Origin of the sequence: Blautia sp. HCN-1074 (genome assembly GCF_037890165.1) — a bacterium.
Taxonomy (GTDB): domain Bacteria; phylum Bacillota; class Clostridia; order Lachnospirales; family Lachnospiraceae; genus Blautia_A.
Genome location: NZ_JBBKBP010000015.1, coordinates 1 through 57,671, shown reverse-complemented (window position 1 = coordinate 57,671; position 57,671 = coordinate 1). Strand labels below are relative to the sequence as shown.

Here is a 57,671-nt window from a genome sequence, read left to right as displayed (position 1 = left end):
ATTGTCAACACCCTGCTGGTTCTCAATCTTTGCAATGATCTGAATCTCTTCACCGCCGTTTTCTTTCAGGATTTTTCTTACTTCGCGGATATCGTTTGCAGTACGTGTAAAAGATGCTGCAACGAAATCAAATCCTTCCTGGATACCGAAGAGAAGATCATCATGGTCTTTTTTACTGATGAATGGCATCTTCAGGTTTGCACCCGGAACATTGACACCCTTCCTGTCGCCAATCACACCTGCATTAATAACCTTGCAGACAATGTCCTTTCCTGAGATGTCCTGAACCTCCAGGTCTACAAGTCCATCATCAACCAGAATATGTCCGCCCGGCTGCACATCCTTATAAAGCTCTTTATAAGTAATGCTTACGCACTCATTAGTTCCTTCAATATCTTTATTTGTAAATGTAAAAATCTGTCCTTCTTCCAGAGAAACCTTGCCATCCTTGAAGCATCCAAGTCTGATCTCCGGTCCCTTTGTATCAAGAAGTGCTGCAACAGGTCTGTCATATTTCTTGCGAAGTTCTCTCAGTTTCTGGATACGGCCTCTCTGCTCATCGTGAGGTCCATGTGAGAAGTTGAAACGTGCTACGTCCATTCCCTCTCTCACAAGCTGCTCCATAACATCGCCCTTATCAGTAGACGGTCCCATTGTACAGATAATTTTGGTTTTTCTCATTTAATCTTTCCCTCCAAACTGTCAACTCAATTTTATCTATTTTATTCCTGTAAAATAATGTAATAAAATGTTACCTGTTTCTATAAATGAAAATATTAAATCAAATAAAAATTACCATTATTGAGACTATCTGTCAATATGGAATTTCGGCTTATTTTTGTTGATATTTGACAAAAAAATAACATACTTTTGTTGCAAATGTCACATATATTTTTGCCGATCCGACAGTTGGAAAATTTTTCACCCATTCTTATCAAAAACCAAAATCTGCATAATCTTCCGGCAGGAATCTGTGGTAAATGATATGGCATCCTTCGTCTTTAAAACAATAATAATAAGGATCTGATCCGTCATCAAAGCGGATCATCACATCAAACTCCTCGTTATCCATTGGTTCAGTAATGATTTTATCTGAATAAGAATGGAACAGTTCTTTAATTTCATCTATCGTACATCCATGTCTGCCAACCAGTTCGATCAATGCCTTGATGAATTCATTCTCTTTCATATTATTATGTACATATTCGGAAGCTTTTTCCGAAACAGTGAAGCAGAAACGATCTCCTCTGTGTGATACTGCTACTTCACCAAATTTCTCTTCTATATAAGAAGGAAAATCTTTTAAAATCTCTATCATGCCTGCAGCATCCGTCTTATTGCCAAAGAAATGATTCAGGGAACTGAGCGGATAATAAAGGCTGATCTTCTCCTTCATATATCCAAGCTTCGCCTGTTCCTCTTTGATCACATCGATCAGACTGGTTTCTAATCTGTTATAGTTCATTTATTTTCCCTCCTGAAAATCTGTCCTTTTGCTTTTTCTGGTTAATATTTTATCAGACATTGCCCGAAAATCAATGCATTTCTTTTTCAATTGTACGCCCGCCAAAACAATTTCAATGTTTTCTTTTTCATACAAAAATAAAGAGCTTGCGAAACTGTCCTTTTTTTCTCCCTCTGACAAATAACTCTGACTGGATAAAACAAAACAGATAAAACCAACCACTTCGTTGCTTTTTTAACCAAATAACTGCTTGATTCAGTTAAAAAAACAGCGTTCCGAATATTATTTATATCCGAAACGCTGTCATTATTCCAGTTATTTCACTATGTATTTAATCCCAGTTCTTACGTCCATAACGAAGTGTCACATCATAGATTTCCTTCTGGAGTTTCTTTGTAAGATCTCTCTTCTTAATTCTCCACTTCCAGTTCATACCAACTGTAGATGGTTTATTCATTCGGAATCTGTTGTCCAGTCCCATATAGTCCTGCATTGGGATAACGCAGACACGCGCAGCACTGCGCATGATCAGACTAATGAAACACTTATACAGTTCTTCTTCCGGTGTTGCATGATCACACAGATAATCTCTCGCCAGTTTTCTCTCAGCTGCTGTGATGCTATTCCACCATCCCACGATAGTTTCATTATCATGGGTTCCTGTATACGCCACGCAGTTCTCCGGATAGTTATGTGGCAGATAATCACTGGCACATCCGGAATCTCTGGAGTCAAACGCAAATTCCAGAACCTTCATTCCCGGGAATCCGCTCTCATATACCAGATGACGTACGGAATCTGTCATATATCCCAAGTCCTCTGCGATAACCTGCTTCCATCCAAGCGCCTGTTCAATCTTACGGAACAGATCAATTCCGGGACCCTTTTCCCAGTGTCCGCCTCTTGCATCTTTATCTCCGTATGGAATAGAGAAATATTCATCAAATCCGCGGAAATGATCGATTCTTACAACATCATACAGTCTGAAGCAGTAACTCATTCTGGAAATCCACCACTGATATCCTGTATTTCTGTGATAATCCCAGCGATATAACGGATTTCCCCATAACTGACCGGTTGCAGAAAAGCCATCCGGAGGGCATCCTGCTACTGCCAACGGTACATTGTCCTGATCCAGCTGGAACAACTCCGGATGTGCCCATGCATCAGCACTGTCCATGGCAACATAAATCGGAATATCTCCAATGATCTGGATTCCTTTTGAATTTGCATAGGATTTCAGTTTCATCCACTGCTCATAAAACTTAAACTGCATATACTGCTGGAATTCAATATCAAAATAGAGTTCTTCACGATAATAATCCATGGCATTGTTCCAGCGGAGTCTGATATCCTCAGCCCATTTGGTCCATTCTACACCTTCGAAACGGTCTTTTACTGCCATAAACAGAGCATAATCTGACAGCCACCAGCTGTTCTCTGCTACGAATTTCTGATAGTCAGGATTCTTGCTGATATCACTGTTCTCGTATGCTTTTCTCAGAAGAGGATAACGGCCTTTGTAGATTTTTTCATAATCTACCTCATCAGGCTTCTTTCCCCAGTTAACTTTCTCGCAGTCTTTCTTATCAAGAACTCCTTCTTCCACAAGTGTATCCAGATCAATAAAATATGGATTACCTGCAAATGTAGAGAAAGACTGATATGGAGAATCTCCATAGCTGGTCGGTCCCAGTGGCAGAATCTGCCAGTAAGTCTGTCCGGCTTCCTTTAACCAGTCTACAAATTCATATGCACTTTTGGAAAAACATCCGATGCCATAGTCTGATGGAAGGCTGCTGATCGGCATTAATATTCCTGCTGCTCTTTTTCCCATGATTCTTGTCTCCTTCGCCATTCTTCACTTTTACCGCCTATACTTTATCTAGTGTACATATAAGCAGTTTTTCTATACCTTATGCGCAATTGTTTTTTTTATTATATCTATTTTTTGTGCAAATTGCAATACAACTTTCATGTTATCCATTTTTTCGTGAAAATTACTAATCATTGCTTAGTTCTTTTCGTCATCTTCCATATTAAACACCAATCATTTCCACTCAGAGCATTGTCGTCAAGCGGATATTCACAATCTGCTTCGCTACGCAGCTCTATACCGAATAACTGCTCCGCATTTCATCAGAAGGAGCTTATTTTTTATCCATATCAAAAACTTATAATTTCAATGCAATATTGCTATTTTACGTTTCTTTTCCGATATGATAGGATATACTTGGTTAAAAAAATAACAAAGTATTACTCCAATCTATACACATCAAAACCAAAGAAAGAGGTAAGAAAATGGAAGACAACAAATTATGTCTCGAAAAGCAGCCTTTAAATCAGGAAATGCTTGACAAAATCGATGCTTACTGGCGTGCAGCTAACTATCTGTCTGCCGGACAGCTCTATCTTCTTGACAATCCACTTCTGAGAAAACCATTAACAATGGATCAGATCAAGAAGAAAATCGTTGGTCACTGGGGAACCGTACCTGGACAGAACTTTGTTTATGCACACTGCAATCGTGTCATCAAACGTTATGATCTGGATATGATCCTTCTTTCCGGTCCAGGACATGGCGGAAACTTCATGATCGCCAATACTTATCTGGAAGGTTCTTACAGCGAAGTTTATCCAAACATCAGCCAGGATGAGGAAGGTATGAAGAAAATGTTCAAACAGTTCTCCTTCCCATGTGGAGTTCCGAGCCACTGTGCACCGGAAACACCTGGTTCCATCAATGAAGGTGGTGAACTTGGTTACTCTATCGCTCATGCTTTCGGAGCTGTATTTGATAACCCTGACTTAATCGCAACTACAGTTGTAGGTGACGGTGAAGCTGAGACTGGTCCTCTGGCAACATCCTGGCAGTCCAACAAATTCCTGAACCCGATCACTGATGGTGCTGTACTTCCTATTCTTCATTTAAATGGATATAAGATCAGCAACCCGACTATCTTCTCCCGTCTTTCTCATGAAGAACTTGAATGCTTCTTCAAGGGCTGTGGCTGGAAACCATACTTCGTTGAAGGCGATGACCCAATGACAATGCACAAGAAGATGGCAGAAACAATGGATACTGTAATCGAAGAGATCAAAGCAATCCAGAAAAATGCTCGTGAGAACAATGATCCAGAGCGTCCGGTATGGCCTATGATCGTTCTTCGTACTCCTAAGGGATGGACAGGTCCTAAGGTTGTTGACGGACTTCAGATTGAAGGTTCTTTCCGTGCTCATCAGGTCCCGATTTCCATGGAAAAACCAGAACATCTTGAACTTCTGAAAGAGTGGCTGGAAAGCTATCGTCCACAGGAACTGTTCGATGAAAACGGATGCCTGATTCCTGAACTGGCAGAACTGACTCCTAAGGGAAATGCACGTCTTGGTGCTAACCCACATGCTAACGGCGGACTTCTTCTGAAAGACCTTCGTCTCCCGGATTTCCGTGACTACGGTATTGAAGTAGAGCCTGGCAAGACAAAAGCTCAGGATATGATCGAGCTTGGCGGATATATCCGTGATATCTTCAAACTGAATGAAGAGAACAAGAACTTCCGTATCTTTGGACCAGACGAAAGTATGTCCAACCGTCTGTACAAAGTATTTGAATATCAGAAACGTGACTGGAACGCAGAAATGCTTGATACTGATGACTGCCTTGCAAGAGACGGACGTATCATGGACAGTATGCTCAGCGAGCATATGTGTGAAGGATGGCTGGAAGGTTATCTGTTAACAGGTCGTCATGGTTTCTTCGCAAGTTATGAAGCATTCATCCGTATCGTTGACTCCATGGCAGCTCAGCACGCAAAATGGCTGAAAGTCTGCAACCAGCTTTCCTGGAGACAGCCGATTGCATCCCTGAACTTCATCCTGACATCCAATGTATGGCAGCAGGACCACAACGGATTTACTCATCAGGATCCTGGATTCCTGGATCACATCGCTAACAAGAAAGCAGACGTGGTACGTATGTACTTACCACCAGACGCTAACTGCTTACTCTCCTGCTTCGATCACTGCATCAAGAGTAAGAACTATGTAAACGCAATCGTAGCTTCCAAGCATCCAAGCTGCCAGTGGCTGACCATGGAGCAGGCTGTTAAGCACTGCACACAGGGTATCGGTATCTGGGAGTGGGCAAGCAATGACTGCGGTGAAGAACCAGATGTTGTTATGGCTTGCTGTGGTGATACACCTACACTTGAAATCATGGCTGCTGTTACTATCCTTCGTGACGAAATGCCAGAACTTAAGATTCGTGTTGTTAACGTAGTCGACCTGTTCAAACTGGAATCCGACCACAAACATCCACACGGCTTAAGTGATGCAGAGTACGATGCAATCTTCACAAAAGACAAACCGGTTATCTTTGCATTCCATGGATATCCAACACTGATCCACGAACTTACTTATGGTCGTCATAACCACAATGTTTCCGTTCATGGATATCAGGAAGAGGGTACAATTACTACTCCATTCGATATGCGTGTTCAGAACCAGATCGACCGTTTCAACCTTGTAAAAGATGCAATCATGCATCTGCCACAGCTTGGAAACAAAGGTTCTTACTTAATCCAGAAGATGAACGACAAGCTTGTTGAGCACAAACAGTACATCGCTGAATATGGCCAGGATCTTGAAGAGATCAGAAACTGGGAGTGGCATAAATAATTTCCAAAAATACCCGATGACAAGTGTCCAAACGTTTAGAGCGGGCAGATATCTGCCCGCTCTGTTATTCATATTCTCTATCTGTCAGGAATTTCTGGAATGCCTTAGATGCAATACTCTGTGGATATTCCGTATCATGGATAAGAATAATATTTCTCTGCGGAAGCGCTTCATTTACTTCTATCTCAAATACTTTACCTGCTGCCAGATCATCTTTTGCAAATTCCTCGGGAAGAAATCCGATTCCCATATTGTAGCGCACCGCCGGAAGAATCATATCAGTAGTTGCTAATTCGACATCCGGAGAAAACTGCAGTCCATTTTTGGCAAAATATGCATTCATGAAGTTTCTGGTAATTGCTTCTGATGTCAGGCTGACCCAAGGATAAGAGGACAACTCTGCCAGTGAAACTTTCTTTCCCTTCAACTCTTCAAAACGTGTTCCGCCAATCAAAATTTCTTTATATTTTCTTACCACTTTCATCTTCAATGGCTCTGACACCTGCAAGAATGCCGATACAACGGCAAGATCTATTTTCCCCTCTTTCAGTGCATTTACAGAATCTGTCGTACTGTTATTTAATATCTTGAAGTGCACATTTGGATATTGAATATTAAAATCTCTGATTGCTTCAAACAGATAACAGTGAAGTGCCGTCTCCGTTGCACTGATATAAATTGTTCCATTTTCCAGGCTGATCAGATTATTCAGGTTATCCTCACCTTTGAAAAACTGCGCACATCCGGCCGCCACATATTCATAAAAAATCCGTCCCTCCGGAGTCAGCTTCATTCCACTCTTGCTTCGTATAAATAATCTACACCCCAATATATTCTCCAGATTATGTATCGTCCTGGTCACTGCCGGCTGACTGGTCTTTAATACGGCCGCTGCTTTGGTCAGATTTTCATATTTCGATACGTAATAAAATACTTTATAATATTCAAAATTCGCGTTCATTTTCTTCCTCGTCCGTCATCATCTAGTATGACTCACGCTAATTAGCGTGAGCCATACTAGTCCACTTTTACGCGCCTATTTTATCACAATTATTTTTTATACACAATCCAAAGCGACAGCCTGTTAATACTTTGCACATTTTAACAAGCAAACTGTCTTTACAATAATTTCTGCTGGCATTATAATTCGTTTGTAATATCAGAATTATGCAATATGTTATCCTGACTTATAACAGTCTTAACTAAATATCATTATTCTCTAATGTGTTATCCACCTATTCTAATCAGGGATGAACACTATTATTAAGGAGTACTACCTATGTCTAAATCAACTCAAAAGAGTCGTGTCCTTGACATGACAGACGGAAACATTGCCAGGCTTCTGCTTTCATTTGCTTTCCCCATTTTTGTCGGGTGTGTTCTTCAGCAGGTTTATAACCTCGCCGATACTGCGATTGCCGGGCATTTACTCGGTGACGATGCATTAGCTCAGATTGGGGCCACTGCTGCCCTTTACAGTCTGATCACTTCCTTCTGTATTGGATTAACCAACGGTCTTTCACTCCCTGTCAGCCGTTGTTTTGGAAGCGGCAAGATGGATGAAATGAGAACATCCGCCTGCTGGATGATCATTTTATCATTTGCAGTCGCAGTTATAATGACTGCCGGATTCCTTATTTTCCGGTATCCGCTCCTTCGGGTTCTTCAGACACCAGAGGACACTTTTGCCGGCGCCATGAGTTATATCACTGTAATTCTGGCAGGAATTCCGCTGACCATGATTTACAATACGGAATCCGGACTTCTGCGCGCGATTGGAAACAGTATCACGCCGCTGATTTTCCTGATCGTCAGCAGTGTAATTAATGTGATTCTGGATGTCTTGTTTATGGGGCCATTACACTTCGGTGTGCAGGGTGCAGCTACCGCTACTATTCTGGCACAGGCTATCAGCGTTATCCTTTGCTCTTTCTATATACTGAAAAATTATCCTCAACTTCATATGAAACGTGAGGATCTGCATGTATCTTCTGGATTTGTAATGGAAATGTTTGTTACCGGAATGAGCATGGCACTGATGAACGCCGTGTTTAGTATAGGAAGTGTTATTTTACAGAGCAGCATTAACGCTTTAGGAAATGTATACATAGCAGCCCAGGTAGGCGGCCGCAGATTGGCAGAGCTTTTTATGATGCCGGGAACTGCCCTTTCGACCAGCACTGCAACCTTTTCCAGCCAGAACTACGGTGCCGGCAAGCGTTCCCGTATCTGGGGCGGGGTGAAAGTTGCTTTCGGTCTTTACCTCATCTGGTGGCTGATCGCAGTTGCTTTCTCAATCTTTATCGCACCTTATGCCGTACGGTTGATCACAGGAAGTACCAATCCGACAGTCATTGACAATGCTCTTCTTTATGTCCGAATCAGTACTGCCATGTTCCCACCGATGTCATTTCTCGTTATTATGCGAAATGCTCTCCAGGGAATGCGCCATCAGCTTTCGCCTCTGCTTTGCAGTGTTCTGGAACTGATCGGTAAAGTTATCTTTGCTTTCTGGATCGTACCGGTAAAAGGCTATATTGCCGTTTGCATTTGCGAACCGGTTACATGGGTAATCTGTTTTGTATTTATTGCCGGGGCTGCATTGATGTTTAGAAATGATTTTAAAGATAAAGCTGAAGCTTCTCTGCATTAATAAAAAAAGCATATCTGTTATACGTTTGATCGGTGTTTGCATCCAGGAGTATTACATTTGTTTCATCTCCATCCAGAATCATTCTGGCACGAAGCGCAGGTTTATGGATTTTTCACTATGATAGTCTTCTTTCATATAATCATCCGGATGGTTATCATTCTGTCCGATTGCAACAACAACTACCTGTGGCGTATATCCTGCAAAATCCCATTCTTTCGCTTCTCCGAAGATCGGATTATAATGAATTTTATTCCACGCTGTTTCCATACCGATAGCTTCAGGTTCATAAAACCATCCTGTATGATCCATCAGAGCAATTCCGCCCTGTTCTCCTCTCAAATACCGCCTTGCGTTTTTTTGCACAATATCATATAATATTTTCAGAACTTATTTATGCAATTAGTATACCAACAAGTTGATTTCTTGAATTAACTTGTTGGTATGCCTGACGAAAGGATACTTTTATGAAACACGAAAAAGACTGGTATAAGGATCTGGTAATCTACCAGATTTATCCGAGAAGTTTTAAAGATGGAAATAACGATGGAATCGGTGATTTAAAGGGAATGATCGAGAAGCTGGATTATCTGAAAGAGCTTGGAATCAATGCTGTATGGATGTCCCCTGTTTATGCTTCTCCAAATGTAGATAACGGTTATGACATTTCCGATTATTTCTCAATTATGGAAGAATTCGGAACCATGGAGGACTGGGAAGCTTTTCGCGATGGTGCACATGAGCGTGGAATCGCCATCATTATGGATCTGGTTTTGAACCATTCTTCTGATAAACACGTATGGTTCCAGGAATCAAAGAAATCCCGTAATAACCCTTACAGTGATTACTATATCTGGCGTGACCCTGCGCCGGACGGTGGTGCTCCAAACTGCTGGATGTCTGTTTTTGGCGGAAGCGCCTGGGAATATGTCCCGGAAAGAGGACAGTACTATCTTCATTTCTTTGCCAAAGAACAGCCGGATCTGAACTGGGATAACCCGGAAACCAAAGAGAAAATTTTTGATATTATCCGTTTCTGGAACGAGAAAGGTGTTGACGGATACCGCATTGATGCCATCAGCTATCTGGATAAAGGTCTGGACGGACGTGCAGATATGAATGAGCCAATCGGTACCGTAGCATGCGTGAATCTGGAAGGAACCCATCGCTACATCCGGGAAATGGTAGCTGAAACCATGGCTCCGGATAACCTGATGACAGTCGGAGAAGTCAACATTAACAATGAACAGGATGCCATCAATTATTCCAGTGCTGCAAGCAAAGAATTTAATATGTCCATTCCTTTTGTTTCTCCGATCGTAGAAATTCAGACCTGGTCACCGGAGAAAATGAAACGTGACCTTAAGAAAGATTACGAAGTTCTGAAAAAAGACGGATGGTGGGCAAGATTCTTAAGCAATCATGACAAACCACGCCAGGTTTCTCTTTATGGAAACGACAAGGAATACTGGGAAAAATCTGCCAAGATGCTGGCAGCTTATCTTCATACGCTTCCTGGTACTCCGTTTGTTTTCCAGGGTGAAGAATTTGGAATGACCAATGTTGCTTATCCTTCAATTGAGGACTATGACGATATTGATACCCGCAATTATTATAAGACCATGATCGAGCAGGGTTCTTCCCCGGAAGAATCACTGGCTGAATCCCAGAGTATCAGCCGTGACAACGCAAGAACTCCTGTACAGTGGGACGACAGCTTATATGCAGGCTTCTCAACGCATAAACCATGGATTGGCGTGAATCCAAACTATAAGGAAATCAACGCCGCCAGCCAGATGAAAGATGACAACTCTGTTTTCAGATTTTATCAGAAACTGATTGCTCTGCGTAAAGAACATCCGGTAATGGCTCATGGAGATTTCAAGCTCTGCTGTCCGGAAAAAGGACCAGTGATCGCATATACCAGAAGCTATCAGGGTGAAACCTGGATGGCTGTGCACAACTTCTCGAAAGAGACACAGGAATTTGCATATAAAGAAACAGAGGTAGAATTACAGTCAGATACCCCTGTAATTATTTCCAATTATGAAGAAAGCACGATTACTTTCCATGGTGAAGTTCTCTCACTCAAACCTTATGAAACTGTCGTTTTTCAATTACGGTCTTGCTAATATTACAGTTTGATTTCGATACCTGTATTCTTAACATAGAAAAAGAGCCCAAAAGAGGCTCTTTTTCTATGCTAACTTCTCATGTTTTCCTACTCAAACCAACACGCGCCATCAATCACATGCTGCGAATGATGGCATTAACTATTTATGCGCTCTCAAGAAACGCCAGAATTTCGGCTTTGGTTTTTGAACTTTTTGTAAAGGCTTCTAACGGTATTTTGCAGTATTTTCAGATTTGTTCAGAAGGCTGTCCAGAAGCTGTGAAATGGTCTGATTTAATACAGGATGTCGCAGATACGGAGCAATCTGACTCATTGGTACAAGAACGAAATCTCGGTTGTGCAGATCAATATGGGGAATATGAAGATCTGGCATATCAATGATTTCCTGATCATAGAACAAGATATCCAGATCCAGTGTCCTCGGTCCCCAGTGGATGATACGTTCTCTGTTTGCCTCCTGTTCTAACTGATGCAGTCGCACAAGCAATTCCTCAGGAGTAAGAAGTGTCCGCATTTTCAGGACTCCATTTAAAAATTCATCCTGATCAGTAACTCCGTAAGGTTCTGTGATAAGATAATCGGAAATTGCCTCTATGCGGCATCCTTTTGTCTCTGCCAGACCACGGATTCCATTGTCTATATACATCTTTTTATCACCCATATTAGAGCCAAAAGCAATGTAAGCAGTATGCCATTTCCGCGTAATTTCCACAGATACGGTTTTCAGAGGAAGACCAACCGGTGCCCAGGGCTTTTCGATCTTCAGAGTGATTTTTTCAAGTCCGGAAAGAGAGCAAAGAAGCATTTCTGCAAGATTCTCTGCAAGAGATTCCAGAAGTTTATAAGTATGTTTTCTGGTGAAATCAGTGATCATATGGCTGACTTCGCCATAGTTTATGGAGGCAGACAACTCATCGGTTAATCCCGCCAGACGTGTTCTGGTAAAAAGCGTGGCAGAAATAACAAATTTCTGTCCCAGAACATTTTCTTCGGGATATACACCATGGTTTGCAAAAACCTCCAGCTCTTTAATTTCTATTTTATCTAATCTGGTCTCATCCATAACAGTAAAGCCTTTCTGTATGTTATTTATATTTACCATCTGTTTTGTGCCAGTAATTTATCTGCGTCCCAGGATTGCTTCTGTCATCTGAATCACACGCTTATTTTCTTTAACATCGTGGACACGGACAAAAGAGCATCCTTTCATTACGCCAATTACACTGGTAGCCAAAGTCCCCTCTACGCGCTGATCTACCGGAAGCTCCAACGCCAGTCCTATCATGGATTTGCGTGATGTACCAAGGAGAACCGGAAATCCCAGATTCTGAAAAAGCTCCAGGTGATTCATTGCTTCCAGATTCATTTCAAATGTTTTTCCAAAACCAATTCCCGGGTCAAGCATGATTTTTTCATCTTTAATTCCAGCCTGTCTTGCAAGATTAACACATTCCTGTGTTTCAGCGAGCATATCAATGACAAAATTTTGATATTCTGTATTAGATTTGTTGTGCATCAGACAACAGGCCACATCATATTTTGCGATCACAGCTGCCATTTTCGGATCATATTTTAATCCCCAGATATCGTTAACCAGGTCAGCTCCTGCCTGGATAGAGCTTTCAGCAACACTGCTCTTAAAAGTATCTACAGAAACAGGAATGTCAAAATGTTTTTTGACCGCTTCAATAACAGGAAGAACTCTCTGTGCTTCCTCATCAGCACTGACAGGAGTATGACCGGGACGTGTAGATTCGCCTCCGATATCAATAACATCTGCACCATCAGCAATCATTGCCTCTGTATGTTTCAAAGCTTCATCCATATGATTCCATTTGCCGCCATCTGAAAAGGAATCAGGGGTAACATTTAAAATTCCCATTATGTAAGTATGATTCTTAGTGTCAAAAAAACGGTTCCCAATTTTCATGAGCAAAGCCCATCCTTTCTTTTGTGCTTATAAAGAAGATCAGTATTCAATTTTCATATTTTTTTTATCATCAGACCAATAGCATTCAGAAGCTGCGGAACATAAAAAACAATTTCTGGACTGCTTATCCGCTTTATAAAGAAGTGCTGTCAGCATACTGCAGGAATCTCCTTTTCGGTGATGTCCAATGGAAGACAGAATCAGTTCTTTTTCCTTCTCTGTAAAGTGCAGATCTGTCAGAATTTCCCTTGCGATTTCTACTCCTGCAATATCATGGGGAATGTTGTACTGATATTGCTGGGCACGTCCGATATCATGAAGAAGTGCTGCTGCATAGATAAGCTCTTTGGGCAGCTCCAGATGTTCCTCCAGTGCATAAATGTACATCAACCGTGCAACATCCAGAAAATGTTCAGGAGTATGACGGCAGAAGATCCGTTCACTCTCAAGTTCCTGTATTTTTTTATAATGTTCCTGATAAACCGGGTGCCTCCAGATCTGATTGACACGATCCATATCTGAAAAATTGTTATTCATCCTTTTACCATAGAAAGGAACATTTTCTGCAGTTCCTTATCTTCTGTAAATGCACCACGGGTTACAGTAGTGATTGTTTTGCTTCCTGGTTTTTTTATTCCGCGCATGGTCATACAGGTATGTTCCGCTTCCAGCATTACCATAATTCCTTTTGGATCCAGAGTACGCTCTAAAGCATCTGCAATCTGAACAGTAAGGCGTTCCTGAATCTGTGGTCTTCTGGAATAAACCTCTACTGTACGTGCCAGTTTACTTAAACCGGTAACTTTGCCGTTGGGGATGTATGCAAGATGAGCTTTTCCATAAAAAGGCATCAGGTGATGCTCACACATGGAGTAAAAGGTGATGTCTTTTTCCAGTACGATTTCATTATTCTCTACAGGAAACTGCTTCAACAGGTGCTGGTCCGCTTCATGGCCAAGACCTCCGTAAATTTCTTCACACATACGGGCAATCCTGTCAGGAGTATCAATCAGACCTTCCCGTGTGATATCTTCACCGATACCTTCCAGAAGCAGACGGACTGCCTGCTCAATTTTCAGTTTGTCAACCATTAAAAAATAACCTCCTTTGTATTTTTGAAATGGAGATTATCCTTTTGACCAAATTAAAAAGGATATCTCCAATTGTGATAGAATGTATGTCGAAAACATTCCCTAACACAATATGAGATATCCTCTTATATTGTTTGCAACGGGTGCGGATAATATACCGTAAGACGCACTTTTCGTTTCAGTGACAACTCCCCATTCACCGAACACTTGACGCATAAAATCCTATTTTGCATATCATTCATTTCGGTATTCAGTATACCATGTAATACGATAATAGAAAAGGTTTTTTCTGACTTTTCAGAATAATTTTTTTCTGCTGCCAGAACTAATAGTTTCGAAGTACACTTTGCAGATATTCTTTATACTGCTGCTTTACATCTTCCGGTCCGTACTGATACCATATTCTCGGTCCAGAATCGTACATAATTCCGTAACACATCTATTTCCATGTTATATAATCTTTCCGGACAAATAATTAATTTCAGCTAACAGATCTGTACCGTCCATCCTGACAATTTCTGGCGCTGTTTTTTCCAGTTAAAGTCATAATACTCCACTTCTATTTCCTGGTATCTAGACTCACGAGCAAACTTAGCCATATACCAGGTTATCCACATAGTGATTCCTTCCTGATGATAATGTGCCTGTGCTTCAACTTTACTGTATCTTCCAATATCGCTATATCGCGCCAGTATCTGCATATCTGTTTCTGTGCCTTCTCTTTTCCTTCGGGATTGTAATATATGTCTTTTCCTCTACTTCTGAAACTCAGAATCTTTCCGTCTCGGAGATACAATAAAGCAATCTTGTCTATTAGCATATAATCCTCTAATCTATAAAAGCCACTGTCTCTTAACCTCTACAAATTCATTGTTTGACAATCTTCCAATACATATTTCCTTCCATTTTTCAATGCCTTTCAATACCGGTGCATCTGGTTTTTCCGAAATACACTTATCTATTTGAAAAGCAGTTCTTGCACATGCGGAACGAAGATTTATTGTAGATTTTATCTCTTTTTCTGTACATTCCTTTATTTTTTCATAAGCCGTATGCTCTGCACACTCTAATAAAGCCTTATCTAATGGCATAAGAATTTCATCTGATAAATCAAGCACCCCCATATATGCCAAATTATGTATAGAAATATAAAACATCTGTAATCCAGGCTGTTTCCCATATCTTATAAGTCTTATTTGCTCGATCAACAATTTTTTTGCTATATCTAATTCCGGCCACTTCAAAATAATATATTCAGCAGCATTCGTCGCATCTGCTATTTTATTCTTATCATCACTATAGAATTGATCAATAATGCTTTCTCCTAATTCAGCTTCGATTCTTTCTTTCCTAAACAAAAGAGCTCTTGATTTTAAAGTATTAATCCCATATTCGCTCATTTCATCAAGTATTTTCAGTAACTTCACTACTAAATCAGAATCCATCCGATCTATTTCAAATGAAAAGCTACCGATTACACGCTCCAGTGCTTGATATCTATCATAAAACTCATCATAATAAAAATCCCTATGCTCATTATTATCAAATCCGCTCCTACCGATTTCCCAGTACTCAATAAATCTGTTAAGGATGATTTCGATATCCGCAATTTCCAATAAATCAGGGCACAAATAATTCATACACTGAAGTTCTGCAAATATTCTTGCCTCGCCCATCGTAACTGATTCAAGTCCTCTGGATTTCAGATTATCATAAAACTTATTATCCATAATATAGTTTCGTACAAGGGTCTTAACATCTCTTCCCTCTGGACTTGGCCACTTCAAAAAGGCTGCGGCGTAGTATTCCTTAAAATTCGGAAGTCCTGTGTCTTCATTTACATTTTTCCAAATTAATTCGCGTAAATCCGCCAATTGTTCAGCTGATAATAGAGACCATTCTCTTAATTTGTTTAAACGCGGAATAATCGCCCAATAATCTTCATCCGATTCACTAGCACATTTTATCAAATCATCTATAATAGTCGAATCTATATTTGCTTTTTCATAGTATTTTTTTGCAAGGGTACTGGCAGAAATCACATCAAAAGGATCGGTTGATCTATCCTCACCTATATGTGTTCTGTTTTTTGTTGAAGATAATAATATTTCGTTTAAATACTGTGATTTAATATTTTCATCTATGATACAAAGAATCTGATAAATCCATTTATCCATTACACGGTATTCACGCACAATATCTGTATCAATTAACTTGCACATCAGTGTCAATAATTTTTTTTGCTGAACTAAAGAAGCTACCGAAACTAATCTTCTAAGTATTTCCAACCCATTATTCAGCAAATGAGTATACGCATTACCTCTTGCAGTATTTACGCTGATACTTTCGATATTTTGTTCGATACATTTAAATGCATAATCAAATAATTTTCTACAAATATCAAAACCGGCACTGATACAATTTTTACGTGAAATAATAGATTTAACTACTTTGTCATTTCCTGATCTCATACACATGAAAAATCCCAATGACGGAGTATTGATAAATAGTGCGTTAATAAATTCTATTTCCCGATGTGAAAGAAGTCTTGTCATACCAATATGCAGCGGCATTGCAATTCTTGCCAATACTCTATAAAAACTATAGATTTCTCCAAATCCATTGCTCCCCCATGTGATTGTTCTTATTTCTCGATTTATCTCAAAAGGTTCTTCCTTGTGCTTACAGTAGTAATTATACAAATAATTATTCCATTGGTTTTTTTCCTTCTCGAAATCAAAAAATCGAGAATAATCTTCTATTCCATTCCATGCTACATGAAGCTCCTCATTTTTATCAAATGGATGAAGTCCTTGAATTACAAATGCTAAAAGTTCGTATGCATCAGATAAAATAGATCCGCATTGTACAAAATCCTTATTTTTTTCTTTTGGCATGCTATCAATGGATTCTTCTAGTTCAGCAATGAGTGTTTTCAATTCTGAATATGCACTTTCAAGCAGACCACATTCTGCCATTAGACCAACCTTATTCAAACGCAATGCATACCTATTATCTTCACAGGAAAACTGTTGTATTTTATCTCGAACATCAGATATTTGCATTTTATAAAAGAGATGAACTATGAATTCCATTTCAAGTTCTTCATTTCCGGTTTCCATTATTACAGCACTTTTTTTCATCACATCGAATACTTTTTGCCACGAATTCCAATTCATGTCTTCTCTATATTCACGCAATAGTGATTGACCAATGTAAAACCATTTTTCGTTCTTATCCTGAGCTGACCAGTCGCCTTTATCTTTATACTCTTTCCACAGTTCAAAAATATGGTTCTGCAGTATTTGTGAAAACACAATAAATCCTGTTTCATGTCTCCATACTAATTCAAATGCAAAATCTATTTTTTCTTGCATGGACAGTTCAGCTGTCTTCCACAATAATGATTCATCTCTGGTATATGACGCTAATATTTCTCTTTTAGCTACTGGGGCAATATACCATCCCGGATATAACTCACGTTCTTCCTTCCAATGTTTTGTTAATCCTATAACTTCGGCTTTCCGTTTTTCATTGCTACCAAACAACCCATCCGTCTGATAAAATTTTAGGTTCCACGTGAACAAATCCTTGGCATCACCAATCACTGTTCCATTTTCTATATGAACATGTTCATAATCTGATTTTCTTAATCCATAAGAAACTCCAGATATAGAACTCAGTTCATTTTTAATTTCCGATAGTCCAGTAGTTAGTAGAGTCTTTAATTCTTCTTGCTTACGTGAAAGCCTATTAAAAAATAATCTTCCTTCCAATTCAGGATTATTCATTGCTGTAAGTTCAAAAAACATTTGCACCAATGAATCAATTATCTTATCAGCATTATCAACATAATATGCCTCACATAAATCATTTAATTTTTGTCTCAATGCTTCTTCCATATCAAAAGCATCATCTTTTCGAATTTCTTTTAAAATCGCTCGCAGATTGTCTTTAGAAAATGCCGCTTGCAAATCGCTCAAAAATAATGTGTTATCTCTACATTTCAATCCTGTTAAACAAGAAGCAGCCTCATTAATTTTAGAGTCAACATTTCTATTTTTCAAATAATCACGAGATGTACTTGCCGCTTGCCCAATAATACTATCCGAATAATTATCACATAAATTTTCTAAAATTCCTTTTAAACCACCAATTACAAGTGAAACATCCATTGTCATCTATTACTCCTTATCAGCAGGATTTTGCATATCATTCATTTCGGCATTTCTATATCACGTAATACGATAATAAAAGCTTTTTTCTGACTTTTCAGAATGATTTTTCCCAGTCTACCAATTTCATGATTGTTTTTACCGCATTCACTATTCTTGGAGCAAAGTACGCCTTTGTAAGCCTTTTCTTCGAATATGCCCATATAAAATTCTTACTGGTACTTTCTATCAATAAATCTGTAAAATATCGTTCCCAACTGACATACTCTTTACTGTCTATATATTCTTCTGGATTCTGAAGTATTGTTTCTACTTTTACTTCCGGTATTTCCTTTGTTGAAAGTAACAACCACTCAAAAGATTCTGGTGCATAGAGTACAATGTTTCCCTGTGTTTTAATGCATTCACTGATATCTTTCATCTCTGAACCAAATGCAGCTCCATCTACGATGACCAAAATTGTACCCTCTTCATTCGTTCTCTGTTCCAACTGTCTGATGATATTTGACTTCCCACTAGCAGAAAAACAGTTCACACCCTTCTGTCTGGACATTTCTTTAAAAAATTCAAATCCAGAATTGGAATCCTCTGTTATTACAAGTTTCGGATTGATATTCTTTTCCTCTGATATTTCACCATACAAATGATAAATCTCATTATATTTCTGTTTCGCATCATGAAATTTTCCAGATTTGCGAAATCCATATATTTCACTTACACTATATGGCAATGCCGGAAGCTTTTCTCTTGTAGCCAGTACAAAGTAATTATCAGATCCCTGCACAAGCTGTGCAAACTTCTTTGAAACGAGGAAGCGATTTCCTTCATCAATAAAAATAATGCTTCCTGTTGTTTCTTCTATCTTTCTTTCCCAATCCTCACTATCAATCACTTTACAGGGGCAGTCACAGGAAAGAAATACACCGCTGTCCGCACCATATCTTCCATAATCATGTATAAGATCAATTAAAACAGTCTTACCTGATCCACTGTCACCAGTAATGATTGTAATATTCCTATGAATTACAAAATCATATTTCACTTTTCTGGATTCTACAATGATTCTATGTGAACCTTTCATAATCACTACTCCTGTTTCATTTCATTTAAATACTTATTTGCTATAGGAACAAGTTCCTTCATTGAATGGACCGTTTCTCCTCCATTTTGGATTTTTATCTCAAATTTTGTATCTTTTCCAAAACTCATCATATGTCTGAGATTAATGGTAACATCTTTAAGCCTGCCTATTTCCAATATCCATTTTGCACAGTTATCGCCACAGGTCGAGGCATTGAAAATACGATCCGGTTCATTTAAAATCAGCAACAATGTTTTCACTCCTCCTGACAATCTTTCAGGAGGAATCTGTCCCAACACCGGACTGTTAATGCATTCACCACTCAATACTTCTGAATCATCAATATCTTTAATCATCTTTTTCGCCAGTTCTGCATCAAGCCATTCTGGTTCATAACTGTTTTTAAAATAAACATTTGTATTATAAATACTGTTTTTCACATCTCCATAAATAATGTTCAACATTTATAAGAGCCTCCTCTCAAAATACAATTCTTCTTATAACATGGTTTCGTTCCGCCAAAGAATTCCGGTCTGATTTCTTCAACCTTGTGTCCTCTACTGCCAGAACTATAACAATCCTCTAAAATAATGCATCTTAATCCAGCCCATCAGAGTGTGAAATCCTACGCCAATATAGCAGAAACTTAATTTTCGCTGTACTAGTGAAACATTCTATATTCTTTGTATATGTTTTTACATTTACCACTCTTCACATTTAATATCGCTTGCTGTCATATTATAAGTATGCAGATAATCCGTTACATCCATAAATACTTCGTCAATCGAATACGGAAAAATATCTTCCGGCGCAATATATTTCAGATAAATGCTGTAAATCCTGGTGCTGTATTCCAGATAGAGAGCCATCCGGGGAGGAGCAACAATATAATCAATCTCCAGTGCAGGATTGATATTTAATTCTGTACTGTCATCAGAAGAACCAATAAATGTTCTGTTCGGTGCTCTCCACCTGCGGGCGCTGTTGGCTTCTTTTACTTTTTGAACAACCTCAAATAAACGAGCCCTTCCGGGTATCCCATAACACTTTAAGGCTGGAGATACCGCAAGACAGATTGTTTTTTCTGTTCTGCTTTTATCCGCAACCACAAGATTGATTGTCAAAGGATCCCGATTTCGTTCTTTACATTCCACAGACGCATAGAATGACTTAAGATCAATTGCAATATAGGTTCTTTTCTTTTCCATCATTCTACACCTCCCGATTCTCCTGTGTTCCGTTTGTGATTACATCTCCTTATCCATTGCCATATGTATCATTTTCTCGAAGGATTCTCTGAAATGCTCATCATCCTCCGCTGTTCGTTTTCTTGGGCCTTTTACATGATTCTTTCCGGATGCCCTGCGTGCCTTCTTATTCAGATGCCGCTCCATAAGCATCTGGTCAATATTCTCATTCGTATACCATTTCCCAGATTGATGAATCGCATAAGGTCTACGCTCCGCTTCGGTCGGCTCAAAACCAAGGTCCACTGGACCTTGTGAGCCCTTTTCCAAGTGCCATTGCAGCCACTCCATAATCCTGTGATATAACAATATCGCCTTTATGGCAAATGCTGATCAGTTTATAATCCACTGCATCTGCTCCGGCTTCAACTACAATCACTTCACTGTAATCAGAAGATAACACATGATTGGTATCACACAACAACGTTACCGGAAGATTGTGCTCTTTTGCAACTTTTTCAACAATACCAACTACCGGACAGGCATCTGCATCAACAAAAATCTGCATATCTTCTCCTTTAATTAGACATAAATGGAGTGCGAACCTCAATGAGATTACCACTGGGATCATACAGTCTTACAAGCTTCTGCCCACCTGCAAGTTCTGTCAGTTCTGTGGCATATCGAACGGAATACTTACCAGATTCATATTTTACAATCAATCCATCTATAGCAAATTCCTCGAAATACAGTTCCATCATGTTATTGAATGGCGTAGAAGTCTCATCCAGCGTCTTCCCCCATAGACCGGCATCCTGCAAAACAAGTCCCTCCGATAAGATCACATTACCTTCATGCTTAAGAATCACTTGCAGTCCAAATAAGTCCCTATAAAACTCTATGGATTTTTCTATATCATCCACCACGATCAATACATTTTTCAGCATATCCGTCACCTCGCAATCCGCTTTGGTTATATAATTTTTCCGGACAAATGATCAATTTCATGTTGGCAAATCTGCGCCGTCCATCCTGACAATTTCTGGCGCTGTTTTTTCCAGTTGAAGTCATAATACTCTACTTCTATTTCTTGGTATCTGTTCGTCTTACGAACACCATCCAGGGACAGACAGCCTTCTTCTGTCTCATACATATCACGCTTTGAAACAATCACCGGATTGAACATCACAACATCTATGAATCCCATATTCACAATGATGATATTCTTCCTTATACCAATCATATTTGCAGCCATACCAACGCACCGTTCCCGGTTCGCCTGCAGTGTGTCTTGCAGATCCTTTCCAACCTGGATATCAGCTTTTGTGGCCGGCTCGGATGGCTGGCCTAAAAAGAAAATGTCTCTTACTATTTGCTTTACCATTTATTTTCTCCTGTATTTAATTTCTAATTCTTATTTATCCTGACCTGAAATCTTTCTCATCGGCTCAAGATTAATTTTACAGCATCAATCAAGTCCTCACTAAATCCTTTAATACCAACTCAAGTATAACATAGATATAACCCCTGTAGTGCATAAACTCGAAATATTCCTGTTCACTGGCAAATAAAATGTATTTGTCTTCTACGTATCCCATATATCCGTTGCTTGTGTTATAACCTTTCATCTGCCAGTTCCCCCTTGATTTCTTTTTCTAATGTTATCAGTTTACACCAAATGGCTGTACAAAAATTCCAACAACCATTACTGTTCAGGAATTAGCAGAACTAAAAAAACCAATGGTGCAGACTGATAACAGTCAAAGCCATTGGTTTTCTTTATCCAAATATATTCTCTGGTTCTTCTACAATTTTTATTTTACTTTTTCCAACTTGTTATTTGCATCAAAGCAAACCTTGTCCCCTTCATTAATATTACATTCATAGAGCATGGCATCCTCTGCTTTTATCCTTATTTCTTCTCCTGAAGAATTCGTAAGCGTCACTATTGCCATGACTGGCATGCCTTTCAGTCGCTCTTCACAACCGAAGTCCAGGTCTTCCTCAATTCGTTTTACTGTGTATATCATAGCAATTCCTCTGAAAATAATGTTAAAAATCAGTTCTCCATGTTCCTTCGAATTTTCTCTATCAAAGTGACATCTGCCGGTAACCAGGCAACGCTATCCAGTTGGTCCTTCGTAAGCCATTTTGCAGCTTCCGCTTCTTTTAATTCCAGGTGACCGGCTGTGACCTCTGCCCAAAAGCAATCCATGGAAAGGTGAAAGGTGGGATAGTCATACTCTATAGTATCAATCAAATCCCCTACCTTAATTTCTGTATCCAGTTCTTCCATGATTTCTCGCTTTAATGCTTCCTGAGGTGTTTCACCTGCTTCGATTTTTCCTCCAGGAAACTCCCAGCCGCCTTTCAGCTCACCGTAACCACGAGCCGTTGCAAAAATTTTATTCTTTTCTTTCATATTGTCGCAGATAACTGCTGCAACTACTTTTATTGTCTTCATCTGTTCCTCCTCTACGCATTCACGATATACTCGTAAATATCTTCTCTCACCGGCACATCAAGAATCCATTCGATTTCCACCGCCGTTTTTTCTGTATTCGCCATCATAAATTCTTTCGTATTTCCACTTGCCGTCATATGTCCGAGATAATAAAACTCTTTCGAAATCTTATCGTCCTTATTCTTTCGCACAAAAAGCTCTACCTGAATATCACGTTCTTTTGCTTTGAGGAAATTCTGGACATCTTCCGATTTTAAGCTTCTTCCGGATTTGGAAATAGCGATCAAGCGATTTCTGAATCCTTTCACAAAATGATCCTCGTATTTTGTGGTATCGCTGATGTCTGCTGATTTGTCATAGTTAATAAATACAGGAAATGTCTTTGTCTTCTTATCGTATTTGTAGCCACCAATGTTCAAAGGCACTTCATTCTGCTCCCAATTCAATAAACGACAAACATCTTCATAAGTATATTTCTGGTACAGCACCAGATCCGTATCTTCATAACTTGACTTGTAATCCCTTTTATAACGGCTGATTCCAAAATCTACCAATTCATCAAGAATGTTATAAAAATCTTCGTGCACTGCCATCTCCGCAAAGGATTTTGTCGGCTTATAATCATTTTCATCTTCCTCAATGAAAATGCATTGCGAATAAGCCTTCTTCCCTGTCCCCGCTGGGAATTCATTGGTCATAACATTTACAAGATTTTCCTTCTGATTCTGGCTGATTTTCTTCCCGTAATGCTTCATGTCTTCCGAAAGCCCGGCAAACAAACCAATCTGCGCCGTTCCCTGTACATAAGCAAGTATACGTTTTAACAGTTGAAGCTCCTGAATACGCTTTCCATTTGCCAACTTTTTAGACACAAATTCGATCACCTTCTCCTCTTGTTCTGAGAGGCGAATTTTATAATCCTTTTCATATTTCACAAGAAACTTATAATACGATCCTAAGCTTTTATTATCGAAAATGCGGATGACATCCATTTCACCATACGTGTCAAAATCACACAACTTCGGAATCCTGCCAAGTTTGCCCCTAAGGTTCGTATAATTTTCCTTTATCAGTTTAATATCCGAAAAGTTCGCATTGTCTACGGATGAGAAAATCCTTTTTCGGCTGACCTCATCAAAATGTACGGTTGATGCACCAGGTATTACACGGCCACCTTCCATAATGTAGCGGCGAATATTGTCTTTGTTGTAAGTGCGATCTCCGGACAACGCAATCGGGATCATAAAGTTATTGTTATAATTTCCGATAAAATCCAAAATAACAACATACTCTTTGCCCTTTGCTTTACGTAGTCCACGGCCAAACTGCTGAATAAATACAATCGGCGATTGTGTCGGGCGAAGCATAATGACCTGGTTCACCTCAACGATATCCACGCCCTCGTTTAAAATTTCCACAGAGAAAATATAATCCAATGGCTCATTCTCATCTGTCGCATCGCCCTCATCCATCGCCAGCCGCTCAAATGCAGTTTGTCTTTCCTGCTCTGACGCACTTCCATTTAATGCGATCGTGCGAAATTCTTTTCCAGTCAACGGATTGATCATCTTATTAAACTTGGCAGACAACACTTCCGTTTCCATCAAAGTACTGCAGAAAACAAGCCCCTTGACCTTCTCACCGCTGTAACCATAATAATCTGCCTGGGCAACAATATGCTTCACGCGCTCATCACTCGTAAGCATAGAAAAATCGCAATTACATTCTTCATTATCACCAATAATCGACAAATCAGTTATGCCAAAATAGTGGAACGGGCAAAGTAAGTCCTCCTCCATCGCCTGCTGCAAGCGGATCTCATAGGCAATCTGATAATTGAAGATTTCATACACATTTCTTCCCGCAATGTTGTCATCCCTCTTATCCGGTGTAGCTGTCATTCCAAGCCACAGCTTTGGCGTGAAATGTTTCATTATTTTCTGATATGTCTCAGCAGAAACGTGATGTGCTTCATCCAGCACGATACAGTCAAACGCATCTTTCGCATATTGAAGCAAATGCTCATCTCGGTTCAATGTCTGCACTGTAGCAAACACATAATCTGCATCATATTCACGATAACCTGCTCCAACAAGTCCCATTGAAATAGATTTTGCAAAAACTTTTTCGTAGGACTTCTTCGTCTGCCTCGCCAGCTGCCCCCTGTGTACTAAAAACAATACTCTTTTGAAACCAAGCTCACGCATAGCAAATGCGGATGCATAGGTCTTTCCTGTTCCAGTCGCGGAGATCAGCAACGCCCGCTCTTCTCCCTGCTCCAGAATCTTCCTCAAATTCGCAATAAATCTCTCTTGCATAGAGTTTGGCTTTAATCTATATTTTTCCAGTGACGGGATTTCTTCGCTTTTTGCGATTTCCCGCTGGTGTTTTATAATATTGTAGCGTTCTTTGTAGACTTCATAAAAATCATTATATGGTAAAGCGTACTCACTATTCCATAACTTCTGAAATTCTTCTACGATTTCTTCCGCAACCTCACCATTTTCCGTAGAAATTAGTTTTGTATTCCACTCTTTATTTACCGTCAGCGCCGCACTTGTCATATTAGAGCTTCCGATGATGATTCGATAAATCTCTTCTTTTTTAAAAATATATCCCTTCGTGTGGAAACCATTTCCAGCCGCTTCCACGTCATACATTTTCAAAGTAACATTTTTCAAACTATTAAGTTTTTCAAGCGCTCTCGGTTCACTAAAGTTCAGATAATTTGTCGTAAGAATCTGTCCTTTAACGCCCTTTTTCTCAAGCTCTTTTAACGTCTGCAGAAGTGGTGTCACACCACCCATTGTGATAAATGCAACACTGATCTGAAACTCTTCGCAGCGCAGTAATTCATCCTCTACGGATGAAATAACCTTCTTCCCCTCTTCCGGATTGTTCGATACAAACGCTGGCTTATATGCCAGATTCGCCGCCATGGAACCATTTATATATGCGGCACTTAGGCCGTTTTGCAATTCATTGATCACATTCACATCCATTGAAACAGATCTCCCTCTCATTTCATGATGAGCAAAACAAAATGCTCTGCTTAGTATTATACCTTATGAGAGAAGGTTTGTCATTGAAATCTCCTGGAAGCGAGCGTGGCAAATGGAACAAAAAAACAGGTTCGGACGCACTGAAATTAACCAGTGTATCTGAACCAGGCTTTTCTATAGTCTTTCCGATGAATAGCTGGGCTGGCTTTTCATTGAAGTTACTCATTTAATTGTAAAATGATTTCCAAAATATATTCGTTTCTTTTTTTATATTCACCATATCATATAAATACACTTTTTCTACTTACATTATGTCTTACAATCATCGCTACATTAAATTTTGTATTCTATACTATCACACTGGCACCAAATGGCATGAAAGAAAGTCTTGCCATCTTGAAAAACTGCTTTCCAAACGGCCAGAATGCCAGGGTTGCAAATTTTTTTCGATTTCTCAACCAGCTTTACGGCAGAATCTCAAGCCAGTATCCATCTGGATCTACAATGAAATAGATTCCCATCGCTTCATTTTCGAAGCAAATGCACCCCATCTCTTCGTGCTTCTTGTGCGCTGCCTCATAATCCTCTGCCTTGAATGCCAAGTGGAATTCGCATTCACCCAGATTATACGGCTGTGGATGATCTTTAAGCCAGGTAAGTTCCAACTCAAAATCACTTACATCGTTACTCAGATACACAATAATAAAATCATCGGTAGTCTTTCTTCTCACTTCGTGCAGATCAAGGGCCTCGTTGTAAAATTTAATAGATCGGTCCAAATCTGATACATTGTAATTTTCATGAATCATCTTAAATTCCATAGTTCTTCTCCTTTTGTACATTCTGTGTTTCTAATACGTGACTTAGATATCAAATCTCCACCCACAATCACCATGATAAATCATTTGTTTTGTCATACCACCGTCAATGCAAATATTTTCACCTGTAATAAAGCCTGCTTTTTCAGAGCAAAGAAACAGTACCATGTTGGCAATATCCATGGGATTTCCCACACGATGAACCGGCTGCTGCACTGCATCTGCTCCTGTATATTCGGTAAAGTCAGTATCTATCCATCCCGGAGAGATTGAATTGACTCGTACTCTTCCTGCAAGGCTGACTGCCAACGCATGAGTTAATGCTGAAATTCCGCCTTTTGCTGCGGTGTAACTTTCTGTTTGAGGCTGACTCATGCGGTCACGGGAAGATGAAATATTGACAATGGCAGCTCCTTCAGAAAAATATGGCTGAAATAGTTTGGTCAGATAAAACGGTGCCGCAACACCTACTTTTAATGCATAATTGAATTCTTCATAAGAACAGTTGTCAATTCCTTTCATCAACGGTAATGCGTTATTAATAAGATAATCCACATGACCATATTCGGTAATTACCTTTTGAGCAAATTTCTCTAATGTATCCTGCTGTGCAAGATCACCGGTAAAGTAAACTCCAGGCTGCTTATCAATGCTACAGACAAGGGCTCCTTGCTTCTGAAATTCCTCTGCAATAGTCTTTCCAATGCCCTGCGCGCCTCCCGTCACAATAACTACTTTATTTTTAAATTCCATATAAAATTCTCCCCCAAAATCCGCTTTCTATTTCTGTTGCCACAACATTGTGTATTCTTTTTCACCAGTAACATCATCTAATCTTTCACACTGGATATCGAACCCTTCTCTTTGATAAAACGAGAGAGCTCTGGTATTCTTCTGGTATACATTTAATCGTAATCTAACATTTTTGTTCTTGATATAATCTAATAAAAGTTTACCTATACCACATTTATCATCCAGCTCATATTTTCCAACATAAATCTTCAACCCAATACTTCACTATCAGTAACCCATATATCGTCCTCGCACAAAAGCCTCCCTCATCAGTCAATCAGATCATTCTGAAATCTGGACAGATGTTCATACGGTAAAATCAGACGACCTCTGTATAACCCGCACCCGTCGTTAATCAAACTATTACTTACTGCTGCAAACATATTCACATCCAACTGTGTGAGATCCAGGTTTAACAGGCGCATTCCTCTTTCGTAGGCTTCGTCGAAACAGACGCTCTCTCCCTGTGGGATTGCGTCTCTTCTTGCGCGTTCGCTTTCCTGTTTTTTTTCATATCCCAGATGGTTTGCTGTGCCGATTTCTGCCACATCATCCATATCTTTTGTCCGGATCTGCACTTCAAGGAAAGAGCGGGAGCTGTTATCATAAAATGTGATATGTAAGGACTGGTAGTCGGACTCTTTTTTCTCTGAAATATAGTCTCTGTAATATGGTTTCGCGATGTCATCCAGTAACGGGAAATGGCTTAACTTTACTCCGTTCGCCGGTTCTGCGGTGAAACCTCTTTCTTCAAGAAATCCCGGAAGTTTATTTGCAATATCATACAAATATTTCAATTCTTCTGTACCCCTATCCTGTCCCGGTGCCAGGTGGCATTTCGGCAGGGAGATCACGATACGATAAGCAATCAGGTCCCGAAAGCAGCTTAAACGGTTCTTCAGCTCTGCAATTGGAGGATAAGTTCCGTGTTTGCTGTAATAGTCATAAATGTACTCTACTATATACCCGTTAAATTTCTCCTCAGCACGAATCAATGATTTAATTCTTCCTTTTACTGTGAATGCCAAAAATGGATACTCTTTTGTCATATATTTATAAAACTCTCTGATTTTCTGTGACTGGGCTGTGAGGAAATCGTTATGTTCCAGTAATTCCTTGATCTGGATCAGGAAGTTACAGTGGATCAGATCAATTTCATTATGATTTTTCTTTGCATCTTTTCGCAGATCTTCTATATAATTCTGCAATATCTTTAATACGGTATCTCCGGAATATAAGTAATCATTTAATGTTATCATATGTATTCACCCTGCCTTCCTGTTCACAATGTTATCTCTGTAAATTTTATTTTTCTTCTATTTTAGCAGACTTTAGAAGTTTATCAAGTTAAAATATTAACTTATTATCTCCATTGATACAAAAACAGACGGTTTTTACACCGCCTGTTTTCTATCATTTCCGTTATTTTCCTTAACATCATCCAATCGGCTCGAAATCCACTGCGCCATGTTTGCACAGTGGGCAGATGTAATCTTCCGGAAGTTCGTCGCCTTCGTAGATATATCCGCAGACTTTACATACAAAGCCTTTCTTGCCTTCTGTCTCTGGTTTTGGTTTTACGTTCTTCTGATAGTAAGTATAGCTCATTGTCTCCTGATCACTGACTACTCTGGCCTCTGTTACGCTGCAGATGAACATTCCATGTGTTCCAAGATCTACATACTGTTCTACTTTCAAGGACATAAATGCGTTAATGTATTTATCAAGAAATACCAGACCGTTGTCAGAACGGTTTATTTTCTGTCCGGCAAATTTATCCGCACTTCTTCCACTCTGGAATCCAAACTGCTCAAATACTGAAAATGGTGCTTCTACAGAGAGACAGTTTACATTCAGCACACCTGTCTGTTTGATAACATGATGGGAATAATTCGTCTTATTGATGTTAACTGCAACCCTGAAAGGTGAATCTGTCAGCTGGGTAACAGTATTTACGATCAGCCCGTTATCTTTCTTTCCATCATTAGATGTCACCACATATAATCCATATCCAATACGGAATAACGCAGTCATATCATTCTTATTTGCCAGTTCATCATTCTTTGCAATATATTCCTGGCAGAGTTCAGAAGCCATTGCCTCCATCTGATCTCTGTTTTCCTGATCTACCGCAGACATAATCTTCACTGTAGTATCCAGCCAGTTAATCTTTTTGCATTCGGAAAGCATACCTTTCATTACTTTTGCCGCCAAAGGTGCCCAGGAACCATTTTCAATCAGACCTACTGTGCGGTTCTGGAAATTATGCTCTACCAGACGTGTGATAAAGTCATTCATAAACGGATAGATTCCGGCATTATAGGTAGTTGTTGCAAGCACCAGTTTACTGTAGCGGAAAGCATCGCTGATTGCCTGGGACATATCGTCTCTTGCAAGGTCATAGACAACCACTTTCGGGCAGCCTTTACTTTTTAATTTCTGGACAAACTGATTAACTGCATCTTTCGTATGTCCATATACAGAAGTATAGGCAACTACAATTCCTTCTTCCTCAGGTGTGTAGGAAGACCATGTATCATAAAGTCCGATATAATGACCCAGATTCTCAGTCAGTACAGGACCGTGTAATGGACAGACTACCTGAATATCCAGAGTTGCTGCCACTTTCAGAAGTCTCTGTACCTGTGCTCCATATTTACCAACGATACCGATAAAATATCTTCTCGCTTCGTCATCCCAGTCTTCTTCTACATCCAGCGCACCGAATTTACCAAATCCATCTGCGGAAAACAGAACTTTATCAGTACTGTCATAGGTTACCATTACTTCCGGCCAGTGTACCATTGGCGCAAATACAAAGGTAAGATTATGATTTCCAAGGCTGAGTGTAGAACCATTCTCTACTTCCAGCTTCTGACCTTCCAGATCTAACCCGAAGAAATTCTTGATCATCACAAATGTTTTCGCATTGGCAACTACTGTTGTGCCAGGATATACTTCCAGGAAATTTGCTACATTTGCAGCGTGATCCGGCTCCATGTGCTGAACGATCAGATAATCCGGTTTACGTCCATTCAGTACCTGCTCCAGATTGTCCAGCCATTCATGTTTGAAATTAGCATCTACTGTATCCATAACTGCCACTTTTTCATCGAGAATTACATAGGAATTGTATGCCATTCCATTCGGTACAGCATACTGTCCTTCGAATAAATCTACCTGATGGTCATTAACACCTACATACTTGATCGTATCTGTAATCTTCATTGTACGCCCTCACTTTTTTATAATATATTTTGCTCTGTAAATCTTTATAATATCCATCTCTTTGTTTCTGGTTTTATTCTATACTATTTTAGTCCGTTTTTCAAGTACAAATTGGTAATTTTTTTCAAAATAATTCTTTCCCCTTTGGAATTTTCAGATATGCTACTTTAGAGGACAGTATCTACTTATCTTTTTCTTCTTCTCCTGTCGTAATACTCCATATACTTCCGTTTTTTTCATGTTTCTTCACTCTTCTCCTTCTTCAGTCATACTCAAAGTGACTCCTGGACGCTCCGTGCAAAATTTCTGAATTTCTTCTAAAAATCTCTGCCCGTATTTTTTCAATTTATTCGCTCCCACTCCTGAAACGTTCAACATCTCTTCTTCATCAGAAGGCTTTTTCACACACATATCAATTAATGTTTTATCACTGAAAATAATATACGGTGGCATGGATTCCTCTTTTGCAATTTCCAATCGCAATTTTCGCAGTATTTCAAACAAATCGTAGCCAGCAGAAGTAAGTGCATCTGTGCTTCGTTTTCGTACTGCTTTCTGTGTTTTTTTCTTCTTATCTGGTTCTTTTTCTTCATATGTACGCATAATCACGCGGGTATTTTCATCTTTCAGCGGAGTAATATCGCCAAGTTTCAATACACTGTATTTCTCCTGTGTCTGATACAGATAACCCATTTCTGTCATCTGGCTGATTAGTGTCCTAAGTTCTGCTTCGCTATGCCCGCTCAAAGCACCATAAGATTTATATTGATCCGTTCTAAGTTCCCGTAATCTGGCTCTTTTAGCCCCCATCAATGTTCCGAGAACTATTGTCAATCCATAGCGCCCCCTGGTCTCTGCGACACAATTGACTACCCACTTTGCCTCTGCTGTCATGTCCACTTCGTGATACTCTCTGTGACAATTTCCACAGTTATCGCACGGACCTGAAGTCTTTTCTCCAAAATATTCCAGAATATAATTTCTCAGACATCCGGTTGTCTTGCAATACCCTTCCATCGTCTGAAGCCGGCGTATATCCCTCTGTCTGATCAGATACTCATCTTCCTCATCTACATCAGAAAAATCTTTATTATCCAGAAGCATTCTGTCGATCATGACATCCTGCAATGAAAAAAGCAGAATACACTGCGAATTCTCTCCATCACGGCCTGCACGTCCTGCTTCCTGGTAATAATTCTCCATACTCTGAGGCATATTGTAATGAATCACATAACGCACATTAGATTTGTCAATTCCCATTCCGAAAGCATTCGTCGCAATGATAACAGGGGTTCTGTCATAGATAAAATCATCCTGATTCTTCTTCCTGGTTTCATTGGTAAGCCCGGCATGATATCTGGTGACAGGAACTCCTCTTTTAAAAAGCAGTTCAAACAGATTGTCCACATTTTTTCTTGTAGCGCAATAGATGATTCCACTTTCTGTTGGATGTTTCTCTATGTACTCCATGATGAATTCGTCTTTTCTGCGGATGTTTTCAACACTGTAATATAAATTCTTTCTATCAAATCCTGTGATCACCACTTCAGGATCTGCAAGGCTCAGTGTGCAGAGAATATCATTCTTTACTTCTTCTGTCGCTGTTGCTGTAAAAGCACTGACGATAGGTCGTTTGGGAAGATTTTTTATGAACTCAACGATTTTCAGATAGCTGGGCCGGAAGTCCTGCCCCCACTGAGAAATGCAATGTGCTTCATCCACCGTCACCATGGAAATCTCTACATTTCTGGCAAACTCCAGAAATTCATAGTTCTCCAGGCGCTCCGGAGCCACATAGATAATTTTATATCTTCCACTTGCTGCAAGATACAAAGCTTTACTAATCTGGTTTTCTGTAAGCGAAGAATTGATAAATGCTGCATGAATTCCTGCATCGTTTAGCGCCTTTACCTGATCCTGCATCAATGAGATCAGCGGTGAAATCACAAGCGTGATGCCCGGAAGCATCAGTGCCGGAATCTGATAACAGATGGATTTACCTGCTCCTGTTGGCATAATTGCAAGGACATCTCTGTTCGCCAGGATGGCCTCTACAATTTTCTCCTGTCCTTCTCTGAATGTGTCATATCCAAAATAAGTTTTTAGTGTTTCAAGTGCATTCACTTTTTTGTCACCTTCCATGCTTCATTTGGCGGAAAACAGATCTGCTCGATTTTGACCACCTGATCTGTCTCCTCTGGTCTGATATTACGGAATTCATACTTTTCCATAATTGTTTCGTTGATACATTCCTTCATTTTTCTACTCCATAACTTGATTTTCCTCTATACTGACACGTTACTGTGCAGTTCATTTTATTATACTGTAGCTGTTGCAATTTCTCAATGCGTATTTAAGATATGTGGAAATTATTTGATTACTGTTTACTCCGTGCCCAGTAACACGCTTCGCGATGTACAGGATTTATGCAACAGATGAAGATATTGTACCGGAAATTCTTTACATCCAGAAAGTCAGGACAGACGGAGAATTTGATCTTGCCTGGCAGGATATCCCTTACCAATGCTGCAAAGGAAGCCAGGCTCAACCTACTCCATTCTGGTACCAAGCATATGATGTTAAAGAATATAAAAAATGATTCTTCATGATTGAAATCAAAAAACAGAGCATAAACTAATATGCTCCATTTTTATACGTCTATCCTATATTCTATTTTTCATTTTTGCATCTCTTACCTGTTTACAGATAGTCTGCTCCACCTTCTCAATATCCAAAGGTTTTGCCAGATGTGCATTCATTCCAACAGCAATACACTTTTCAGCATCCTCCTGAAAAGCATTTGCTGTCATGGCAATAATCGGAATCTCTGCCTTTTTTATATCCTGTAAATGTCTGATACATTTGGTTGCCTCATAGCCGTCCATATTCGGCATCTGGATATCCATCAAAATCATATCATAAGTTTCGGCCGGCATCTGCTCTATCCTGTCCACACACTGTACACCATCTTCCACCCAGTCAATAATAAGCCCTGTTTCTTCAAGTATTGCAATTGCAATTTCTGCGTTCAGCTCATTATCCTCTGCCAGTAAAATATGTTTTCCGCGTAAACTGCTTTCCATATCAGCGGCATCTGTTTTTGATGCTTTCTGCCCGTAATAGTTCTCATCCGCTTTTTTTGTATCAGGATAAGTGTAAACACAGTTCCTTTTCCCAGTTCGCTTTTCACGTCTATGCTGCCGCCCATCAGATCCACATATTTTTTTACAATTGCCATCCCAAGACCTGTACCTGCAACTTTACCAACGGTCGTATTTCGCTCCCTTGAGAAAGAATCAAACAGAATTGGCAGAAATTCTTTGCTCATTCCGATTCCTGTATCACGAACCTCTATCTGAATTTTCACAGAATTCTCTTGTTCACATGGAATCTCCTGTACAGCGACCGTAACGGTTCCTCCTGCCGGCGTATATTTGACTGCATTACTGATCAGGTTCACCAGAATCTGTTTTGTTTTTGTAATATCACATAGGACCTGCTGATGCTCCACCTGTGTTTCAAATATAAGGTTCAGTCCTTTTTTGTCAGCCTGAGGTCCAAATACACTTTTTATCTCATCCACTGTCTGATCAATCCGGGCATAGCTTTCATCCAGTTCCACTCTTCCACTTTCAATACGAGCCATATCAAGTACATTATTGATAATTGCCAGCAAAAGATTCCCAGACTGTTCGACCGCCCTCTGATAATGAAGCAGTTTTGGATCTGTCAGTTCTTTTTTCATCAGCTGGTTATACCCAAGTAATGCATTCATCGGTGTACGGATATAACTATACCTCATTTCCGCTATTACGTGTTCTTATTGTACCTGTAATAATGAAAAAATATTAGTTATCAACTTTGCAAGCATTCATTTCCACAACAGGAAGCATACACATAAAAAAATAAAGATACTTTCGTTTCCACAAAAGTCATTTTCGCTTATATCCTGCCTTTAGGAATTTCCATATAAGCTGAATAAACGCTTCGTCATCAATCCTCTTTCTCAAGAGGTCAATAACTACTACAGCGAAAATTAATTATGCTTACACTTGCTGATAAGCACCTTATCTTGTCTTTTATGCAGGCTTCTATAGCCGTAATCCTTTAATATCTTTAATACGTGATAAGATTGTATTGCAGCTGCAGCTGATAACGCCGGGAAGTGTATCAATGACTGTGTGCAGGAAGTGTTCCATTTCATCACTTGATGAAGCTACGGCATGTACATGCAGCTTGTCTCTTCCTGTGACACGGTAAATCTGCGTGACGGTATCATTATTATGTAATATATCTGTCACCTGCGACAGATGGTCTGGTTTTGTCTCGATTTCAAAATAGCATGAAACAGCACCGCTGATCTTTTGAGGGTTTATTATAGTTGTATATTCTTCAATTATGCCTTTTTTCTCCAGAGCCTGAATCCGGGCTTTTACTGCCACTCTGGAAATACCGGTTTCTTTACCGATATCAGAGTAAGAAATACGTGCATTTTCTATAAGCAACTGGATGATCTTCTGATCCAGTTCATCTAAACCGTTCAGGTACATAAGTGTCCCTCCTGTAAAATAATATCCTCCGGATAGTAATTTTTTTTAAATATCATATCATTTATGTTGCTGAAAGTAAACGCTGGCTTGACATAGTAGCTGTAACTACATATAATTGTTTCGTAACGTAACTTAAAACTTGCATTTTGAATACATGAAATAAATTCCGGTGAAGGAAAGAATGAGTGAAATTATAAAGGCTGTGGAGGAATATGATAATGTCAAAAGATGAATATTTGATCACCGATACACCTCTTAAAGCATTGACGGTTTTTGCAATGCCAATGATTTTGGGCAGTTTTTTTCAGCAAATATACAATATGGCTGACTCTATCATCGTCGGCCAATTTGTTGGCTCCTCTGCACTTGCAGCTGTCGGGGCCTGCGCAGCGCTGACCAATGTTTTCATTTGTGTGGCACTGGGGGCAGGTGTCGGTGCCGGTGTGCTCGTGAGTCGCTATTTCGGTGCCAGGGAGTATAGAAAAATGAAGACCATCGTGTCAACGTCCTTGTTTAGCTTTTTAATTCTAAGCATAATCCTTGGTATTTTTGGCTTTTGCTTTTCCTACTCAATGATGAGGGTATTACAAACCCCCGGCGATATACTGAATGATGCAGTGTTATATCTGCGGGTCTATTTCGTGGGCTTTCCGTTTTTGTTTATGTATAACATTCTTTCCAACATGTTCACTTCCATTGGTGAATCAAAAATCCCACTGGGACTCCTGGTATTCTCGTCAATCTTAAATATTTTTATGGATCTTTGGATGGTGGCCGGACTTGGTCTCGGTGTGTTTGGTGCAGCCCTTGCAACTCTTATAGCACAGGGGATTTCTGCGGTGTTTTCACTTTTTCTTTTCCTTAGCCGGATGCGTCGATATAAAAGTCGCTTTGATTGGTTTGACAGGCAGGAGTTATATTCCATGCTTCAAATTGCTGTACCTTCGGTTCTTCAGCAGTCTACAGTGTCCATCGGTATGATGATTGTACAAGCTGTTGTAAATCCTTTCGGTACACAGGCACTTGCGGGGTATGCGGCGACGATGCGGGTAGAGAATGTTTTTTCATTGATTTTTGTATCCATTGGCAATGCGGTTTCCCCATATGTTTCCCAGAATCTTGGTGCAAAGAAAATTGAACGGATCAAAAAAGGATATCACGCTGCACTGGTGTTAGATGTATGTTTTGCAGTTCTTGCTTTTATAGTCATTGAAACATTGCATACTCAGATTTCCTCGCTATTCCTTGGTAAAGATGGAACTGTCCTAGCTTATCAGGTATCCGAGGGTTATATGAGATGGCTCGGTTACTTCTTCATCTTTATGGGAATCAAAATGGCAACCGATGGGGTTCTTCGTGGTCTTGGAATCATGCGCCCGTTCCTTATTGCAAATATGGTGAACCTGGCGATCCGCCTGTCAGTTGCTTTGATTTGTGCACCGCGTTTTGGCATTGTATTTGTCTGGCTTGCTGTACCGGCAGGTTGGTTTGCAAACTTTTTAATATCCTATGTGGCTCTTCGGAAATCATGGCCGACTGATAAATAGGTGCAATCCCGATAGCGTGAAGTAATTTACCAAGGAGGAATTTATAGTATGAACGATAAATGTGTAGTATTGAATGCAAAGAAAATGAATTTTGATGGGAAGCTGGATTTTTCCGTTTTATCTTCTGATGTTACAGTATATGATGATACAACAGAACAGCAGCTGTCAGAGCGTATTCAGGGTGCAAATATCATTGTAACAAAGGAGATGCCTGTGAGTGCAGAAATGATACAGAAATTCCCGGAATCTGTTAAACTGATCTGCGAGGCAGGTACAGGATATAATAACATTGATCTTGAAGCAGCACGAAAGAAGGGGATTACAGTCTGCAATATTCCGGCATACAGCACAGAACGTGTGGCACATACTGCGATCATGATGATATTGAATCTGAGTTCTGCAATGCAGGTACAGATGAAGATGCTGGCATGCGGAAATCATGACAATTTTACCAGAAATCTTCAGGTTCCGCATGTTGAGGTAAATGGAAAAACACTTGGTATTATAGGTGCAGGACACATTGGCAGGAAAGTTATCCAGATCGCACAGGCTTTGGATATGAACATACTTGTATATACCAGGACACCAAGAGAGGATGAGAAGGGGATCCGCTATGTATCGCTTGAGGAATTACTCAAGAATAGTGATTATGTTTCCATGCACTGTCCATTGACGGAAAGTACAAAACATATGATAAACAAAGAGTCTTTATCACTTATGAAGCCCTCAGCATTTATTATTAATACTTCAAGAGGTACACTTATTGATGAGGCTGCTCTTATAGAAGCATTGGAAAATGGTACGATTGCAGGAGCTGGACTTGATGTTCAGGAAACTGAACCACCTGAAGAAGCCAGCCCTCTTTATACTATGGATCAAGTCCTTTTGACGCCACATATGGGATGGAAAGGACTTGAGACAAGACAGCGGTTGGTTTCTATTCTGGCGGATAATATAAAGCAGTTTATGGAAGGGAATCCGATCAATGTTGTATCAGGTCTATAGTATCTGGCAGCAAAGTGATGATATAACATTCGGGTTTGCAGAGTGAAAAAATATTCGTCTGATTTTCTTACCACATTTTATGACAACAATTTATAGTTTATACCACAGCAGGTACGGTTTCTGGCAGATTCATTTTAGACAGCTCATTCTCCACATGAAACTTATCTGGAATATGACACAGGCAGAACTCGGTGTAGCTCTTGGCTGGGGCCAGGGTGCGAACCGTCTTGCCCAATACGAAACCAACTACCGGGTCCCCCGTAAAGATCTGGTAACAGAAATGGCTAAGATTCTGGACGTAAACCCACTGGCACTCCATGAACCAACTACGGTGAATGCTTCTAAGCTAATGGAAATTTTGTTCTGGATTGATGAATTTAATCCTGGAATGATTAATCTCTTTCAATTGGAGACTTATCCTAACGAAAAATCAAATTCCAGCAACGATACCTCTATACGCTACCACAATTCCGATAGTCGGCCTGCTCATCCACCTGTTGGCATATGGTTTAATTATGGGATTCTTAATAATTTTTTGAAAGAATGGACAATTAGAAAAGAAGAACTGAAATCCAGCTAGATTACCAGAGATGAATATTTTGAATGGAAAATCAACTGGCCACAGATCTGTGATGATTGCGATAAACAGGAACCGTCAAAACAGTGGAGAAATTTATATAAATAATTCAAAGACCGAAACTCTCCATCTTGCTTTGAATTTCGGTCTTCTTAAAGCTCATTCGTAACCGGTCAGTGCTTTCACAGTTGCCATAAATGTTGCTCTTTCATATGATTTCTACAAACGTCTTATAGAAATCATATGTCTTTCCGTTTTCCTGTGCACAAAGCAAAAAGCGGCTGATGATTGTACCAGTACGGTGTGATTCCTGAATACGTGATAAGTGTTCGTGCAGGTTATTAGGAAACCCCTCTGTCACTTCTTCCCTAAGCAAAAAAGTTACATAACGATTTGCCTTTTTTTGCCAAAGAATACTGGATTTTGGAAATAAAGAACTCATTTCCGCTGGTATAGTAAGCCCACGTTGTTCCTGTGGAAGTGTTTGCGTATGCTGCACCCGTGAATAAAGATATGGATTTTCAATATACTGACGCAGCTTGTCCCTTTCAATCAAGTCAAAAGATACAATGCAAGCTGTATCAATATCAGACTCTTGATATACCTGTGTTTTCAATTCCTCCAATGTCTTCAACGCCTTCATATGATAGCGTAATTTCTCCATCCGACGTGCAAGCAGTTCTTGTTGATGTTCCAATTCTAAAAGTTTCTCAGAAAATAATTTTCCATGCTGCTCAGGCGTTGCGGCATCCATTCCACGAATTTCCTTTAACTCTAACCCAAGATTTTTATAAAAAATGACATCTGAAATGGTCATTAAATCTTCAATTGCATATTCCCGATATTGATTTTCAATTTTCTTTCCGGGATGTAAAATCCCCTTCTCCTCCCAATACCTAAATGTAGATGCTGGTATATCAAAAAAACGGGCTATTTCTCCAATTTGAAATCTTTTATCCATGATTCTTCCCTTCCTGGTTTTAAAACTTACTACTATTTACCCACTATACTATTTTTCACGTTGACCTTCAAGCTACTTTAAGGTTTATACTTCCATCAAGGGAGGAAATTTTTATGGAAAATGCTTTAATTTTTGCTTCTGAAAAAGAAGTTCAATTCACAAAACTATTAAAATTTATTGTTCCGACATATCTAACATCATTATTTAACACAGTCTATACCATTATTGATGGTATTTTTGTTTCTACATATGTCGGAACCAATGCACTGGCTTCTATTAACATTGTTTATCCTATTGTAAATGTATTGACCGGAATTGCACTTGTATTTGCTACCGGCGGCAGCGCTGTCACAGCTTTGCACATTGGAGGAAACAGAAAAAAGGAAGCAGACCGCTCCTTTTCTGTCAGTTCTTTTGCAGCTATTTTGCTTGGATGCCTCATTTCCCTGATGATTCTTACGAATCTCTCAGCAATTCTGACCATGCTCGGTGCAACCCCCGTGACAATTGCAGGGTGTAAAACATACGCACGTTGGTGGCTTTTTGCAGCTCCCGTCGTAATCGGTAAGGAACTGTTTACATATTTTATCCGAGTGGACGGTGCCCCCACATATAGCTTTATAACTGCACTGTCCGGTGGTATTTTGAATATCGTTTTGGACTATATTCTGGTCGGACAAATGCAAATGGGAATCTACGGTGCTGCACTGGCAACAATTCTTGGGCTGGTATTGTCATTTTCTATGGGAATTTATTATTTTATCCATAAACAAAAGTATCTTTCATTTACCTTGCATAACTTATCCTTGCGGGAAGCCATGCATTGTATGATAAATGGTGCATCCGAATTTGTCAATCAACTTGCTATTGCAGTTACAACCATCGTATTTAACCGCACTGTACTCTCCTTTGCCGGTGAAGACGGTGTCGCCGCAGTTTCCATCATCATGTATCTGCAGTTTTTGTTTATCGGTGTCTACTTTGGTTTTTCTATGGGCATAGCACCATCTCTGAGTTATGCGTATGGCGACCGAAAAATAAGAATTTGTCGAAAACTGGAAAGCTATGCTCATCGCTTTTTCGCAGTAGCTCCAATCGTCATTTATGCACTGACCTACTTTCTTACTCCAGTTGCTGTATCCTGTTTCGCAGATACATCCAGCCCTGTATTTCCTATTGCAGTGTCCGGAATGAGAGTTTATGGACTTGGTTTTCTATTTTCAGGAATTAATATTTTTGCTGCAATTCGAATGATGGCATATGGAAAAGGATATTTCTCCGGTCTGATCACATTTTTGCGTTCATTCCTACTATTACTTTTATTTCTGATTGTACTGCCTTTGAAATTTGGTTTGACTGGAATATGGCTCGCCGTTCCTGCGGCAGAAGCTCTAACATTACTCGTTGCTGTATGGTTTCTACGGCCGATTCATTGTTAGAATAAGACTCCTTTATAGAAGAACCACAACTTACACATGACATTCAAAAAATCCCTTATGTATCCGGACTGTCCTTCTCCTTTTTTCTGTAAATCGGCGGGTCTTCGACACTTGCGAGAAATAAAAATTACTATAAACCGTATAAATGCGGGCTTTTTTACTTTATAGGAAAGACCGCCGAGGGCGGTCTCCTGAGTAAAAAAGACACTCCAGTTCTGGAATGCCCCATAAAAAATAGGGACACCCGCTTTTAACAAGTATCCCTATAATCTATCAATGATCTGATAGCTCTCTATTCATTTTCATATTCAAGATTCTTTGTGTTCCCCGTACCGAGGTCTAACGCAACAACAACGGTTACTTTCTTCACAAGGCTCTTTTCTTTGTGATTTTCACCTATTTTTCTGAAACTGAAAAACTCCACAAAGTACGTAAATTCAAGGATTTCTACATATTTTTACTTTGTAGCAACACCACAGTCTCAACGGTACTTTCGTTGTCCCAACAAAGTTCCTGTGTCTCCCTGTCTCCAAAATACACTGGAAAACGGAACTTTATGTGCTTCAGGAATCTGCCATCTGGCTGCTCCTGCTCGTAAATGTCCACCTGTTCCACAAAACTGTTAAGAAATTCTTTCTTCTCCAGGTCGGTGAACTTATCATATAGTTTATCAAAATATAAAAGAAATTGATAGACGTTTTCTTCTGATATTTTCTGTTGCCGGATATTCAGCAGGCGATTCTTAACTTCTTCTATACTGTTCTCCACGCCTTCAATTTCATCATACAGACGATATAAGCGTGTCTCCATATCCTGATATTTCTTTTCATAAAATTTATCCATGATATCCAGACTGTCCATTTGCTGTCCGAGTCTAGCTTTTGCTCCGGTCAACTGCCTGTACTGTTTTTCCAGTCTTTCAATCTCTTTTTCTATTTCTTCTGTGTCTATTCTTGAACCGATTTTATTCAGAATTGCTTCTTCAAATTTAGGATTCTTCACCAGTTTCCGAATAACTTCTTCCACTGCATTGTTAATCTTCTCTTCGCTCCATTGTTTACGATATCCACATTTATGACCATCTACCAGGCGACGATGTTTACACGCATAATAGAAATAATCCTTATATAAGGTTCCGTCTTTCTTTTTCTTTCGATTCACGTTCCCATACATACCGCTTCCACATAACGGGCATCTCAATATTCCGGATAAAATATGCTCATGATCGAGACTATGTGTCTTTTCATATTTCACACCTGTTTTTTCCCGTTTTTGATGAGCCAGCTCCCAGTCTGTTTCTGAGATGATTCCTTCATGGATACCATCGTGCAGCATATAATTTTCCTGCTTTACAATGCGATATTCATTTCTTGTTCCAGAAACTTTCTCGTTCTTTCTTCGTCCATAAGCCAACTTTCCGCAGTATACCGGATTATCCAGAACGCCTTTTATAAAGGAAGAAGCAAATGCGTCCAGTGTATTATTCTGTCGTTTTTTCTTTTTATATCCATGCTGGTTCAGCCATGCAGCAATCGCTGAGATTCCCATATTAGTATGAATAAATTTGTCATAGATCAGACGAATAATCTCCGCTTCGTCCTCTGCAATCTGCAATTCTCCATTTACCAATTCATAGCCATATGGAGCAAACCCACCGTTCCATTTTCCTTCCCTGGCTTTCTGCTTACGTCCTTCCATTGTCTGAACAAGGATATTCTCTCGTTCAATCTCTGCCACCGCAGATAAAACAGAAATCATCAGCTTTTCACTATCTTTTGAGCTGTCAATCCCATCTTCTACACAGATCAGATTCACTCCAAAATCCTGCATCCTCTGCAAAGAATTTCACATAATTCTACAATACGGTCAACAGAACGTACCCCTCGCATGTTTGCGTAAGTAACCACAGCATACATCATAATTGGGTTATACCCGGTTCTTCCCTTATCTGAACAATTGGCCAGCAGACCAGAAAAATCTAAATCCTCCATCACTTTTTTCAGGGTATAGACTGGATCGTCGTCAGGTAAACTCAATTCGAAGAAACTAAAGTTAATTTTCTGTTGCCCAAACTCAAAAAAGTCGTTATAATAATTAGTTGTTAGCATAGTTACATTATAACATGTAACGGAGAGAAAGATGGTTGTCGTTAGCCATCTTTTTTTCTTTTTATGATAAAAATTTGAGGAGGGTGTGACTTAGTATGAGTCACACCCTCCCACTCTTAGAACTGTCTATTTCCCGACAGTCCCTTTTGTATCAATCAATATTCTAATGTTTTTCCATCAAGTGGAATATCAAGAACAAGTATCCTATACAAATGCACTTTCCTCTTTTGCTTTCCACAAATCTTTTAACACTGTTCCTATGTCTCCCAAAATAGCAATCCCCTTATCTTCAATGAATTCCGGCAAAAACTGATATTCTGAATTTACGGAGATATAATATGCATCTTTCAAACTGTTTGTCAATTCCCAAAACGGTTCCTGTATAAACATCGGTGTCATGCGCCCTACTCCAAGTTCTATCAAAAGGATTTTTCTATCTTTGTTCTTTTGAATGTATTTTGAGATTTTCTCATATTCTTCTTCGTATTTTTTCCCTTGCAGAAAATTCCCATATCCTCTTACCCAAGGAAACATTTCCGCACCACAATGAGGACAGCGAGGAATCAGTTCATCCGGCACCATTGTCCCCTCTCCCATAGCCGCAATCATATCTGCCACAGGTTGTACGGCATCCCATGTTTCGTCCTGACAGCACTGGGAACACTGGAAGAAACGATGATCTCCCTGAATCTCACTGACCTTTTCTTCCGGATAAATCTTTACAAACTGTGTATCCTGATTAGTCGTTAAGATATGAAAATCCTTTTCCCGCAAGATTCTATCCAAATCCAGATATGGCTCTCTGATAGGAGCATTTTGTGTAGTATTTAAAAAGGTTGCCACATATCCCCAGTGTTCATTTCTTGTAGAAAACCGATGCATCATTCCGCTAAAAGCACCTTTGAATCCATACTTATCTGCAAATTTTCCAAAATGCTCACGAAAAGAAGGGGTATCACTATAATAAAAGTCACCACCTCCAGCCGCTGATAAACCGGATGCTCCGCCTACTACGATACACTCTGCCTCCTGCACTCTGCGAGCAAATTCCTGAATCTGTTCCTCATAAGAAAGTGGTTTTTGTTTGCTCAACACTACAGCAGTACCGCCGGATGCATAGGTACTATAGTGTCTGGAATAGTTCATTTGTGTTTTCATTACCAAATTTTCATAACAGCTCATTTTTTTCATTCTCCTATCTCACAACTGTAATATCTTTAACCATCTTACTTAGTCTATCCTTCCCTTTCTGATTTCCTTTAACGCTACCGTAAGATTACCATCCACACCGATGGATTTTTCTTTGATTTCCTCTGGAATGTAAATTTCGCCCTTGTTAAATGTGATATAACTTGCCTGTGGTTCTACTGCTGCAAGCTGCATCAAAGGAGCTTTAATCATCTGATTTCTCCAACCAATGCCAAATTCCAGAATTACCAGCTTCTTTCCATGTAAATTCTGAATAAATTCTTGATAGCGGGCAGCCTTTTCCTTCCAATTTTTTGTTTCTGTAAACGAGGACATCTCACCCCAATTTACTTCCATATCTCCACCGCATTTTGGACATTTCGGCAGTAACTCTTTGGGTACTCTTCCGTTTACTTCCTCTTCTGTCATGGCGAGAACTGCTTTTTGATTAGGATAGACCTCGTCATGACATCTGTTCTTGCACCGCATCTGGGTTAATTTCCCTTCCATTTCAAAAACACGGTCTGCCTCAAAACCTGCCGGCACAAAATGATCCTCCGCATTGGAAGTTACTACGAAATATTCTTTATCCTTTACTAGTGCATAGATGTTTTTCATAATCTCACTCGGCTCATCCTGCATAGCTTTTGCCTTAACAAGTCTACTTACAAACGCCCACTTTTCTTCTACCTTCATTGGCACTGAAAATCCGTGTAAAATACAACGCAGTCCGTATTTTTCTCTGAAATCTCCCATATTTTCCTGAAACCATGCGTCATCTGCAAAAATATTATATCCCTCTGCGATAGACAAACCATTACTGGCTCCAATCAAAATACCATCTGCTCCTTTGATGATTTGGCTTATCTCTTGATATACATTCATCTTCACCACATTTCCTTTCCCGCCAGAAAACTGACTTGTTCCTCCTTTTGCATACACCACTTTATCTCCTTTTTTATATCAGATTCCACACTTTTTATTTTGCTTGACTTTTATTTTTTTACTTGTTAAAATTAAATTTACATCAAGCATTAAAATCATATTATCATGTAAATTTAAAAATTGCAAGAAGAAAATTCGAGGTGACAAATGAAATATTCCACAAAGCTTAGTGACACCATTCATATTCTTATATTTATTGCTCTTGGAGATGACGAACAACTCTCCAGCACAAAAATTGCAGAAAGTATCAAGACAAACCCGGCTTATGTCAGGCAGCTTATGGCAACCCTGAAAAATGCAGGCATTGTTGTCAACACACAAGGTCATGCGAATGCCGCTCTTGCAAAATCGGCAGATAAAATCAATATGTATGACATCTACCGAGCCGTAGAGGGCGATAAGCCGCTGCTTCACCTGGACACAGATACCAATCCGGATTGTGGAATCGGTATCAACATTCAATTCGCTATTGGGGACTTCTATCATGAAATTCAAAATATGGTAGATGAAAAAATGAAATCCATTACATTGCAGGATATTATTGATCGGTATTATTTTAAAATCAGGAAAGTTAAAAGCCTTTAACTAATCAAGAATAGCAAGAATAGCAAGCACTGCCTGTGTCATGACACAGGCGAAATCCCCCACACTTTCCTATCGTCTGTGTGGTTAAATTTCCATACATGGATAACTATAACTACCACAAAGGTATGAATGTAATCATTCAGGAATTAAAGGATCTGTTAAAGACAAAAAGCATTGGCACTGACTCTGACCAGGCATTATTGCTAGATTTTCAGGTAGACCTTGGAACCATTTATCTGATGACTGCCAATCTTCCGCAAGCCAAAACATATTTTAAAAGAGCTTTCAAAATATATGAAAATATCTGGGCTGATGAACCGGAAATGATTGAGGCAAAATGTCAGGAAATCCAAGAGTTATATCCACAGGTTGGTTTCTTTCTTGGACAACAGATATCAAGTTTTTTAACAAAACAGGCATAATTTGGGGGAGAAAGTATTTATTTCAGTTTTTCATATATATCTTATATAATGACAATGTGTTGACATTAGGCACATATTTGAATATACTATACTTGAATGGAGGTGTTCTGTATGGCAACAACTAATTTAAATATTCGTATAGACAAGGCAATCAAGGACCAGGCGGAGGAAATCTTCAATGAGCTTGGTCTGAATATGACAACTGCTGTAAACATGTTCCTGAGAACCGCTATCCGTGAGCATGGTATTCCTTTTGAATTAAAACTGGAAGTACCGAATGATACAACAGCCACTGCCATTGAGGAAGGCAGAAAAATGATGAAGGATCCTTCTGCTCCGCGTTATTCCAGTATGGATGCGCTTAAGGCAGCTCTCGACGTATGAAATACGACATTCAGTTTACCAATCAGTTTAAAAAGGATTTGAAGCTTGCCAAAAAGCAAAATAAAAATCTTGATAAGCTGTTTGAGGTAATCGGTATTCTGGCGAATGGCGGTACGCTGGATGCAAAATACAGGGATCATGACCTTACAGGAAACTACAAAGGCACGCGTGAGTGTCACATCGAACCGGACTGGCTGCTTATTTATGAGATTTGTGGAGATGTTCTTGTTTTGATGCTTTATCGCCTTGGTTCACATTCTGAGCTGTTTAAGAAATAAGTACAAATCGGGAATTTGGAAAGGGATGCACTGCCATGCTGAGAAAGTTGAATTGTTTTTTAAACATCGTTATTGGTTCATCAATAGGAGTTTTCATTGGATTCGGAATTTATAAGTTCTGGCACTTTAAAACCTACCCAAATTTATATGCCATACAGTCTGCACCGTGGTACACAGAGCTGCTGTTGGATGGTGCCTTGGTGGCTGTTGTGGTGGTCGTATGTATTATCCTAAAGCTGATTATTCGGAAAAAGTCAAAGCCATAACTTCCAATTGAACAAAATCGCTGCGCGATGGCCTGCCAAGGCTATGGCGCAGTTTTTCTTTACACTTTAATAAAAAAGCAGTGGGAGCCAAATCCTACAAGTAGTATTGTTAAGTCACCACAACCAACAATCAAACAGGATCGACATCCCCACTGTCTATGAAAAGAATACCATTGAGCTGCCTTTCTGGCAAGCAGTTTTATTATGCTAATGCTCCTCCATGTAAGCAGTGTTTATACATTTACGATTTGCTTTACATGGAGGATTTTATTATGTACGAAGAAATTTTTAATCAGATTAGATCTGCTGCGAATAAACGGAATCTCAAGGATTCCACGATTCATGCATACTGTACCAGTGTTGCTCTTTTTTGAACCACACAGCCAAGGATATAGATGCATTAACAACTGACGATGTTGATACATTCCTAACTGAAAAGAAACTTTCCGGGATTTCACCAGAAACATACAATCACTACCATTCAGGAATCCGCTTCTTTTACAAAAAAGTATTGAAGATGAATTGGGATGATGATGACATACCTCGTATGAAAAGGGACAGAAAGTTACCAACGGTGCTTACAAAAGCAGAAATATCAGCTATTCTTGATGCTACACCAAATCTGAAGCATAAAGCTATGATCGCTACTATGTATTCAGGTGGACTTCGTGTTTCAGAAGTCACACACCTTCATTACCCCATCTTCAAGCTGAAGCTCACCGATTCTCTCAATGATTGCTTTAGCATCCTTTGCAGACAGTTTCTTTTCTATCGCTTCCGGTGTAATTTCCAATAGTTCTGCAATCTGTGCGATTGCTTCCTCTCTGTTTTCCAACTTGCCCGGAACGATTCCAACCAAAGATGCTGTACCTTTTCCTGCAAGGACACGTCCGTTCCTATCCAGAATTTCTCCTCGTTCTGCCTGTGTAGTGGAAACTCTTACTTTATCTGTAGAAGTTAGATTCGGAAAAATCATGGAATCATCCCAAACCAACTTATATCCTTCTTCGTCCTTTAGGAAAAGTGCTTCATTCTCTAACTGCACATATGTGTAGATTATTCTATCAGGGAAAAACAACATCGCCCAATTTAGAAACCATTATTGCAAGAAATATTATTCCTATTAGACCCGATAGGCACCGGGAACGAAAGCTAACAGCAAAAGCATTTCATGGTTTCCTTTATAGAGTAGCATAAAACAAATGAAAAGAATACTTATTTTAGGCAGATGTGAATCTGTCTTATTTGTGTATCATAAATACAGAAAAAGCAGGAAAGCTATTCACTTTCCTGCTATATTTCTTTAGAGTCTGCCTTCTTGCAATGTTAACTTAATGACATTGGCCGGAAGGTATCATACATTTTCGCAAAAGTGATACCTTTTAGCAAAAGCCTATTATTCAGTAGAGTCTCAAAACACCCCTCTGTTTTAATATTCAAATGTTTCATTCAAAAGACCTGAAAACACACATTCATTTTCTCCCCTTAATATCCTACAAGCCGCAGAAAATCAAGGTTTCTTTGAAAGCAGACAAACGGTTTCAATATTCGCCTGAACTTTGATTTTATACTGCATAGCGAAAGTGTGCAATAGATTTTCAAAGTGGGGTAAGAAATTCCCCCCATCTTCCCTTGATTATTTGTTATTTTTTGCTTCGGCAAGTAAAACAGCTTTTTTCAATGGATTAGTTGTCCTTTCAGCCAAAGATGCCGCATCATACTTGTCATTATAACTTAACGCCCTTCCACTTAACCAAATATCTATTTGATAATCCTGTTCTTTTAAGATTTCAATATCTCTTTCTGAAATTTGCAAATATTCTGGTTTCAAATACGCAAACAGACTAGTGGAAATTTCTTGCTTTGGTAATTTCTTTATTTTGAATCCTTGTTCTTTCCAAGTAGATAATATTATCTTTTCTCCATTATAAGGTACTGATTTACATTGTGAAACAAGACTATCATATGTCATCACACGAATATCATTATCAGACTTTTCTGCAAACATTGCTCTTCGTTTTTCTGAATTATCTTTTTCAGCATTTCTTCCAATAACTAATACATATTTAAACCTTACAGAATTCTCGTTTAGAGGAACTCTTAATTTATCTATTTGATGAAGAATTGCTTCTCTATTTTTATTGACATATGCCTTCCAAGATGTAATCTGATCATATGCATGATTAAACTCTGAATGAAAATAAATATTTTCCTTATCATTTGTAAAAATCTTCTTTTTTGCATCTTCCAATTCAACTAATACAAATTCCCAATAATCAGAACTCTTAGTTAAATATGCAAAATCCGTCACAAATTCATTACCCAACTTAAATTTGGAAATCACACAATTCATATGCAAATAATGATTTAGCAAAAAAGGCATTGGTATGAATATAGTATTTTCCTCAAGAAATTCCTGTATCTGATTTTCTGTATTACCGTTCTTCCCTATAACATCAAAATATTGTTCAAGCAATTTTTCTTCTAACTTCATCAAACTCCCATCTCCTTACTGCCGGATAACTTTATCAGCCAAATTTGTAGAATCAACATATATTCTCCCCATTGTTTGAGCCGCCTTAATTTTGTTATCAAGCATTTCTCTCAGGGTGTACATTCCTTCTGTAATTGGAACTAAATCCCCACCGTCTACCAAAATAGTCCTAAGTGCCTTTCCTGTTGTCAGAGCTTGTACGGAATCAGGCGAAAAACCATTTACAGAAATAAATACTCCTCTTCCATACATCTTCCCTTCTACTTTTGCTGCAAACTGATACAAGCTATCAGATGCACTCCATTTATCATGCCACTTAGCTTCTATTATGTAATGCTCTCCATCATACTTTATTGAGCCATCAATCTGTTCTCCTACAATTTTAAACGGTTCTGTAACTTCTATACCCTCATTTAAAAATAATTTTTTTAGGAATTCCTCAAATAAATATCCTCTTCGCTGTGCATTTATTTCTTTTCCGTTCTGATCTTTTCCACTAAATAAATTTAAGAAGATCTCTTTTAATTCATTTATACTAATGCTGATATCTTTCCGCTTTCTTTCCTGTTCTTCTTGTCTTTGTCTTTCCTGCTTTATTTTGTAATCCCGAATTTCTTGAAGTTGTTTTAAATGGCTGATATTTCTTTTTGCTTCGCTCTCACTCAGTTTGTTCAATTTCTGAAAATAATAAGGATCGAAATAATTCCATTCCGTTAGTTCCTTTAACATACACCTAAATTGTCCTATTCCCGAATCACTTCTTTTTTCTAAATTAGTAAAAATTTTATCTACAATTTCAGCCCTATGCAATTCTTTATATTCACTTTCCGGCATCAATTCCCTTGAGGTACAACCAACTTTTTTCATAAAATCGACTATATCTTTTTTCGGCCAAAAAATAGACAAAATGCATCCTTTCATGCAATCCATTATATCTTTAGGAAATGTAGTACCCATTGAAATCTATCGCCTCCCTACTTGTTCTTCTTTTTTTATTCAACTCCTCATACCCCATGATGCAAAACAACTTTTGCTAAAAAATATCCTTTCGCCAAAATGTATATCTCCTGTTCCAAAAAGCCTATCCCCTGGGGTAAATCTCCGATTATATCATCACTCTACGGAAACAGAAACAGACATCTATTTTATTTCCAAAATGGCGAAATCCTTTGATTTATTGGGCTTTTCTCGACAGAAGGCAGACTGTCTCCACGATACTTTCGTTGTCCCAACAAAGTTCCTGTGTCTCTCTGTCTCCAAAATACACCGGAAAACGGAACTTTATGTGCTTCAGGAATCTGCCATCTGGCTGCTCCTGCTCGTAAATGTCTACCTGTTCTACAAAGCTGTTAAGAAATTCTTTCTTCTCCAGGTCGGTGAACTTATCATATAGTTTATCAAAATATAAAAGAAATTGATAGACGTTTTCTTCTGATATTTTCTGTTGCCGGATATTCAGCAGGCGATTCTTAACTTCTTCTATACTGTTCTCCACGCCTTCAATTTCATCATACAGACGATATAAGCGTGTCTCCATATCCTGATATTTCTTTTCATAAAATTTATCCATGATGTCCAGGCTATCCATCTGCTGTCCAAGCCTTGCTTTTGCTCCGGTCAACTGCCTGTACTGTTTTTCCAGTCTTTCAATCTCTTTTTCTATTTCTTCTGTGTCTATTCTTGAACCGATTTTATTCAGAATTGCTTCTTCAAATTTAGGATTCTTCACCAGTTTCCGAATAACTTCTTCCACTGCATTGTTAATCTTCTCTTCGCTCCATTGTTTACGATATCCACATTTATGACCATCTACCAGGCGACGATGTTTACACGCATAATAGAAATAATCCTTATATAAGGTTCCGTCTTTCTTTTTCTTTCGATTCACGTTCCCATACATACCGCTTCCACATAACGGGCATCTCAATATTCCGGATAAAATATGCTCATGATCGAGACTATGTGTCTTTTCATATTTCACACCTGTTTTTTCCCGTTTTTGATGTGCCAGTTCCCAGTCTGTTTCTGAAACAATCCCTTCATGGATACCATCGTGCAGCATATAATTTTCCTGCTTTACAATACGGTATTCATTTCTTGTACCAGATACTTTCTCGTTCTTTCTTCGTCCATAAGCCAGCTTTCCACAGTATACCGGATTATCCAGAACGCCTTTTATAAATGAAGCGGCAAATGCGTCCAGTGTATTATTCTGTCGTTTTTTCTTTTTATATCCATGCTGGTTCAGCCATGCAGCAATCGCAGAGATTCCCATATTGGTATGAATAAATTTATCATAGATCAGACGAATAATCTCTGCTTCGTCTTCTGCGATCTGCAATTCTCCATTTACCAGCTCATAGCCATATGGAGCAAACCCACCGTTCCATTTTCCTTCCCTTGCTTTCTGCTTACGTCCTTCCATTGTCTGAACAAGGATATTCTCCCGTTCGATTTCTGCTACTGCAGATAAAACAGAAATCATCAGCTTTCCGCTATCTTTTGAGCTGTCAATTCCATCTTCTACACAGATCAGATTCACTCCAAAATCCTGCATCCTCTGCAAAGAATTTAAAACATCTGCCGCATTACGACCGAATCTGGAAAGCTTGAACACCAGTACAAACTGAACCTCATCTGTTCCATTCTCAATATTATCCAACATTCTCTGAAATTCCGGTCTGCCCTCTACGCTTTTTCCAGATTTACCTTCGTCTGAATACTCATTTACGATTTCCATATTCTGAAATTCCGCATATCTCTTGAGTTTTTCTTTCTGAGCCTCCAGACTGTAGCCATCTACCTGCATGGTTGTGGATACTCTGGTATAGGTATCACATTTTATCTTTTTATTCACTTTTCCTCCTCTCCTCAGAATATCCCAAAGCAATTTCCAACAATTCCGTTGCAACTTGTGAATTTCTGATACGCATTAAGTTATCCCAGACATCAGCTTTTCCAAGTAGATTCATCCCGCCATGCCATACTATTTCATCATCAATAACGGCAAAACATTCTTCTACTTCTGTTCTTGTTATCACATTTATTCCTACCAATTGCATTGCTCTGATTAATTCATAACATACATCTGACTTTCCGTAAGTAATATCTTCCGGATCTGTTGTAATAACAGTGACCTTTACCCCTACTTCCTGTCTCTTCTTGATTAGTAATAAAAATCTGTCAATTTTATCCTGTCTGATATCCGGACTGGAAATTACCACCATTTTTTCTGACTCTACAATATTTTGCTCGAATTTTTCGGTATAATTTACAGAATCAAATATTGCGTTTATTATTTGTTTAGGTTGCAACTCTTGTGTCCAGATTGAAAATCCTGTCTTCCTGTACGTTCTCAATCTTTTTGCATACATTTTATCAAAATAACGCACATGCGAATCAATATAATCATACACATAAACGGCTTCTTTTCCGACATAATCTCTGTTTAATCTACCTACATACTGTTCCAGGCGTCCTTCAAAAGATACAGGTGCTGCAAGCATTAATACATCCAGTCTTGGGAAATCAAACCCTTCTCCTATTTTCTGACCAGTTGCCACCAAAATAAGCGATTCATTTTCAGGTATCTGCTTTAATTTTACTCTTATTTCAGCATTTTCCTTATCCGAATTATCCCCATATAGAAGGAATACATGATCTGCTTTTTCCTTTAAGGCATCATGTAAAAATTTTGCATGTTCCTTAAATCTTGTTAAAATTACAGGAGTTTGTTTTCTTGCAACACAAGTTATAACATCATCTATAATCATTTCATTGCGCACCTTACTGGTACTAATCAAATTATATGCTTTATTAATATTTTCCTTGCTTTCTGCAGTATCAACTACTCTTGTGTATCTTGGGACAAAATAATGTCCAATCCCTTGCTCCTTAGCCCTCTCCAACGCAGTAAATCTATGTCTCAAAGGTCCCAGCAGCATATAGATAATCCGATCAAGACTGTCACCACGTTTAGGTGTAGCAGAAACACCATATACATATTTTGCATTTATTTTCTGCAATAATTCCATAGATGTGTTAGAAGCTGCGTGATGACATTCATCCATAATTACCATTCCGTAAGAATTAATCCGTTCATTAAATTTTCCTCTGCTGTACATTGAACCAACCATTGCAACATCTATAATCCCTGTCAATGTATTTTTATTTCCGTGCAAAACGCCTATCACACTATTTCTTTTTTTCTTTCTTCCTGTTTTTGTTTCATATTCCGGTGGTTCTTCTCTTATCTCTAAGAAATGATTCAATTCATCAACCCACTGATTAAGCAAATCTTTACTTTGCAGCAAAATGAGCGTATTTACTTTTCGCTCTGCAATAAGGTAACTACATACTACAGTCTTTCCAAATGCAGTTGCCGCACTCAGAACCCCATCTGAATGTGATAATAATTTTTCTGCCGCTAATTCCTGTTGCATTCGCAAATCACCTTTAAAAGATACTCTGATAGGTTGTCCTGTTTCTCTTTGATCTGAAACATCAACTGAAATGCCTGCTTTTTCACATTCCTGTATAATATTTTCCCGCAGTCCTCTCGGAATCTGTATATATCCATCTATATCCTTACCTAAATATACAGCACTGAAATTATAATAATTAGAATATCCCAGCCTTTTATTTTTGTAAAATTCCGAATTATCAAATGCCGCCAAACTACGAATCTGATTTTGTATTCTTGGCATAAGATTCAGAGTATCAACATAAACTCCATTGCCCAATACCATGTGAAGCTTGCCCACAACATCTGACTTACAAAACTCACATTTCTTCTTCCATAGTTTCGGTCTGACATTCTTCTCAATATTAGCAAGCGTTCCTCGGACTTCTGCTAATTCTCCCTGCCATTTTGCCATGCATTGTTCAACATCTTCTATTCCCAGCTTTTTTGTTTTATTGAAAAGAGCATCCCATTGATCAGGATATGCATTCCAATTTTCATCTACAAAAGCACTCTTTCCATTTTTAAGTGCCTGCCCCTGTAATGGCAATGCAATCAAATTACCTATGCTGCTTGCCACATCCTGCGAAGGATACATTCTATCATAATAATGAAACGATTTCAGATTGATGGAAGTTGAACCCTTGTCTAATAGGAGAAATCCAAAATTCCTTGCTGTTGCCGCAGGTATTGCCTTTTTAAAGAAAATCCATACATGGGCACCTTTTCCAGATCGAGACCTCTCAACTAAAGGTCTGATACCATTAAGCTCACACATTTTTCTAAGCGCATCCACTTCTTTATGCCACTCATTATCCGTATTTGCAAAGTCCGTAACCTCTGCTCCTTTTTCGTGATTATCAAAATCAAATACTATAAATCTGCATGTACCATTTTGCAGTAAAGGATATACACCTATTACATCTGATCCATCTTCTTTTGTGCCTAACAAATGAGCAATTATTTTTTTACATCCAAACTAATCCATTGGGTATTTTCACATTCATCACAAAATATCTTCTCTTTACGTTGTTTAGGACAAAGCCGGTCATTCCAACGATTTGCACATTGTGGAAAATACCCCCCGTTCTTTCCCCGTCTAGCATATACATCTTCTCTTCCCCAAAACATCGAAAAGAAACGTATTGCCATTTTCTCTGTAATATATGGCGGATTTACAATACGACTCCCTTGATCCAGGTCATATTCTTCTGCACTTTCTATTTTTTCTTCAAAAGGATTCACCTCTTCATATGAAATGCCTGCTTTCTTCAATTTATCTTTTAATATCTTGTTCTCATATTCAAGCAACCTAACCATTTTTCTCAATGAATCAGCATCATATGCTTCTATGTTCAAACCTCCACCTACACTTCTTATTATCTCGTAACATAACTTTCATTCAATGTCCCAACTTTATTTTAGTATTTGTTCCAACTATTTTCAATACTTATTTTTCTTATTGACGCACTTCTCTGTCAATCGTATAATTAATACACAAAAAAGCGAAAAGAGGGAGGTGTTCGTATGGCTATTTCAAGTATTACTCATAATTTTGTCATATCCAATCCAAATAGCGTAAAACATTTTATCGCAGCGATTGATGAAGCTGACCGTGACCGCACACCAAAGCAGACACTTCCCGGACATCAGTTGACAAACCCACAAGAAATCTTAGCTTTAATGTCAAAGAGGAAAAAACAAACTCTTAAATATTAAAATTCTTCAATAAAAAATCCTCTAAAACAATAGGTATTTCACTATCTCTTAGAGGATATTTCTTTACTTTAAATGATATTTGGTAATACTTTTCCAGTTTTCCGAGAAACCCATTTTATTCAATAATTCAACTTCGCTTATATGCTCTACCTCTCTGTTTACTCGGTCAATCTCCTTTATGAGCTTTCTTTTAAATTCCAGAAAATCTTTTCCAGGTAATAGATATCTAAAAGCAATCACCACAGCAAACAAATCTTGTTTTCCTTTTTCGTACTGATTACCGCTCTGTGGTAATGAAAGTTTTTTATGAAGCGGTGTATCCGCAATAGCATCTACCGTTCTGTATGTAAACAATCGTTCCCCATGCGCACATACATTTCTATATTTCGTGAGAACAGATAGAAACTGCTCCATCTGATGCTGATTCAAAGGTTCAAAGTTTTTTGATACTTTTGATTTTAAAGATTGAGGAAATACTCGGAACATTTTTGATAAGTTTCCAAACGTAAGTACATTTGCCAAAACCCATAATGGAATTTCACCATATGTCTTGCGGTAATAGTTAATATATGTATAATCTGTGGTCGTTGTTGCTCGTTTCAAGGTCGCTATCAACTTTACGATTGTTGCATGATTTCTTTTTGTATTATTATAATTATTAGCGTCCAGGTACTGCTTCTGCTCTGCTCCATACATTTCAGTAAAATAGTATGACATCAAAGAACGCATCTGTCGCTCAATCTGCAGTAAATATTTAAAGAACAACTCTCTAAGCTCTGCATCAAACTTATACAGACTGACTATTTCTTCAAAACTTGTTCCTGCTTTATATTTCTTTGTATTCGATATTCTAAAAAGATGTTTATATCCTCCCATAAGAGGAAAATATCCTATTTGCCGTAACATCTCTTCCGCATATTCTCTGTCTTTTATTCTTATTCCCTTTTCATCACTGATCCAGGAAACCTGGTCACTAAAAGAAGAGAATTTTTTCGGTGTCTGCATCTCATTTCTCCTTAAAACAAAAGAAGGAGAGACCCGCAGGCTCTCCCCCGCCTGTAGGCTTCGCAAGTTTCTACAGAACGATCACTGAGCTTAGTATACGTCATTTTAAATGTCCTGTCAATACGCCAAAACATTCTCTGTCATATCAGCTCAAAATTATTCTATGCTATTTTTCTCCAAATTATCATTCTTTTTTATCAGCTTTTAAAATTTATTTGATTTAAAAATACATAAAAAAAGCGACAGTCCGATTTACATTTTGTATTTCAGAAAACTGCCGCTTCTTTTTCTTCCTTATTCTGTTTTTCTTCCTCCAACTCCCGGAGGACTTCATCGCCGTACTTATCAATCATCCGTACCAGAAAATCAATGCACCGCTCAAATTCAATATTCTGTTGCATAAGCTCCTCACGTTATTCTTTGATCTGAGCTTATTTTACAGAACCTGCCTGAAAACCATATTGAATAGAAATTGATTTTAAATTGACACAATCAATTTAAAAATATCCGCATTTTCTTGAATCGAATATATGTTCGCATTATGATAGATATACTTAATCTTAACTACGAAAGGGGAATTTCTATTGAATCGATGCGATTTTTCTTCTATTAGCACTTGCTTAAAAAATCATATCAGCGAAAGTAATCAAATGAGTCAGCCTGATTTTTTATACGAATTATTTGAAGATTTTATGGATGATCCGGCAAATCAGGATTTTTCAATGGACAACGGTCTGGTTTGCCGTTGGCTGACCGGTCAAGCAAAGATCAGTCCTAAAATATCTGCCTACTATTCCAAACCCAGCAATCAGAAAAAGCTGGTAGAAACCATTCACCAGAATCTGCTTCCATTGATGTCTGACTGCAATATGGCTATGCAGGATATATACACATTATTTATACAAGATGACACCATTTACATTCGATATCCGCAATATCACCGGAATATCCATGCTCAACCAGGAAGTGATCCAGAGAGACCACATGTAATTGGCAAGATGTGAAGGTGGGGCATTTTTGAGATAGTTGCAACGTAAAATAA

50 protein-coding genes, 10 pseudogenes and 1 riboswitch (1 of these 61 running past the window's edge) are annotated in these 57,671 nt (G+C 38.8%); of the genes and pseudogenes, 15 read left to right on the top strand and 45 right to left on the bottom strand.

The window, feature by feature from the left end:
* The 3 genes from pyk to malQ form a co-directional block, all read right to left on the bottom strand.
* Positions 1 to 681, bottom strand: partial view of a pyruvate kinase gene (gene pyk, locus WKT11_RS12880; protein ID WP_117844767.1) — the start only. Its footprint begins 738 nt before the window's first position; the window shows 681 of its 1,419 coding nt (coding positions 1–681); the start codon lies at positions 679 to 681; its stop codon lies beyond the left edge, outside the window.
* Between the two features lie 253 nt (positions 682 to 934).
* Positions 935 to 1,465 (bottom strand): DUF3877 family protein, encoded by a 531-nt coding sequence (locus tag WKT11_RS12875; RefSeq protein ID WP_117676530.1) that lies wholly within the window; start codon positions 1,463 to 1,465, stop codon positions 935 to 937.
* 331 nt (positions 1,466 to 1,796) lie between these two features.
* A complete protein-coding gene (gene malQ / locus WKT11_RS12870) occupies positions 1,797 to 3,302 on the bottom strand; it encodes a 4-alpha-glucanotransferase (protein ID WP_117676532.1) in 1,506 nt (501 codons plus the stop codon).
* Between the two features lie 464 nt (positions 3,303 to 3,766).
* Between malQ and WKT11_RS12865 the strand changes: the two genes are divergently transcribed.
* Positions 3,767 to 6,142, top strand: coding sequence for a phosphoketolase family protein (locus tag WKT11_RS12865; protein ID WP_118247322.1), 2,376 nt, complete (start codon positions 3,767 to 3,769; stop codon positions 6,140 to 6,142).
* Positions 6,143 to 6,206: 64 nt separating this feature from the next.
* Here WKT11_RS12865 and WKT11_RS12860 read toward each other — a convergent pair whose 3' ends face one another.
* Positions 6,207 to 7,103 (bottom strand): LysR family transcriptional regulator, encoded by an 897-nt coding sequence (locus WKT11_RS12860; RefSeq protein WP_117676534.1) that lies wholly within the window; start codon positions 7,101 to 7,103, stop codon positions 6,207 to 6,209.
* Between the two features lie 318 nt (positions 7,104 to 7,421).
* On the opposite strand from WKT11_RS12860, the gene WKT11_RS12855 reads away from it, so the two are divergent.
* On the top strand, positions 7,422 to 8,795 hold the full coding sequence (locus tag WKT11_RS12855) for an MATE family efflux transporter (RefSeq protein ID WP_118247323.1): 1,374 nt from the start codon (positions 7,422 to 7,424) through the stop codon (positions 8,793 to 8,795).
* Between the two features lie 78 nt (positions 8,796 to 8,873).
* Here WKT11_RS12855 and WKT11_RS12850 read toward each other — a convergent pair whose 3' ends face one another.
* Positions 8,874 to 9,158: a hypothetical protein gene (locus WKT11_RS12850; RefSeq protein WP_340284804.1), complete on the bottom strand. Its 285-nt coding sequence runs from the start codon at positions 9,156 to 9,158 to the stop codon at positions 8,874 to 8,876.
* A gap of 101 nt (positions 9,159 to 9,259) precedes the next feature.
* Between WKT11_RS12850 and WKT11_RS12845 the strand changes: the two genes are divergently transcribed.
* A complete protein-coding gene (locus WKT11_RS12845) occupies positions 9,260 to 10,924 on the top strand; it encodes a glycoside hydrolase family 13 protein (protein WP_118247325.1) in 1,665 nt (554 codons plus the stop codon).
* A 207-nt stretch (positions 10,925 to 11,131) separates the two neighbouring features.
* On the opposite strand, the gene folK is transcribed toward WKT11_RS12845, so the two are convergent.
* From folK to WKT11_RS12725, 24 genes and pseudogenes are all read right to left on the bottom strand, one after another.
* Positions 11,132 to 12,028 (bottom strand): 2-amino-4-hydroxy-6-hydroxymethyldihydropteridine diphosphokinase, encoded by an 897-nt coding sequence (folK, locus tag WKT11_RS12840; protein WP_340284801.1) that lies wholly within the window; start codon positions 12,026 to 12,028, stop codon positions 11,132 to 11,134.
* Between the two features lie 18 nt (positions 12,029 to 12,046).
* Positions 12,047 to 12,856: a dihydropteroate synthase gene (gene folP / locus WKT11_RS12835; RefSeq protein WP_118247326.1), complete on the bottom strand. Its 810-nt coding sequence runs from the start codon at positions 12,854 to 12,856 to the stop codon at positions 12,047 to 12,049.
* Positions 12,857 to 12,895: 39 nt separating this feature from the next.
* On the bottom strand, positions 12,896 to 13,393 hold the full coding sequence (locus WKT11_RS12830) for an HD domain-containing protein (protein ID WP_118247327.1): 498 nt from the start codon (positions 13,391 to 13,393) through the stop codon (positions 12,896 to 12,898).
* Positions 13,390 to 13,947, bottom strand: a complete 558-nt coding sequence (folE, locus tag WKT11_RS12825; protein ID WP_026648569.1) for a GTP cyclohydrolase I FolE — start codon at positions 13,945 to 13,947, stop codon at positions 13,390 to 13,392. Before folE ends, WKT11_RS12830 begins: the two co-directional genes overlap by 4 nt.
* 135 nt (positions 13,948 to 14,082) lie before the next feature.
* A riboswitch (THF riboswitch) is annotated at positions 14,083 to 14,179 on the bottom strand.
* Between the two features lie 218 nt (positions 14,180 to 14,397).
* Positions 14,398 to 14,531: pseudogene (locus tag WKT11_RS12820) on the bottom strand (peptide deformylase); the annotation flags it as partial.
* A gap of 249 nt (positions 14,532 to 14,780) precedes the next feature.
* Positions 14,781 to 18,128, bottom strand: a complete 3,348-nt coding sequence (locus tag WKT11_RS12815; protein ID WP_340284792.1) for a hypothetical protein — start codon at positions 18,126 to 18,128, stop codon at positions 14,781 to 14,783.
* Positions 18,129 to 18,219: 91 nt separating this feature from the next.
* The gene (locus WKT11_RS12810; RefSeq protein WP_055150941.1) at positions 18,220 to 19,203 is read right to left on the bottom strand and encodes an ATP-binding protein; all 984 of its coding nucleotides are present in this window, start codon (positions 19,201 to 19,203) and stop codon (positions 18,220 to 18,222) included.
* A gap of 5 nt (positions 19,204 to 19,208) precedes the next feature.
* Positions 19,209 to 19,667 (bottom strand): DUF4869 domain-containing protein, encoded by a 459-nt coding sequence (locus WKT11_RS12805; protein WP_118613179.1) that lies wholly within the window; start codon positions 19,665 to 19,667, stop codon positions 19,209 to 19,211.
* 255 nt (positions 19,668 to 19,922) lie between these two features.
* Positions 19,923 to 20,411: pseudogene (locus tag WKT11_RS12800) on the bottom strand (Y-family DNA polymerase); the annotation flags it as partial.
* A gap of 39 nt (positions 20,412 to 20,450) precedes the next feature.
* Positions 20,451 to 20,958 (bottom strand): annotated as a pseudogene (locus WKT11_RS12795) (YaiI/YqxD family protein).
* Positions 20,959 to 20,968: 10 nt separating this feature from the next.
* A complete protein-coding gene (locus WKT11_RS12790; RefSeq protein WP_119242347.1) occupies positions 20,969 to 21,337 on the bottom strand; it encodes a VOC family protein in 369 nt (122 codons plus the stop codon).
* Between the two features lie 26 nt (positions 21,338 to 21,363).
* Positions 21,364 to 21,774, bottom strand: a complete 411-nt coding sequence (locus WKT11_RS12785) for a peptide deformylase (protein WP_119242346.1) — start codon at positions 21,772 to 21,774, stop codon at positions 21,364 to 21,366.
* Positions 21,775 to 21,862: 88 nt separating this feature from the next.
* Positions 21,863 to 22,018 carry a hypothetical protein gene (locus WKT11_RS12780; RefSeq protein WP_181991564.1) on the bottom strand — a complete coding sequence of 52 codons (156 nt, stop codon included), beginning with the start codon at positions 22,016 to 22,018 and terminating at the stop codon, positions 21,863 to 21,865.
* Positions 22,019 to 22,204: 186 nt separating this feature from the next.
* Positions 22,205 to 22,420: a hypothetical protein gene (locus WKT11_RS12775; protein WP_340284781.1), complete on the bottom strand. Its 216-nt coding sequence runs from the start codon at positions 22,418 to 22,420 to the stop codon at positions 22,205 to 22,207.
* A gap of 29 nt (positions 22,421 to 22,449) precedes the next feature.
* Complete coding sequence (locus WKT11_RS12770; RefSeq protein ID WP_019163307.1) at positions 22,450 to 22,854, bottom strand: (deoxy)nucleoside triphosphate pyrophosphohydrolase; 405 nt, start codon at positions 22,852 to 22,854, stop codon at positions 22,450 to 22,452.
* Between the two features lie 11 nt (positions 22,855 to 22,865).
* Positions 22,866 to 25,856, bottom strand: coding sequence for a DUF3427 domain-containing protein (locus tag WKT11_RS12765; protein WP_340284774.1), 2,991 nt, complete (start codon positions 25,854 to 25,856; stop codon positions 22,866 to 22,868).
* 347 nt (positions 25,857 to 26,203) lie between these two features.
* The gene (locus WKT11_RS12760; RefSeq protein ID WP_226824968.1) at positions 26,204 to 26,314 is read right to left on the bottom strand and encodes a YccF domain-containing protein; all 111 of its coding nucleotides are present in this window, start codon (positions 26,312 to 26,314) and stop codon (positions 26,204 to 26,206) included.
* Positions 26,315 to 26,320: 6 nt separating this feature from the next.
* Positions 26,321 to 26,677 (bottom strand): VOC family protein, encoded by a 357-nt coding sequence (locus WKT11_RS12755; protein ID WP_117846347.1) that lies wholly within the window; start codon positions 26,675 to 26,677, stop codon positions 26,321 to 26,323.
* A 42-nt stretch (positions 26,678 to 26,719) separates the two neighbouring features.
* Positions 26,720 to 27,427 (bottom strand): SDR family oxidoreductase, encoded by a 708-nt coding sequence (locus WKT11_RS12750; protein ID WP_118517025.1) that lies wholly within the window; start codon positions 27,425 to 27,427, stop codon positions 26,720 to 26,722.
* A 27-nt stretch (positions 27,428 to 27,454) separates the two neighbouring features.
* Positions 27,455 to 27,640: pseudogene (locus WKT11_RS12745) on the bottom strand (GNAT family N-acetyltransferase); the annotation flags it as partial.
* Between the two features lie 95 nt (positions 27,641 to 27,735).
* The gene (locus WKT11_RS12740) at positions 27,736 to 28,725 is read right to left on the bottom strand and encodes a guanosine polyphosphate pyrophosphohydrolase (protein WP_340284754.1); all 990 of its coding nucleotides are present in this window, start codon (positions 28,723 to 28,725) and stop codon (positions 27,736 to 27,738) included.
* A gap of 178 nt (positions 28,726 to 28,903) precedes the next feature.
* Positions 28,904 to 30,694, bottom strand: coding sequence for a flavin reductase (locus WKT11_RS12735; RefSeq protein WP_117677388.1), 1,791 nt, complete (start codon positions 30,692 to 30,694; stop codon positions 28,904 to 28,906).
* 246 nt (positions 30,695 to 30,940) lie between these two features.
* Positions 30,941 to 32,818, bottom strand: a complete 1,878-nt coding sequence (gene recQ / locus WKT11_RS12730) for a DNA helicase RecQ (protein WP_340284750.1) — start codon at positions 32,816 to 32,818, stop codon at positions 30,941 to 30,943.
* Positions 32,815 to 32,952, bottom strand: coding sequence for a hypothetical protein (locus tag WKT11_RS12725; RefSeq protein WP_178761381.1), 138 nt, complete (start codon positions 32,950 to 32,952; stop codon positions 32,815 to 32,817). The genes recQ and WKT11_RS12725 overlap by 4 nt, the downstream gene beginning before the upstream one ends.
* 155 nt (positions 32,953 to 33,107) lie before the next feature.
* Here WKT11_RS12725 and WKT11_RS12720 point away from each other — a divergent pair, with 155 nt between their 5' ends.
* Positions 33,108 to 33,293 carry a hypothetical protein gene (locus tag WKT11_RS12720; protein ID WP_117846342.1) on the top strand — a complete coding sequence of 62 codons (186 nt, stop codon included), beginning with the start codon at positions 33,108 to 33,110 and terminating at the stop codon, positions 33,291 to 33,293.
* 64 nt (positions 33,294 to 33,357) lie between these two features.
* Here WKT11_RS12720 and WKT11_RS12715 read toward each other — a convergent pair whose 3' ends face one another.
* The 3 genes from WKT11_RS12715 to WKT11_RS12705 form a co-directional block, all read right to left on the bottom strand.
* Complete coding sequence (locus tag WKT11_RS12715) at positions 33,358 to 33,777, bottom strand: response regulator (protein WP_340284745.1); 420 nt, start codon at positions 33,775 to 33,777, stop codon at positions 33,358 to 33,360.
* Positions 33,723 to 34,496, bottom strand: coding sequence for a sensor histidine kinase (locus tag WKT11_RS12710; protein WP_340284742.1), 774 nt, complete (start codon positions 34,494 to 34,496; stop codon positions 33,723 to 33,725). Before WKT11_RS12710 ends, WKT11_RS12715 begins: the two co-directional genes overlap by 55 nt.
* Before the next feature lie 289 nt (positions 34,497 to 34,785).
* Complete coding sequence (locus WKT11_RS12705; RefSeq protein WP_117677391.1) at positions 34,786 to 35,244, bottom strand: Lrp/AsnC family transcriptional regulator; 459 nt, start codon at positions 35,242 to 35,244, stop codon at positions 34,786 to 34,788.
* A gap of 218 nt (positions 35,245 to 35,462) precedes the next feature.
* On the opposite strand from WKT11_RS12705, the gene WKT11_RS12700 reads away from it, so the two are divergent.
* The 3 genes and pseudogenes from WKT11_RS12700 to WKT11_RS12690 all read left to right on the top strand — a co-directional run bounded on the left by WKT11_RS12700 (position 35,463) and on the right by WKT11_RS12690 (position 38,481).
* Positions 35,463 to 36,791, top strand: a complete 1,329-nt coding sequence (locus WKT11_RS12700; protein ID WP_118411013.1) for an MATE family efflux transporter — start codon at positions 35,463 to 35,465, stop codon at positions 36,789 to 36,791.
* A gap of 48 nt (positions 36,792 to 36,839) precedes the next feature.
* Positions 36,840 to 37,796 carry a 2-hydroxyacid dehydrogenase gene (locus WKT11_RS12695; RefSeq protein WP_340284733.1) on the top strand — a complete coding sequence of 319 codons (957 nt, stop codon included), beginning with the start codon at positions 36,840 to 36,842 and terminating at the stop codon, positions 37,794 to 37,796.
* Between the two features lie 172 nt (positions 37,797 to 37,968).
* A pseudogene (locus WKT11_RS12690) lies at positions 37,969 to 38,481 on the top strand (helix-turn-helix domain-containing protein).
* A gap of 100 nt (positions 38,482 to 38,581) precedes the next feature.
* On the opposite strand, the gene WKT11_RS12685 reads toward WKT11_RS12690, so the two are convergent.
* Positions 38,582 to 39,334 (bottom strand): MerR family transcriptional regulator, encoded by a 753-nt coding sequence (locus WKT11_RS12685; protein ID WP_118137970.1) that lies wholly within the window; start codon positions 39,332 to 39,334, stop codon positions 38,582 to 38,584.
* Between the two features lie 113 nt (positions 39,335 to 39,447).
* Between WKT11_RS12685 and WKT11_RS12680 the strand changes: the two genes are divergently transcribed.
* A complete protein-coding gene (locus tag WKT11_RS12680; RefSeq protein WP_118247344.1) occupies positions 39,448 to 40,773 on the top strand; it encodes an MATE family efflux transporter in 1,326 nt (441 codons plus the stop codon).
* Between the two features lie 447 nt (positions 40,774 to 41,220).
* On the opposite strand, the pseudogene WKT11_RS12675 reads toward WKT11_RS12680, so the two are convergent.
* From WKT11_RS12675 to WKT11_RS12660, 4 genes and pseudogenes are all read right to left on the bottom strand, one after another.
* Positions 41,221 to 42,618: pseudogene (locus WKT11_RS12675) on the bottom strand (recombinase family protein); the annotation flags it as partial.
* Positions 42,618 to 42,881: pseudogene (locus WKT11_RS12670) on the bottom strand (hypothetical protein); the annotation flags it as partial. The pseudogenes WKT11_RS12670 and WKT11_RS12675, both read right to left, overlap by 1 nt.
* A gap of 204 nt (positions 42,882 to 43,085) precedes the next feature.
* Positions 43,086 to 44,063 (bottom strand): NAD-dependent protein deacetylase, encoded by a 978-nt coding sequence (locus WKT11_RS12665; protein WP_242986987.1) that lies wholly within the window; start codon positions 44,061 to 44,063, stop codon positions 43,086 to 43,088.
* A gap of 48 nt (positions 44,064 to 44,111) precedes the next feature.
* Positions 44,112 to 45,011 (bottom strand): NAD-dependent protein deacetylase, SIR2 family, encoded by a 900-nt coding sequence (locus tag WKT11_RS12660; RefSeq protein ID WP_242986985.1) that lies wholly within the window; start codon positions 45,009 to 45,011, stop codon positions 44,112 to 44,114.
* Between the two features lie 150 nt (positions 45,012 to 45,161).
* Here WKT11_RS12660 and WKT11_RS12655 point away from each other — a divergent pair, with 150 nt between their 5' ends.
* From WKT11_RS12655 to WKT11_RS20065, 5 genes and pseudogenes are all read left to right on the top strand, one after another.
* Positions 45,162 to 45,599, top strand: a complete 438-nt coding sequence (locus WKT11_RS12655; RefSeq protein ID WP_055052657.1) for an Rrf2 family transcriptional regulator — start codon at positions 45,162 to 45,164, stop codon at positions 45,597 to 45,599.
* 80 nt (positions 45,600 to 45,679) lie between these two features.
* Entirely contained in the window at positions 45,680 to 46,021 is a 342-nt protein-coding gene (locus tag WKT11_RS12650; RefSeq protein ID WP_117677688.1) for a tetratricopeptide repeat protein, read from the top strand.
* 111 nt (positions 46,022 to 46,132) lie between these two features.
* The gene (locus WKT11_RS12645; RefSeq protein ID WP_055199534.1) at positions 46,133 to 46,405 is read left to right on the top strand and encodes a type II toxin-antitoxin system RelB/DinJ family antitoxin; all 273 of its coding nucleotides are present in this window, start codon (positions 46,133 to 46,135) and stop codon (positions 46,403 to 46,405) included.
* A complete protein-coding gene (locus WKT11_RS12640) occupies positions 46,402 to 46,683 on the top strand; it encodes a type II toxin-antitoxin system YafQ family toxin (protein ID WP_055199533.1) in 282 nt (93 codons plus the stop codon). The genes WKT11_RS12645 and WKT11_RS12640 overlap by 4 nt, the downstream gene beginning before the upstream one ends.
* Before the next feature lie 636 nt (positions 46,684 to 47,319).
* Positions 47,320 to 47,418 (top strand): annotated as a pseudogene (locus WKT11_RS20065) (tyrosine-type recombinase/integrase); the annotation flags it as partial.
* A gap of 204 nt (positions 47,419 to 47,622) precedes the next feature.
* Here the strand turns inward: WKT11_RS20065 and WKT11_RS12630 are convergent.
* The 6 genes and pseudogenes from WKT11_RS12630 to WKT11_RS20055 all read right to left on the bottom strand — a co-directional run.
* The gene (locus tag WKT11_RS12630) at positions 47,623 to 47,994 is read right to left on the bottom strand and encodes a hypothetical protein (RefSeq protein ID WP_330489941.1); all 372 of its coding nucleotides are present in this window, start codon (positions 47,992 to 47,994) and stop codon (positions 47,623 to 47,625) included.
* Between the two features lie 591 nt (positions 47,995 to 48,585).
* Positions 48,586 to 49,443, bottom strand: coding sequence for a Shedu immune nuclease family protein (locus WKT11_RS12625; RefSeq protein WP_117677687.1), 858 nt, complete (start codon positions 49,441 to 49,443; stop codon positions 48,586 to 48,588).
* A 15-nt stretch (positions 49,444 to 49,458) separates the two neighbouring features.
* Complete coding sequence (locus tag WKT11_RS12620; protein WP_117677686.1) at positions 49,459 to 50,400, bottom strand: restriction endonuclease; 942 nt, start codon at positions 50,398 to 50,400, stop codon at positions 49,459 to 49,461.
* Positions 50,401 to 50,617: 217 nt separating this feature from the next.
* Complete coding sequence (locus WKT11_RS12615) at positions 50,618 to 52,300, bottom strand: recombinase family protein (RefSeq protein WP_340284697.1); 1,683 nt, start codon at positions 52,298 to 52,300, stop codon at positions 50,618 to 50,620.
* Complete coding sequence (locus tag WKT11_RS20060; RefSeq protein ID WP_445291945.1) at positions 52,293 to 53,885, bottom strand: DEAD/DEAH box helicase family protein; 1,593 nt, start codon at positions 53,883 to 53,885, stop codon at positions 52,293 to 52,295. Before WKT11_RS20060 ends, WKT11_RS12615 begins: the two co-directional genes overlap by 8 nt.
* Positions 53,886 to 54,383: 498 nt before the next feature.
* Positions 54,384 to 55,036, bottom strand: a pseudogene (locus WKT11_RS20055) (TOTE conflict system archaeo-eukaryotic primase domain-containing protein); the annotation flags it as partial.
* A 396-nt stretch (positions 55,037 to 55,432) separates the two neighbouring features.
* On the opposite strand from WKT11_RS20055, the gene WKT11_RS12600 reads away from it, so the two are divergent.
* Positions 55,433 to 55,624: a hypothetical protein gene (locus WKT11_RS12600; protein WP_119242338.1), complete on the top strand. Its 192-nt coding sequence runs from the start codon at positions 55,433 to 55,435 to the stop codon at positions 55,622 to 55,624.
* A 63-nt stretch (positions 55,625 to 55,687) separates the two neighbouring features.
* On the opposite strand, the gene WKT11_RS12595 is transcribed toward WKT11_RS12600, so the two are convergent.
* Positions 55,688 to 56,629 carry an Abi family protein gene (locus WKT11_RS12595; protein WP_173885717.1) on the bottom strand — a complete coding sequence of 314 codons (942 nt, stop codon included), beginning with the start codon at positions 56,627 to 56,629 and terminating at the stop codon, positions 55,688 to 55,690.
* Positions 56,630 to 56,895: 266 nt separating this feature from the next.
* Positions 56,896 to 57,030, bottom strand: coding sequence for a hypothetical protein (locus WKT11_RS12590; protein WP_279217589.1), 135 nt, complete (start codon positions 57,028 to 57,030; stop codon positions 56,896 to 56,898).
* 249 nt (positions 57,031 to 57,279) lie between these two features.
* On the opposite strand from WKT11_RS12590, the pseudogene WKT11_RS12585 reads away from it, so the two are divergent.
* A pseudogene (locus WKT11_RS12585) lies at positions 57,280 to 57,546 on the top strand (Archaeal ATPase); the annotation flags it as partial.
* Between the last annotated feature and the right edge of the window lie 125 nt (positions 57,547 to 57,671).

Coding starts and splice junctions, on each gene's coding strand:
- WKT11_RS12645 (WP_055199534.1), top strand. CDS start 46,133: ATGGCAACAACTAATTTAAATATTCGTATAGACAAGGCAATCAAGGAC.
- WKT11_RS12810 (WP_055150941.1), bottom strand. CDS start 19,203: ATGAAAGGTTCACATAGAATCATTGTAGAATCCAGAAAAGTGAAATAT.
- WKT11_RS12715 (WP_340284745.1), bottom strand. CDS start 33,777: ATGGAAAGCAGTTTACGCGGAAAACATATTTTACTGGCAGAGGATAAT.
- WKT11_RS12845 (WP_118247325.1), top strand. CDS start 9,260: ATGAAACACGAAAAAGACTGGTATAAGGATCTGGTAATCTACCAGATT.
- WKT11_RS12700 (WP_118411013.1), top strand. CDS start 35,463: ATGTCAAAAGATGAATATTTGATCACCGATACACCTCTTAAAGCATTG.
- WKT11_RS12725 (WP_178761381.1), bottom strand. CDS start 32,952: ATGAAGGAATGTATCAACGAAACAATTATGGAAAAGTATGAATTCCGT.
- WKT11_RS12685 (WP_118137970.1), bottom strand. CDS start 39,334: ATGGATAAAAGATTTCAAATTGGAGAAATAGCCCGTTTTTTTGATATA.
- WKT11_RS12755 (WP_117846347.1), bottom strand. CDS start 26,677: ATGGAATTTAAGATGATTCATGAAAATTACAATGTATCAGATTTGGAC.
- WKT11_RS12805 (WP_118613179.1), bottom strand. CDS start 19,667: ATGTTGAACATTATTTATGGAGATGTGAAAAACAGTATTTATAATACA.
- WKT11_RS12705 (WP_117677391.1), bottom strand. CDS start 35,244: ATGTACCTGAACGGTTTAGATGAACTGGATCAGAAGATCATCCAGTTG.
- folE (WP_026648569.1), bottom strand. CDS start 13,947: ATGGTTGACAAACTGAAAATTGAGCAGGCAGTCCGTCTGCTTCTGGAA.
- WKT11_RS12620 (WP_117677686.1), bottom strand. CDS start 50,400: ATGGGTACTACATTTCCTAAAGATATAATGGATTGCATGAAAGGATGC.
- WKT11_RS12595 (WP_173885717.1), bottom strand. CDS start 56,629: ATGCAGACACCGAAAAAATTCTCTTCTTTTAGTGACCAGGTTTCCTGG.
- WKT11_RS12735 (WP_117677388.1), bottom strand. CDS start 30,694: ATGAAGATTACAGATACGATCAAGTATGTAGGTGTTAATGACCATCAG.
- WKT11_RS12855 (WP_118247323.1), top strand. CDS start 7,422: ATGTCTAAATCAACTCAAAAGAGTCGTGTCCTTGACATGACAGACGGA.
- WKT11_RS12710 (WP_340284742.1), bottom strand. CDS start 34,496: ATGAGGTATAGTTATATCCGTACACCGATGAATGCATTACTTGGGTAT.
- WKT11_RS12790 (WP_119242347.1), bottom strand. CDS start 21,337: ATGCTGAAAAATGTATTGATCGTGGTGGATGATATAGAAAAATCCATA.
- WKT11_RS12590 (WP_279217589.1), bottom strand. CDS start 57,030: ATGCAACAGAATATTGAATTTGAGCGGTGCATTGATTTTCTGGTACGG.
- WKT11_RS12680 (WP_118247344.1), top strand. CDS start 39,448: ATGGAAAATGCTTTAATTTTTGCTTCTGAAAAAGAAGTTCAATTCACA.
- WKT11_RS12775 (WP_340284781.1), bottom strand. CDS start 22,420: ATGATATACACAGTAAAACGAATTGAGGAAGACCTGGACTTCGGTTGT.
- WKT11_RS12750 (WP_118517025.1), bottom strand. CDS start 27,427: ATGGAATTTAAAAATAAAGTAGTTATTGTGACGGGAGGCGCGCAGGGC.
- WKT11_RS12625 (WP_117677687.1), bottom strand. CDS start 49,443: ATGAAGTTAGAAGAAAAATTGCTTGAACAATATTTTGATGTTATAGGG.
- WKT11_RS12765 (WP_340284774.1), bottom strand. CDS start 25,856: ATGGATGTGAATGTGATCAATGAATTGCAAAACGGCCTAAGTGCCGCA.
- WKT11_RS12770 (WP_019163307.1), bottom strand. CDS start 22,854: ATGAAGACAATAAAAGTAGTTGCAGCAGTTATCTGCGACAATATGAAA.
- WKT11_RS12640 (WP_055199533.1), top strand. CDS start 46,402: ATGAAATACGACATTCAGTTTACCAATCAGTTTAAAAAGGATTTGAAG.
- WKT11_RS12665 (WP_242986987.1), bottom strand. CDS start 44,063: ATGAGCTGTTATGAAAATTTGGTAATGAAAACACAAATGAACTATTCC.
- WKT11_RS12830 (WP_118247327.1), bottom strand. CDS start 13,393: ATGAATAACAATTTTTCAGATATGGATCGTGTCAATCAGATCTGGAGG.
- WKT11_RS20060 (WP_445291945.1), bottom strand. CDS start 53,885: ATGCAACAGGAATTAGCGGCAGAAAAATTATTATCACATTCAGATGGG.
- folP (WP_118247326.1), bottom strand. CDS start 12,856: ATGAAAATTGGGAACCGTTTTTTTGACACTAAGAATCATACTTACATA.
- folK (WP_340284801.1), bottom strand. CDS start 12,028: ATGGTAAATATAAATAACATACAGAAAGGCTTTACTGTTATGGATGAG.
- WKT11_RS12815 (WP_340284792.1), bottom strand. CDS start 18,128: ATGACAATGGATGTTTCACTTGTAATTGGTGGTTTAAAAGGAATTTTA.
- malQ (WP_117676532.1), bottom strand. CDS start 3,302: ATGGGAAAAAGAGCAGCAGGAATATTAATGCCGATCAGCAGCCTTCCA.
- WKT11_RS12875 (WP_117676530.1), bottom strand. CDS start 1,465: ATGAACTATAACAGATTAGAAACCAGTCTGATCGATGTGATCAAAGAG.
- WKT11_RS12780 (WP_181991564.1), bottom strand. CDS start 22,018: ATGAAAGGTTATAACACAAGCAACGGATATATGGGATACGTAGAAGAC.
- WKT11_RS12720 (WP_117846342.1), top strand. CDS start 33,108: ATGTACAGGATTTATGCAACAGATGAAGATATTGTACCGGAAATTCTT.
- WKT11_RS12655 (WP_055052657.1), top strand. CDS start 45,162: ATGAAATATTCCACAAAGCTTAGTGACACCATTCATATTCTTATATTT.
- WKT11_RS12865 (WP_118247322.1), top strand. CDS start 3,767: ATGGAAGACAACAAATTATGTCTCGAAAAGCAGCCTTTAAATCAGGAA.
- WKT11_RS12695 (WP_340284733.1), top strand. CDS start 36,840: ATGAACGATAAATGTGTAGTATTGAATGCAAAGAAAATGAATTTTGAT.
- WKT11_RS12600 (WP_119242338.1), top strand. CDS start 55,433: ATGGCTATTTCAAGTATTACTCATAATTTTGTCATATCCAATCCAAAT.
- WKT11_RS12785 (WP_119242346.1), bottom strand. CDS start 21,774: ATGGTAAAGCAAATAGTAAGAGACATTTTCTTTTTAGGCCAGCCATCC.
- WKT11_RS12860 (WP_117676534.1), bottom strand. CDS start 7,103: ATGAACGCGAATTTTGAATATTATAAAGTATTTTATTACGTATCGAAA.
- WKT11_RS12740 (WP_340284754.1), bottom strand. CDS start 28,725: ATGATAACATTAAATGATTACTTATATTCCGGAGATACCGTATTAAAG.